At 55.1% G+C, this 57671-nt stretch carries 48 protein-coding genes and 1 tRNA gene (1 of these 49 running past the window's edge); 41 read left to right on the top strand and 8 right to left on the bottom strand.

Annotation, left to right across the window (positions count from 1 at the left end; genetic code table 11):
- Both MPRO_RS14570 and MPRO_RS14565 read right to left on the bottom strand, forming a co-directional pair.
- Nucleotides 1-242: the start of a Bug family tripartite tricarboxylate transporter substrate binding protein gene (locus tag MPRO_RS14570; protein WP_067294061.1), read on the bottom strand. 772 nt of this gene lie to the left of the window's left edge; only the first 242 of its 1014 coding nucleotides appear in the window; it begins with the start codon at nucleotides 240-242; the stop codon falls past the left edge of the window.
- Between the two features lie 479 nt (nucleotides 243-721).
- On the bottom strand, nucleotides 722-1384 hold the full coding sequence (locus MPRO_RS14565) for an IclR family transcriptional regulator (protein WP_067294058.1): 663 nt from the start codon (nucleotides 1382-1384) through the stop codon (nucleotides 722-724).
- A 134-nt stretch (nucleotides 1385-1518) separates the two neighbouring features.
- Here MPRO_RS14565 and MPRO_RS14560 point away from each other — a divergent pair, with 134 nt between their 5' ends.
- The 5 genes from MPRO_RS14560 to MPRO_RS14540 are packed head-to-tail and all read left to right on the top strand — an operon-like array spanning nucleotide 1519 to nucleotide 7454.
- The gene (locus MPRO_RS14560) at nucleotides 1519-2679 is read left to right on the top strand and encodes a CaiB/BaiF CoA transferase family protein (RefSeq protein ID WP_067294054.1); all 1161 of its coding nucleotides are present in this window, start codon (nucleotides 1519-1521) and stop codon (nucleotides 2677-2679) included.
- Nucleotides 2680-2703: 24 nt separating this feature from the next.
- Nucleotides 2704-3534, top strand: coding sequence for a citryl-CoA lyase (locus tag MPRO_RS14555; protein WP_067294052.1), 831 nt, complete (start codon nucleotides 2704-2706; stop codon nucleotides 3532-3534).
- Nucleotides 3535-3590: 56 nt separating this feature from the next.
- The gene (locus MPRO_RS14550) at nucleotides 3591-4595 is read left to right on the top strand and encodes a TAXI family TRAP transporter solute-binding subunit (protein WP_067294049.1); all 1005 of its coding nucleotides are present in this window, start codon (nucleotides 3591-3593) and stop codon (nucleotides 4593-4595) included.
- Nucleotides 4596-4623: 28 nt separating this feature from the next.
- Nucleotides 4624-6528, top strand: a complete 1905-nt coding sequence (locus MPRO_RS14545) for a TRAP transporter permease (protein WP_067294046.1) — start codon at nucleotides 4624-4626, stop codon at nucleotides 6526-6528.
- Nucleotides 6525-7454 carry an SMP-30/gluconolactonase/LRE family protein gene (locus tag MPRO_RS14540; protein WP_067294044.1) on the top strand — a complete coding sequence of 310 codons (930 nt, stop codon included), beginning with the start codon at nucleotides 6525-6527 and terminating at the stop codon, nucleotides 7452-7454. Before MPRO_RS14545 ends, MPRO_RS14540 begins: the two co-directional genes overlap by 4 nt.
- Nucleotides 7455-8231: 777 nt before the next feature.
- On the opposite strand, the gene MPRO_RS14535 is transcribed toward MPRO_RS14540, so the two are convergent.
- Nucleotides 8232-11705: an indolepyruvate ferredoxin oxidoreductase family protein gene (locus MPRO_RS14535; protein WP_067294042.1), complete on the bottom strand. Its 3474-nt coding sequence runs from the start codon at nucleotides 11703-11705 to the stop codon at nucleotides 8232-8234.
- A gap of 192 nt (nucleotides 11706-11897) precedes the next feature.
- Here MPRO_RS14535 and MPRO_RS14530 point away from each other — a divergent pair, with 192 nt between their 5' ends.
- The 8 genes from MPRO_RS14530 (at nucleotide 11898) to MPRO_RS14495 (ending at nucleotide 19917) form a co-directional block, all read left to right on the top strand.
- Nucleotides 11898-12374 carry an Lrp/AsnC family transcriptional regulator gene (locus MPRO_RS14530; protein ID WP_067294040.1) on the top strand — a complete coding sequence of 159 codons (477 nt, stop codon included), beginning with the start codon at nucleotides 11898-11900 and terminating at the stop codon, nucleotides 12372-12374.
- 53 nt (nucleotides 12375-12427) lie between these two features.
- The gene (locus MPRO_RS14525) at nucleotides 12428-13327 is read left to right on the top strand and encodes a LysR family transcriptional regulator (RefSeq protein ID WP_067294039.1); all 900 of its coding nucleotides are present in this window, start codon (nucleotides 12428-12430) and stop codon (nucleotides 13325-13327) included.
- 104 nt (nucleotides 13328-13431) lie between these two features.
- The gene (locus MPRO_RS14520; RefSeq protein ID WP_067294036.1) at nucleotides 13432-15369 is read left to right on the top strand and encodes an aconitase family protein; all 1938 of its coding nucleotides are present in this window, start codon (nucleotides 13432-13434) and stop codon (nucleotides 15367-15369) included.
- 138 nt (nucleotides 15370-15507) lie between these two features.
- Nucleotides 15508-16497 (top strand): TRAP transporter substrate-binding protein, encoded by a 990-nt coding sequence (locus tag MPRO_RS14515; protein ID WP_067294035.1) that lies wholly within the window; start codon nucleotides 15508-15510, stop codon nucleotides 16495-16497.
- A gap of 64 nt (nucleotides 16498-16561) precedes the next feature.
- On the top strand, nucleotides 16562-17062 hold the full coding sequence (locus MPRO_RS14510; protein ID WP_067294034.1) for a TRAP transporter small permease: 501 nt from the start codon (nucleotides 16562-16564) through the stop codon (nucleotides 17060-17062).
- A gap of 1 nt (nucleotide 17063) precedes the next feature.
- On the top strand, nucleotides 17064-18359 hold the full coding sequence (locus tag MPRO_RS14505; RefSeq protein ID WP_067294029.1) for a TRAP transporter large permease: 1296 nt from the start codon (nucleotides 17064-17066) through the stop codon (nucleotides 18357-18359).
- A gap of 21 nt (nucleotides 18360-18380) precedes the next feature.
- The gene (locus MPRO_RS14500) at nucleotides 18381-19121 is read left to right on the top strand and encodes an RraA family protein (RefSeq protein WP_067294026.1); all 741 of its coding nucleotides are present in this window, start codon (nucleotides 18381-18383) and stop codon (nucleotides 19119-19121) included.
- A gap of 271 nt (nucleotides 19122-19392) precedes the next feature.
- Complete coding sequence (locus MPRO_RS14495; RefSeq protein ID WP_067294023.1) at nucleotides 19393-19917, top strand: gamma carbonic anhydrase family protein; 525 nt, start codon at nucleotides 19393-19395, stop codon at nucleotides 19915-19917.
- A 57-nt stretch (nucleotides 19918-19974) separates the two neighbouring features.
- On the opposite strand, the gene MPRO_RS14490 is transcribed toward MPRO_RS14495, so the two are convergent.
- Nucleotides 19975-20904, bottom strand: coding sequence for a LysR family transcriptional regulator (locus tag MPRO_RS14490; protein ID WP_067294020.1), 930 nt, complete (start codon nucleotides 20902-20904; stop codon nucleotides 19975-19977).
- Between the two features lie 120 nt (nucleotides 20905-21024).
- On the opposite strand from MPRO_RS14490, the gene MPRO_RS14485 reads away from it, so the two are divergent.
- The 6 genes from MPRO_RS14485 (at nucleotide 21025) to MPRO_RS25850 (ending at nucleotide 26587) form a co-directional block, all read left to right on the top strand.
- The gene (locus MPRO_RS14485) at nucleotides 21025-22194 is read left to right on the top strand and encodes a CaiB/BaiF CoA transferase family protein (protein ID WP_067294017.1); all 1170 of its coding nucleotides are present in this window, start codon (nucleotides 21025-21027) and stop codon (nucleotides 22192-22194) included.
- Between the two features lie 8 nt (nucleotides 22195-22202).
- The gene (locus MPRO_RS14480; RefSeq protein WP_067294015.1) at nucleotides 22203-23150 is read left to right on the top strand and encodes a hydroxymethylglutaryl-CoA lyase-like TIM-barrel protein; all 948 of its coding nucleotides are present in this window, start codon (nucleotides 22203-22205) and stop codon (nucleotides 23148-23150) included.
- A 40-nt stretch (nucleotides 23151-23190) separates the two neighbouring features.
- A complete protein-coding gene (dctP, locus tag MPRO_RS14475) occupies nucleotides 23191-24183 on the top strand; it encodes a TRAP transporter substrate-binding protein DctP (protein ID WP_067294012.1) in 993 nt (330 codons plus the stop codon).
- Entirely contained in the window at nucleotides 24183-24746 is a 564-nt protein-coding gene (locus MPRO_RS14470) for a TRAP transporter small permease (RefSeq protein ID WP_067294009.1), read from the top strand. Before dctP (MPRO_RS14475) ends, MPRO_RS14470 begins: the two co-directional genes overlap by 1 nt.
- Nucleotides 24743-26026, top strand: coding sequence for a TRAP transporter large permease (locus MPRO_RS14465; RefSeq protein WP_067294006.1), 1284 nt, complete (start codon nucleotides 24743-24745; stop codon nucleotides 26024-26026). The genes MPRO_RS14470 and MPRO_RS14465 overlap by 4 nt, the downstream gene beginning before the upstream one ends.
- A gap of 396 nt (nucleotides 26027-26422) precedes the next feature.
- Entirely contained in the window at nucleotides 26423-26587 is a 165-nt protein-coding gene (locus tag MPRO_RS25850) for a hypothetical protein (RefSeq protein ID WP_158651827.1), read from the top strand.
- A 724-nt stretch (nucleotides 26588-27311) separates the two neighbouring features.
- Here MPRO_RS25850 and MPRO_RS14460 read toward each other — a convergent pair.
- Nucleotides 27312-28229 carry a LysR family transcriptional regulator gene (locus tag MPRO_RS14460; RefSeq protein ID WP_067294003.1) on the bottom strand — a complete coding sequence of 306 codons (918 nt, stop codon included), beginning with the start codon at nucleotides 28227-28229 and terminating at the stop codon, nucleotides 27312-27314.
- Nucleotides 28230-28519: 290 nt separating this feature from the next.
- Here MPRO_RS14460 and MPRO_RS14455 point away from each other — a divergent pair, with 290 nt between their 5' ends.
- The 15 genes from MPRO_RS14455 (at nucleotide 28520) to MPRO_RS14390 (ending at nucleotide 44854) form a co-directional block, all read left to right on the top strand.
- Nucleotides 28520-29485, top strand: a complete 966-nt coding sequence (locus MPRO_RS14455; RefSeq protein WP_067294000.1) for a Bug family tripartite tricarboxylate transporter substrate binding protein — start codon at nucleotides 28520-28522, stop codon at nucleotides 29483-29485.
- 29 nt (nucleotides 29486-29514) lie between these two features.
- A complete protein-coding gene (locus MPRO_RS14450) occupies nucleotides 29515-29949 on the top strand; it encodes a tripartite tricarboxylate transporter TctB family protein (protein ID WP_102136313.1) in 435 nt (144 codons plus the stop codon).
- Between the two features lie 46 nt (nucleotides 29950-29995).
- Nucleotides 29996-31507 (top strand): tripartite tricarboxylate transporter permease, encoded by a 1512-nt coding sequence (locus tag MPRO_RS14445; RefSeq protein ID WP_067293997.1) that lies wholly within the window; start codon nucleotides 29996-29998, stop codon nucleotides 31505-31507.
- 1 nt (nucleotide 31508) lies between these two features.
- Nucleotides 31509-32303 carry an amidohydrolase family protein gene (locus MPRO_RS14440; protein ID WP_067293994.1) on the top strand — a complete coding sequence of 265 codons (795 nt, stop codon included), beginning with the start codon at nucleotides 31509-31511 and terminating at the stop codon, nucleotides 32301-32303.
- A 95-nt stretch (nucleotides 32304-32398) separates the two neighbouring features.
- The gene (locus MPRO_RS14435) at nucleotides 32399-33523 is read left to right on the top strand and encodes an amidohydrolase family protein (protein WP_082708796.1); all 1125 of its coding nucleotides are present in this window, start codon (nucleotides 32399-32401) and stop codon (nucleotides 33521-33523) included.
- A gap of 137 nt (nucleotides 33524-33660) precedes the next feature.
- Nucleotides 33661-34629, top strand: a complete 969-nt coding sequence (locus tag MPRO_RS14430) for a Bug family tripartite tricarboxylate transporter substrate binding protein (RefSeq protein WP_067293990.1) — start codon at nucleotides 33661-33663, stop codon at nucleotides 34627-34629.
- A gap of 1039 nt (nucleotides 34630-35668) precedes the next feature.
- Nucleotides 35669-36640: a Bug family tripartite tricarboxylate transporter substrate binding protein gene (locus MPRO_RS14425; protein ID WP_067293987.1), complete on the top strand. Its 972-nt coding sequence runs from the start codon at nucleotides 35669-35671 to the stop codon at nucleotides 36638-36640.
- Between the two features lie 272 nt (nucleotides 36641-36912).
- Nucleotides 36913-37371 carry a tripartite tricarboxylate transporter TctB family protein gene (locus MPRO_RS25110; RefSeq protein ID WP_082708794.1) on the top strand — a complete coding sequence of 153 codons (459 nt, stop codon included), beginning with the start codon at nucleotides 36913-36915 and terminating at the stop codon, nucleotides 37369-37371.
- 14 nt (nucleotides 37372-37385) lie between these two features.
- Nucleotides 37386-38912 (top strand): tripartite tricarboxylate transporter permease, encoded by a 1527-nt coding sequence (locus MPRO_RS14420; protein WP_067293984.1) that lies wholly within the window; start codon nucleotides 37386-37388, stop codon nucleotides 38910-38912.
- 338 nt (nucleotides 38913-39250) lie between these two features.
- Nucleotides 39251-39952 (top strand): RraA family protein, encoded by a 702-nt coding sequence (locus tag MPRO_RS14415; protein ID WP_067293978.1) that lies wholly within the window; start codon nucleotides 39251-39253, stop codon nucleotides 39950-39952.
- Entirely contained in the window at nucleotides 39949-40875 is a 927-nt protein-coding gene (locus MPRO_RS14410) for a hydroxyacid dehydrogenase (protein ID WP_216821310.1), read from the top strand. Before MPRO_RS14415 ends, MPRO_RS14410 begins: the two co-directional genes overlap by 4 nt.
- A 134-nt stretch (nucleotides 40876-41009) precedes the next feature.
- Nucleotides 41010-42011, top strand: coding sequence for a TRAP transporter substrate-binding protein DctP (dctP, locus tag MPRO_RS14405; protein ID WP_082708792.1), 1002 nt, complete (start codon nucleotides 41010-41012; stop codon nucleotides 42009-42011).
- Between the two features lie 61 nt (nucleotides 42012-42072).
- Entirely contained in the window at nucleotides 42073-42585 is a 513-nt protein-coding gene (locus MPRO_RS14400; protein WP_067293974.1) for a TRAP transporter small permease, read from the top strand.
- 3 nt (nucleotides 42586-42588) lie between these two features.
- Nucleotides 42589-43878 (top strand): TRAP transporter large permease, encoded by a 1290-nt coding sequence (locus tag MPRO_RS14395; protein WP_067293972.1) that lies wholly within the window; start codon nucleotides 42589-42591, stop codon nucleotides 43876-43878.
- 55 nt (nucleotides 43879-43933) lie between these two features.
- Complete coding sequence (locus MPRO_RS14390) at nucleotides 43934-44854, top strand: SMP-30/gluconolactonase/LRE family protein (protein ID WP_067293968.1); 921 nt, start codon at nucleotides 43934-43936, stop codon at nucleotides 44852-44854.
- An 833-nt stretch (nucleotides 44855-45687) separates the two neighbouring features.
- On the opposite strand, the gene fahA is transcribed toward MPRO_RS14390, so the two are convergent.
- Nucleotides 45688-47007 (bottom strand): fumarylacetoacetase, encoded by a 1320-nt coding sequence (fahA, locus tag MPRO_RS14385; protein ID WP_067293966.1) that lies wholly within the window; start codon nucleotides 47005-47007, stop codon nucleotides 45688-45690.
- Nucleotides 47008-47575: 568 nt separating this feature from the next.
- Between fahA and MPRO_RS26565 the strand changes: the two genes are divergently transcribed.
- Nucleotides 47576-47701 carry a helix-turn-helix domain-containing protein gene (locus MPRO_RS26565; RefSeq protein ID WP_369406735.1) on the top strand — a complete coding sequence of 42 codons (126 nt, stop codon included), beginning with the start codon at nucleotides 47576-47578 and terminating at the stop codon, nucleotides 47699-47701.
- 437 nt (nucleotides 47702-48138) lie between these two features.
- On the opposite strand, the gene MPRO_RS14380 is transcribed toward MPRO_RS26565, so the two are convergent.
- A complete protein-coding gene (locus MPRO_RS14380) occupies nucleotides 48139-48498 on the bottom strand; it encodes a hypothetical protein (protein ID WP_067293964.1) in 360 nt (119 codons plus the stop codon).
- 228 nt (nucleotides 48499-48726) lie between these two features.
- A tRNA-Leu gene (locus tag MPRO_RS14375) sits at nucleotides 48727-48813 on the bottom strand.
- A 272-nt stretch (nucleotides 48814-49085) separates the two neighbouring features.
- Between MPRO_RS14375 and queA the strand changes: the two genes are divergently transcribed.
- The 6 genes from queA to rnr all read left to right on the top strand — a co-directional run bounded on the left by queA (nucleotide 49086) and on the right by rnr (nucleotide 57294).
- Nucleotides 49086-50132 (top strand): tRNA preQ1(34) S-adenosylmethionine ribosyltransferase-isomerase QueA, encoded by a 1047-nt coding sequence (queA, locus tag MPRO_RS14370; protein ID WP_067293961.1) that lies wholly within the window; start codon nucleotides 49086-49088, stop codon nucleotides 50130-50132.
- Between the two features lie 14 nt (nucleotides 50133-50146).
- Nucleotides 50147-51268 (top strand): tRNA guanosine(34) transglycosylase Tgt, encoded by a 1122-nt coding sequence (gene tgt / locus MPRO_RS14365; protein WP_305067138.1) that lies wholly within the window; start codon nucleotides 50147-50149, stop codon nucleotides 51266-51268.
- Nucleotides 51269-51304: 36 nt separating this feature from the next.
- Nucleotides 51305-51637, top strand: a complete 333-nt coding sequence (gene yajC / locus MPRO_RS14360) for a preprotein translocase subunit YajC (protein WP_067293955.1) — start codon at nucleotides 51305-51307, stop codon at nucleotides 51635-51637.
- Nucleotides 51638-51753: 116 nt separating this feature from the next.
- Entirely contained in the window at nucleotides 51754-53607 is a 1854-nt protein-coding gene (gene secD / locus MPRO_RS14355; protein ID WP_067293951.1) for a protein translocase subunit SecD, read from the top strand.
- Between the two features lie 10 nt (nucleotides 53608-53617).
- Nucleotides 53618-54541 (top strand): protein translocase subunit SecF, encoded by a 924-nt coding sequence (secF, locus tag MPRO_RS14350; protein ID WP_067293949.1) that lies wholly within the window; start codon nucleotides 53618-53620, stop codon nucleotides 54539-54541.
- A gap of 299 nt (nucleotides 54542-54840) precedes the next feature.
- Nucleotides 54841-57294 (top strand): ribonuclease R, encoded by a 2454-nt coding sequence (gene rnr / locus MPRO_RS14345; RefSeq protein ID WP_067293946.1) that lies wholly within the window; start codon nucleotides 54841-54843, stop codon nucleotides 57292-57294.
- Nucleotides 57295-57671: the final 377 nt, after the last annotated feature.

The raw sequence follows: 57671 nt of genomic DNA, 5'->3' as shown, positions 1-57671 counted from the left end.
CCGCTGGCCCCCGGCATATTCACGGTTTGCACATTGCCGGAGATCGCACCCAGTTCGGTCAGTACCTTGCCGACGCTACGGCATGTAAAGTCCCAGCCGCCTCCGGGGTTGGCCGGGGCAATGCACTCAGCGCTACGGGATTGCTCGAACGCCTGTGCAGATTGAGCAACAGCACTGGCGCTCAGTGTGACAGCGACAAGAAAGGGAAGGGTATTTTTTCGCACCAAAGAGATTTTGCTCATTATTGTTCTCCGTTTGCGGATGTCGAATACATCCAGCGATGTCTGGTGTGCTCTGTTTGAGCGTTGGTATCGATGCGGCCGGCCCCGCCATTGCGGTGGCGTTGGCATCAATCTGCGCAAACAGCATGTTCTATTCTGCAGAATATGTTCTATCAGATAGATTGCCGAGGCTATTTTTTATTTGTTTGCTTGTCAAGGAAAACCGTCGATGCGGTGTTCGTTAACGCTGTTATTTACCAGCCCAAGCCCGTTTCGGCAGGTGCACTGGTGGGTTACCTGCGTGGAGGCACAGGCACGCTGAGCGCGGCATTTGGCATGCTGCGAGACTCGCTGACGGGGTTCGGCGCACGCCTATTGAACGACGGATATTGGGGGATCAGGGGTGAGAGGAGAGAGACTGTCGGATACAGGTTGTATGAGTTATCGGCCGTGCCGGCACCCGCAGGTGTCGGCAGTCGCACAGTGAGAGTGGGGGTGTCTCAGATGACAAGAGAGCCCTGTGGCAATTGCGTTTCCAGTTCCCGTGCCTTTTCAATCAGCACAGCGCTGTGTTCGGCTTCAGCACCCATGAAGCGCTCTTTCGGGCCGGAGAGAGCCAGTGCCCCCAGCAATTCGCCGGAGGGTTTGAGAATCGCTATCGCAGCTGCTGCTAGGGAGGGCTCCCGTTCCCCCACTGATACCGCGACGGTGTGCGGCTCAGTGCCATGGTTCAGCACTCGTGCTGCCGCGCCAACGCCCATAGGCAAGCGCGCACCTTCTTCAAGATGGTGACGCACTTCATGTCGGCCATTTTCGCGGAACCGGCAGATGCGCTCATCGCCTGCCCGGATGTAAAAAGACGCGGTCTCTCCACTGGCATCACGCAGGGATTTGAGTATCGGGCGAATCAGTTTCTCCACGTTTATGCCCTGACCTGACAGCGGAGCCAGGCGGGCGACCGCAGGTCCGATGCGGAAAATACCGCGCTCGTCCCGGGCCACGTAACCGAAAGCTTCCAGTGATGCCATCAAGCGCAGAATGGTGCTCTTGTAAAAGCCAGTCGCCCGGGCAAGCTCTGCTAGCGACAGCTCTCGCTGTTCTTCACTGAAGGCTTCCAGGAGGGTAAGGGCCCGTTCCACTGCTTCTACTCGCCGTTCTGCCATGAGAACTCTCCGAAAATTAAAACTAGATGTTGCATCAGGTAGAACGCTCATGCAACAGAAACAGAACGTTCTTGCAATAGAATTTGAACGTGGTTATTCTGCCCTGCATAACTAGTTCTGCAGAGGGGAATGATATGTCTACGCCACTTGCCGGCTTCAGGGTCCTGGATCTTACAAACGTTCTGGCTGGCCCGTTCTGTTGTCATCAGCTCGCACACCTGGGCGCTGAAGTTATCAAGATTGAGCGCCCGGGAAGCGGCGACCTGGCTAGGCAGTTAGGTGCAGATGCTGACCTGAATCGCGAGTTCATGGGCGTCTCTTTTCTTGCACAGAATGCCGGGAAACTCTCTGTCACGCTGGATCTCAAAAACGCGCAAGACAAGGAGCAATTCATTGAGCTGGTTAAAAGTGCCGATGTCCTCGTCGAAAACTATCGCCCCGGTGTCATGAAGCGTTTGGGGCTTGATTTTGAAAAACTCAAACAGGTCAACGAACGTCTCGTGTACTGCGCGATCTCCGGCTTCGGACAGGATGGCCCGCTGGCGAACTATCCCGCCTATGATCAGATTATCCAGGGCATGTCTGGTGTCATGAGTATTACCGGCGCTCCGGAAAATGCGCCGTATCGCGTCGGCTTTCCCCTGGCCGATACCATCGGCGGGCTGACCGCCGCCATGGCCATCAATGCCATCCTGGCTGAATCACCCCGCCAAGCGCGTTTCATCGATATATCGATGCTGGATTCTGTCCTGGCAACCATGGGCTGGGCCGTATCCAACCTTCTGGTTGCAGGACGTCAGCCCAACCCATTGGGTAATGACAACGTCACTGCCAGCCCTTCCGGAACCTTCAAGACTGGAGACGGGTTGCTCAATATCGCCGCTAATAAGCAGGAGCAGTTTGAAGCATTGTGTCGGGTGCTCGGTCAAGCGGCGTGGATTAGCGATGCGCGCTTCAAGGATCGCCATGCGCGGCTGGAGAATCGCCGTGCACTGGCTGAGCTGATTGAAGCGTCACTGGCTCAGAATACAACCGAACACTGGTGGAAATTTTTGGTAGATGCCGGTGTTCCCGCGGGGCCTGTGTATAGCGTCGCCGAAGCGCTGAATCATCCTCAGGTTCGCGATCGCGGTGTGATCGAGCGCTTTGAAGATACTCCGATCGGTCGTCCCATCGAAGTTGTCAGTGGCGGATACCGAATTGATGGGCAGCCACCCAGAGTTGCTACGGCACCGCCGGTGTTGGGCGCAGACAACGCAGCACTATTGCAGGCTTATGCCTCGAATAAGGCCTGATTTGTGACACGTGAGGGTAAGACAGTGAGTGAAGCAACATCCATTGATAGCCAGGCCGCAAACTGGTGGCAAACCGACATCATCGATATGCGCCCGGGTGAGATTCGTTATCGGGGCTACCCCATTGAGGAATTGATCGGGCGCGTCAGCTTTTCTGACATGGTTTGGCTCATGACACGTGGTGAACTTCCTTCGCCAGAGCAGGCTAAATTGCTGGATGCCGCCTTGATGAGCGCCGTTGATCATGGTCCCCAGGCGCCCAGCATTGCCATCGCCCGCATGGCGATGACCTGTGGTGGCAGTCTTAACAATGCCATGGCGTCGGCTGTTAACGTGCTGGACGATATTCATGGCGGTGCCGGTGAGCAGGCTGTGGAGCTGTACCAAGCCATTCTGGTGCGACTCGATGGGGGAGAGCCCCTGGAAAAGGCTACCGAGCAGGGTCTGGCAAGCTGGAAGGAACAGCATGGCAAGATCGTGCCAGGTTTCGGGCACCGCTTTCACCCGGTAGATCCGCGGGCACCGCGTCTGCTTGAACTCGTTAACGAAGCGGCTTCACGTAATGAGATTAACGGTCGCTGTGCCGGCATTGCCAGGGAAATAGAACGGCAATTGAGTACTGCCAAGGGTAAACCGATCCCCCTGAATATTGACGGTGCCACCGCGGTGATTTATGCCGAACTCGGCTTCCCGGCGGCGCTGGCCCGTGGGCTCTTTTGTCTATCCCGTTCGGTTGGAATTCTGGCCCATGCCTGGGAGCAGCAATGCCAGGGCGGCCGTAACAAGGGACCGATGCCCAAAGGATGGCTGTGGGATTACCGCGGTCAGTCGCAGCGGCCGGTACCTGAGCGTTGAGACATTTTGTCGGCGCTTAACCCGGTTTCATCACAACAATAAAATGAGAACAAAACATGAAAAGCAATCACGTTATTCGTCTTCTTAAAACCGCTGTTGTTGCAGCCGGCTTTAGCATCAGCGTCGCCAATGCCGCCGATCTGGTGGTCAGTGCGACGTCTCAAACCTCCGATGATTATGCGCTGTCGGTAGCCTGGTCCAATCAACTGGCCAAGCTGGAAAATGGCAACCGTTTGACCGTTGTCGACAATGGCAGCGTCAAGGGATTGAGGCAGCTGGCCGCCGGCCGTGTTGATATTGCGGTTATTGGGGCGCCCCATTATCTGGATGCGATTAATCACAAGGGTAATTTCAGCGAAGACCCCGAGCGCTTCACCAAGGCGTATGGTGAGCTGCGAAGCCTCTTTGCGATCAGCACCAGCGCCGGTCAGTATGTCGTGCGTGACAGTTCGGGCATCAAGAGCTTTGCCGAGCTGAAAGGACGCAGTATCGCCATCGGCCGTCCGGGCGGCAACGCGGGGCGGGTCAGCAGTGCGTTTCTTGAAGCCTACGGCCTGAAGCCGGAGGACGATGTTGATACACAGTACATCGATTACTCCGACGCGTTTAACCAGATGTCCAACAACCGTCTTGATGGCACCTTTGTCTGGGGCGGATTGCCACAGGCGGCTATCGACAACAGTTCACGTTCAATGGACCTGCGCTTTATCTCTCCTGAGGAAGACTCGCTCGAGAAGTTCCGTTCGCATATTACCGCCGGCGAACACTACCGTCTCAAGCGCATTTCGGCGCAAGAGATCGAGCAGGCGTATCAGGGGCGCGTAAAAGCGGACAGCGATGTGTATTTCTGGACCTTTCCCTATATGTTCGTCGTGAATACCAAGATGGATGACGACGTCGCCTATGACCTGACCAAGACCCTGTGGAGCAACCTCAGCGATGTAAAACGCACAAGCAGCGCGCTGAATCTGCTGCGACTTGAAGAGGCGACTACCGGCCTGACGGCTGAAATGCATCCTGGTGCCGCGCGTTATTTCCGTGAAATTGGATTGATCCAGTAAGTTTCAAATGCGGGCCCAGGAGACATTTATGCCAACGTATCAAAACAACATGGCAGGTCGGGCATTACATCTGCTCGGCTTGGCCGCTTGCGCGGCACTGACACTCTTCATACTCTGGACAACCCTGGGTGTGCGCTATCCGTCACAGATCATGTACGGCGTTAGCCTGATGATTGGGCTGATCGCGACCTATGCATTAAAGCCGGGTTTATTGGCTGCGAAGTGGCCCAAATGTGATCAGGCTTTGTCCTGGTTGTGCGTTGTCCTGACGCTTCTGACCAGCGGCTATTACCTGACTGAGTATGAAGCGATTGCGGCATTCCGCGAGGGTTTGCCCAATACCCAGGACATGATCTGTTACGCGGTTGGCACTTTGTTGGTACTGGAAGCCGCGCGTCGTGTAGAGGGGTGGACCCTGGTCGCTATCACCGGTGGCGCAATCCTTTACCTGCTGTATGGTGACCTGCTTCCCGGTGCCCTGGGGCATCGGGAGTTCTGGCTCGATGAAGTTTTTGACATCAGCTACAGCTACCAGGGAATTTACGGTATCGCACTTGGCGCGGTCGTCGATGTGGTGCTGATGTTCGTGATTCTGGGGGCTGCGCTACGCCATACCGGTGCGGGGGACTTCTTTAACTTTCTGGCGTTGCGGCTGGCTCAGGGCCGTCGCTCGGGTGCAGCGCAAGCGGCCATTATTGGTTCGGCGATGTTCGGGTCTGTTAATGGGTCTGCGCCGGCAAACGTCATGTCCACCGGCGTTCTTACCATCCCCATGATGAAAAAAGCCGGCTACAAAGGCAGTTTTGCAGGAGCTGTCGAGGCTGTTGCGTCCTGCTCGGGGCAGTTGATGCCACCTATTATGGGTGTCGGTGCCTTTATCATGGCCGAGATAACGGGCATTCCTTATCCGAGTATCGTGCTTGCAGCCGTAATCCCTGCGTTTCTCTATCTGCTCGCACTGTCCGCGGCGGTGGCATTTGAAGCCGGTCGCCTACGCCTGCAGCCTGAAGAGTCCAGCGACGACCCCTTTGACCGCAAGCGGCAAATGCAGGGTTTGGTACTGCTGGCAGGCTTTACCACGCTGATCGGTCTTTTGCTGTCCGGCTTCTCGCCGTCATGGTGTGGTTTATGGGCCTCAGTGGTGGTGTTGGCAATGGGGATGATCCTGCCAAAAATTCGTCTTTCGTGGCGTCAGCTTCTTGAGGTGCTGATTGATGGCGGCCGAGATGGACTTGCGGTACTGGTGTCTTGCGCGGCTATAGGCATTGTCATCGGTGCTGTCAGCGTGACGGGCCTTGGCGTAACACTGAATCAGGCCATCGTCAGTCTCGGCGAAGGCAACCTTGTATTGGCGCTGATACTGGCGGCCTGTTGCTCCATTCTTCTGGGCATGGGACTGCCAACCGCCGCTTCCTATCTGATGGTTATCTTTGTTGCTGGCCCGGCGATACTCGATCTGGGCGTCGATCTCCTGCAGGCGCACCTGTTCGTGTTCTACTACGCGGTCCTGTCCGCAATTACACCGCCGGTAGCGCTGGCCGTTTTTGCGGCAGCGGCCATTACGGGTGAGCGCTCCCTGAGCATCGCGTTCAGTGCGTTGCGTCTGTCCGTTGTCGCATTTTTGTTGCCCTTCGCGTGGATATTTCATCCCGAGATCAACCTGCAAGACGTCTCGCTGTCCACGCTTGCGAGCCTGATTGCGACGGTCGTTATGATGGTGATCGCCACCGTGGGTATCAGCGCCGCCAACGTGGGGTATTTCCAACGTTCGCTCAATGTCATTGAGCGTCTGCTGATTGCCGCCGCTGGCGTACTTGCACTGACGCAAGGCCTGGTGATTTCCGCCGTTGCTGCCGTTGTCATCATTGCAGTCATGTTCAATGCGTACCGTTCTGAATCCAACGGGACCGTCGCCAGCGAGGTATCGAAATGACACTCTATGCCCCTCCCATAACACGTCTGTGCGAAGTCTTCAGTACAGTCCCAGAAGCTTTGCGCCTGCCTGATGCGGCTTCTGACTGGATCAATGCCAACAAGCCCGGGCAGTCGGTACCGAGCTTCCTGGAAGGCCCCGTATTCGACAGTGCTGGCAACCTTTATGTCACCGATATTCCCCATGGACGAGTTCTTTGCGTCACGCCGGGCGGCGAATGGCGGGTGGTTGTGCAGTACGATGGATGGCCCAATGGCATGAAATTCGGCCCCGACGGGCGCCTGTGGATCGCTGACTACCGCCGTGGCATCCTGGCGCTGGATGTTGATAGCGGGGTGATTGACCCCGTACTGACGCACGCCGGCAGCGAGAGCTTTAAAGGTGTCAACGATCTGTTTTTCGACAGCCGTGGCCAGCTGTACTTCACCGATCAAGGGCAGACAGGACTACAGGATCCGACGGGCAGAGTCTATCGATACAACCTCGAGACGCAACGACTGGACTGCCTGATCAACAATGGCATCAGCCCCAACGGGTTGGTCTGCGACTTGGAAGAAAAGGCGCTCTTTGTCGCCATGACACGCGGCAACGGGGTTTGGCGCATCCCACTTAAGGACAACGGGGCCACGAGCAAGGTGGGAGTGTTCGTCCAGCTCGCCGGTGGCGTCTCGGGGGCGGACGGACTTGCCCTCGATGAAGCCGGCAATCTGTTCGTCTGCGATGCCGGGAACGGCTGCGTCTGGGTGTTCGACAAATTTGGACAGCCCCTGTGGAGGCTTGAGGCCCCGACCGGCGGCCGGACACTTACTAACCTGGCCTTTGGTGGCCCGGATCGACGCACTCTGTATATGACCGAATCGGCGACCGGCAGCCTATTGATGATACAGATGGAGAATGCCGGTAAAAAACTCCGGTTTACCCGGTAATGCTTTTCACATAAGCGGAGCCTTGCGATTCACCTGATAGCGGGTTTGAGATATCTTTACCGTCCTCGGCTTTTAGGGGCGAGGACGATCATCCAAGAACAGACTTACCACTTCTGTTCTCAGCTCAGAGAGCCTGCCCCAGTATCGCGATACTGGCTGCTCTGCTGTCATGACGATCATACTGGTAGGCTGGTGTAAAGAAGATCTTATTGGGTGTGCAATTATGGCTCACTGCGGCCTGACCCACTTCCCTCCTGATTACATCATAGTCGCAGAGTGTCTAGATCCAGGTTCTCACAGCCGTCCCGGGCCTCCAGACGAGGGAATACTTTTGGAGGAATTTCGTATTGATAAGGTATATTTCCATCACTGCCAGCTGAAGCAAGCTGTGAGGCCTGCCTCACCCCAACTTTCGAAAATACCCAACCTGACTAACTACTTCTTTCGCTTGTGTCCGGCGTAAAAGCGCTAGCTATGACTTGCAATGCCGATGTTCACACTGTGCCATCCGCTGGTGCTTGGAATCCCACGCTCTGGTGTCCTATGGCCTGTATTCCGCTTGTAGTTGAGGGCTGGGAACATTCACATGTGAAAGATACCGAGCAGCCACAAGTGGCATCTGGATCGATTGGTCAACTACCTGTATTTATAAAAAAGCGCAGGCTTTGGGAATCCATGAGGCCTGCGCAAGTGGATGCTCTGAGCGAGCTTAAATGTAAGTAACCACAGCGAACGAGATTGCTGCTAGCCGGATGGCCCCGGCTAGCGCCTTGGTGTTCAGGCGCGTGCCAGCTGACGAACCGGAATCTTCTCCGCCTGCAGCATTGCCTTCAAACGCTTCTCTTCTGCCTTCGCGGTTGCGATTGCCTTTTCTTTAACGTGACCGAAGCCGCGGATCTGTTCCGGCAGGCGGGCGAGTGCCACGGCGATGTCGTGGTTGTCGCTGCTGTTGCGGGCGATCAGCTCGTCCATCAGCTGTTCATAGTCGCTGACCAGTGCCCGCTCTGCGCGGCGCTCGTCGGTGTAGCCAAAGATATCGAAGGCCGTGCCGCGCAGGCCCTTGAGTTTGGCCAGCAGGCCGAAGGCCTTGAGCATCCAGGGGCCGAACTGGCGCTTGCGGGGCAGGCCGGTATGCGGGTCCCGCTTGCTGAGGATCGGCGGTGCCAGGTGGAATTCCAGCTGGTAGTCGCCCTCGAACTGGCTTTCGAGCCGGGCCAGGAAGGCGCCGTCGGTATACAGGCGGGCCACTTCGTACTCGTCCTTGCAGGCCAGCAGCTTGAAGTAGTTTTCGGCCACGGCGCGGGTCAGCGCAAGGCCTGCATCGGCCACATCCAGGCGTTCTTCATGGCGGCGCATCCGCTGCACGGCCTGGCGGTAGCGGTTGGCGTAGGCGCGGTCCTGGTAGTTCTCCAGGAAGTCGGCCCGCCAGTCGATCAGCTCGTCCAGGGTGCGGTTTTTGGGAGCCGGGGCCTGGCGCTGGTTGACCAGGGCCTCGACGCTGTCCTGTTTCCAGGCAGCGCGCCGGCCCCAGAGAAAGGCGCCCTTGTTCATGTCGATGGCGACGCCGTTGGTCTCGATGGCCTGTTCGATGGCGCTCGCCGACAGCGGCACCAGGCCCTGCTGGTAGGCAAAGCCGAGCATGAAGAGGTTGGTGGCCAGGCTGTCACCCAGCAGGCGGCTGGCCAGGTGGGTGCCATCGACGAAGCGGCACTTGTCGGCGCCTGCGGCGATCCTGATGGCTTCGCTCATGGATTCGCCCGGAAAGCTGAAATCCCGGTTGCGGGTGAACTCGGCGGTGGGTGACTCGTGGCTGTTGATCACCGCATGGCTGAGGTCGGTGCTGAGCTTGCCCAGCACTTCGTCGCTGGCCGATACCACCAGGTCGAACCCCAGCAGCAGGTTGGCCTCGCCGGCGGCGATGCGCACGGCATGGATGTCGTCCTGGCGTGCCGCGATCCGCACATGGGTGGTTACCGGACCGAATTTCTGGGCCAGGCCCGCCTGATCCAGCACCGTGGCGCCCTTGCCATCAAGGAAGGCCGCTGTGCCCAGAAGGGCGCCCACGGTGGTGACGCCGGTGCCGCCAATGCCGGGCAGCAGGATATTGAAGGGCCGCTCCAGGGAAGGCTGCACGGGTTCCGGCAGGTCGGCAAAGTCTCCGCTATCCAGGGCCCGGGGGCCGGGTTTGCGCAGGCTGCCACCCTTGACGGTGACAAAGCTGGGGCAAAAGCCCTCGACGCAGCTGAAATCCTTGTTGCAGGCGTTCTGGTCGATCTCGCGCTTGCGCCCCAGTTCCGTTTCCAGCGGCAGGATGGACAGGCAGTTGGACTGCACGCCGCAGTCGCCGCAGCCTTCGCAGACCGCCTCGTTGATCATCACCCGTTTGGCAGGATCGACCAGCTTGCCGCGTTTGCGCCGACGGCGTTTTTCGGTGGCGCAGGTCTGATCGTAGATGATCGCCGATACGCCCTTGTATTCGCGCAGCTCTCGCTGCAGGCCGTCGAGTTCGCGGCGGTGGTGGAAGCGCGTGCCAGGAGCAAAGTCGGTCCGGCTTGAATACTTGTCGGGCTCATCGGACACCAGCAGGATACAGCGGATGCCTTCGCCATAGAGCTGCTGACTTAGCTGCTGCACCGTCAGGGTGCCGTCGATGGGCTGGCCGCCGGTCATGGCCACCGCATCGTTGTACAGCAGCTTGTAGGTGATGTTGACGCCGGCGGCGACGGCCGCACGAATCGCCAGTATGCCGGAATGAAAATAGGTGCCATCGCCGAGGTTCTGGAACACGTGGGGAGTATCGGTGAACGGCGCCTGACCGATCCAGGTGGCGCCTTCGCCGCCCATCTGGGTAAAGGTCTCGGTGCTGCGGTCCATCCACATGGCCATGTAGTGACAGCCGATACCGGCCATCGCACGGCTGCCGTCCGGCACCTTGGTCGAGGTATTATGCGGGCAGCCGGAGCAGAAATGCGGCGGGCGCTGAATCACCTCGTCGCGGTGGCTGAGGTAGTCTTCCTTGTCGGCGAGGAACTTGAGGCGCTGCTCCACCCTGGGTCCGGAATACAGCGGGGCGATGCGCTTGGCAATGACCCGGGCGATCATGGCGGGCGTCAGCTCGCTGAGGTTGGGCAGCAGGGAAGCGCCCGCCTCGTCGAATTCGCCCACCACCCGCGGGCGCTCGTCCACCGGCCAGTTGTACAGCTGGCCGGTGACCTGGTCTTCGATGATGCTGCGCTTTTCCTCCACCACCAGGATTTCGTCCAGGCCCTTGGCGAACTCGTGCACTGCCACCGGCTCCAGCGGCCAGCTCATGCCGATTTTCAGTACCCGCAGGCCGATGCGGGCGCAGGTGCTCTCGTCCAGGCCCAGGTATTCCAGTGCCTGGAGCACATCGAGGTAGGACTTGCCGGTGGTGATAATGCCGATGCGCGGGTTGGGGCTGTCGAGCACCACCCGGTTCAGGTTGTTGGCGCGGGCGAAGGCCAGGGCGGCGTAAATTTTGTAGGTGTTGAGTCGCTTTTCCTGCACCAGCGGCGGGTCGGGCCAGCGAATATGGACGCCGTCCGCGGGCATTTCGAAATCGCTCGGGTAACGGACCTGCACCCGCAACGGGCTGACCTCCACGACGGCGGAGGAATCCACGGTTTCGGCGATGGTCTTCATGGCGACCCAGCAGCCGCTGTAGCGGGACAGCGCCCAGCCGAGCACGCCGTAATCGAGGATTTCCTGCACGCCGCAGGGGTTCAGCACCGGCACCATGGCGCCGATAAAGGCATGTTCGCTCTGGTGGGCGATGCTGGAGGATTTGCAGGCATGGTCGTCACCGGCCAGCAGCAGCACGCCGCCATGGGGCGACACGCCGGCGGAGTTGCCGTGCTTGATGACATCGCCGCTACGGTCCACACCCGGGCCCTTGCCGTACCAGAGCCCGAAAACACCGTCATAGCGGGCGCCCTCGAACAGGTTGACCTGCTGGCTGCCCCAGACGGCGGTGGCGGCGAGCTCCTCGTTGACGCCGGGCTGAAAATGAATGTGGTTGTCTTTCAACTGTGCACGCTGCTGCCACAGCGTCTTGTCCAGGTTGCCCAGCGGCGAGCCGCGGTAGCCGGAAATGAAGCCCGCGGTGTTGAGGCCGGCGGCCTGGTCGCGCTGGTGCTGCAGCAGCGGCAGCTGTGCCAGCGCCTGGGTACCGGTCAGGTAGTGCTGCCGGTTTTTGGCCTTGTCTGCCTGGTTTGCGTAGTCGATAGACACCGTGTCACCTCGTTCTTATTGATAGCCGCTGCGTAGTTGCAACTATGCTACAGCCTTGATATCGCATTTTTTTGTCTATTCATGCAGCATGTTGAGTAAAGTGTGCATGATTGTTTTATTATTTTATCCATAGTTGAATAAAAACACCGGTGTAGGGGCTTTTCACTGCACTGCCCGTTGGAGCCCGTTGCGATGAGTGCCACCCTGAGTCCACTGGATCGCCAGATATTGGCGCTGCTGCAAAGCAATGCCGATCTTTCCGCTGCCGAGATCGCCGAGCGGGTGGGGCTGTCGCAGTCGCCCTGCTGGCGGCGCATCAACCGCATGCAGGAGGAGGGCCTGATCAAGGGCAAGTTTGCCGTGCTGGAGCGCACTCGGCTGAACCTGGGGGTGGTGGTGTTCGCCGATGTACGCCTGTCGAGCCACGGCTGGGAAAACCTGGCGGAGTTCGAGCAGGCCATGGAAAACTATCCCCAGGTGGTCGAGTGTTACACCATGGCCGGCGCCAACGATTACCTGCTGAAAATCGTGATGCCGGACATCCAGCAGTACGAGGTCTTCGTGCGGGAGAAAATCCTGCGCCTGCCCCATATCAAGGAGCTGCATTCCAACATCAGCATGTCGGAGATCAAGTGCACCACCGAACTGCCGCTGGAGTACTGCGGCTGAGGCTGGGGCACCCGAGATGGCACGATGAGCGTGTATAAAACAGGAGTAGCAGGATGGAAAATCTTCTCAGGCGACTGGACTTCACTTCGCTGAGACTTTTCGTGGCCGTCTGCCAGGAAAAGAACATCGCACGGGCCGCCGAGCGTGAATTTATCGCGTCGTCCGCGATCAGCCGGCGTATCGCAGATATCGAAGCACTGATCGGGTTGCCGGTTATCGAACGGCATCAACGGGGGATCACGATCACTCCGGCCGGCGAGACGGTCTTGTACTATGCAAACCGTATCATTGCGGATGTAGAGGCACTGGGAGCGGAGTTGTCGCGCTTCTTTTCCGGTGCCAAAGGAAACGTTCATCTGGCCGCCAATATCTCGTCGCTGGTGCAGTTCCTGCCGGAGGACTTAGCCGCTTTTCACCGCATATTTCCCGATATTCGCATCGACCTCGAGGAACAGCACAGCGACGAGGTCATGAGCATGGTAGAGGAGCGCAGTGTCGATCTGGGTATCTGTCTGTCAAGCAGCGTAACGGGAGATGTAGAAACCCTGCCATACCGCACGGATCGACTCGCACTGCTCGTGCCGAGAACGCATCGGCTGGCATCGCGCAATCAGATCGCTTACGCCGAGATGCTGGATGAGCCTTTCGTGGCCCTCAAGACCGAAAGTGCTCTTACCGCACAGATGAATGAAAAGGCCAGGCTCGAAGGGCGGGATCTTGATGTGCAGCTTCGGGTCAACAGTCTCGATGCGCTCTGTCGCATGGTGCATGTCGGGCTGGGGGTCGCGGTGGTGCCTCAAATGGTGGGCGAGCTTTACATCAACACCCTTAATGTCGAGGTGATCCCGCTATCCGATGATTGGGGTATACGGGAACTGGTGATGGTATTTCGTTCCCGCGCCCAGCTAAGCGCGACGGCTAATACGCTGGTCGAGTTTTTGGCAGCGCGCTAGATAGCGTCTCGATTCGGCATGCCGGTCATGCCGATATGGCACTTCGTGGACGTGGTTACGGACCTTATAGTGATTCGAAACTACAAGAACGCAGGGCCACATTAATGCAAGACACCATTCGTTTCTCTGGCAGAATTCTCTACCTCTCTCAGAATCCGGATATCATCAGCGCCCAGCTCGCCGGACAGTCACCGTCGCTTGCAGAGTCGCTGCCGCTGCGGGACAACGTATCCACCGACGAAATTACCCCCACGACGACGATGCTGACCTACGATGAGCGTATCGGCCGGGATGTCTATATTGGCTTTAAGGCACGGGATGTGCTGCCAGTCGATAAGAATCAAATCCGTGATGGCGGCTTTCAGGTCACCGTCGGAGGCAAGCGTTATGGCAAGGGCTCGTCCCGGGAATCGAGCCCGCTGGCCGAGCTGTCCGCCGGCATCCGGCTGATCGTTGCCGAGAGCTTCGAGCGCATCTACCAGCAAAACTGCGACAATATCGGCATCCTGACGACCACCGATTTCTCGGTGCTCGAACGCATCCAGGCCGGCGAATCGATTCCGATCTCTGAATTTCTCAAGGGCCGGGACGAATTGACGCAACAGGTGATTCGCAGCGGCGGCCTGCTGGCTTATAGCCGCTTCAAGCGATGGCCGGCGCCAGTGGATCGTCTGTCTTCCACGACCGAGCCGTTGACACTGGTGGAAAAGATTATCAACCGTAAGCTGCATCCCGAGTTTAGCGAAAGCGGGCGCGGGCAGGGTGTTTTCGTTGCCGCCGACTGGCGTTTCAGTCACGACTACTTTACCGGCATGGCCGCGCATCTGATGCATCGCGCTTTCGGTAACCCTGTTGGGCTGATACGTCCGGATCAGATCATCGCTTTTCAGGATCACCTGATACTCGCGGATCAGAGTTATCCCCACATTAGTCAGGGCCTACTGCCCGGGGTCGAGAATCTGGCCCAGGGGCATCGAAACTTCGCCCGGCAGTATCCGGTCAAGGCTCATGGTGCGCTAAAGGACGAGCCCGGCTCAGAGGGCATCTGCCACGCCATGATGGCCGAGCGCTATGCCTTGCCTGGCCAGGTGGTGGTAGGTACCGATTCCCACACGCCGCACGCCGGTGCACTCGGTTGCCTGGCGTTCGGTGCCGGTGCCACCGATATAGCCAACAGCTGGGCCACTGGTTATATCCGCTGCAAGGTGCCTGAAACTCTTAGGGTTGAGATTGAGGGGGAGTTGCGTCCCGGCATTACCGCCAAGGATATCGTGCTGCACCTGCTACAGATGGACAGTATTCGCAACGGTGACGCCATTGGCCTCGTGTTCGAATACGGTGGCGCCGCGGTGCGGGCGATGTCGGTGGACGAGCGGGCGACACTGACCAACATGGTGGCGGAGCTTGGCGGTTTTACCGGTATCGTCGAGCCGGACGAGAAAGTGGTCCAGTTCCTGAGTCAGCGACGGGGTGTCGAGGTTTCGATCGAACCCTGGATGAAGAGCGACCCGGGGGCCAGTTATCACGATGTGATCCGGATCGATGCCTCGCGCATCGGTTCCATGCTGGCCCGTCCCGGCGATCCGGGTAACGGAGTAGCTGCCGAGCAGCTGATCAATAGGGTCGATGTCGATATCGCCTACGGCGGATCCTGTACCGCCGGTAAAAGGGTCGACTTCGATTGCTATCACGAAGTGCTGGCATGGGGCCTGGCCAACGGCCTCAAGGTCACAGAGCGTACCCGGCTCTACCTGCAGTTCGGTACATTGGACGTGCGTCAATACTGCAAGGAGCGCGGATACCTCGAAACCTTCGCACAGGCCGGGGTCGAACTCATCAACCCGGGTTGTGGTTCCTGCGCGAATTGTGGCCCAGGCGCTTCCACACGCAGTGAGCAGGTCACCATCAGTGCCATTAACCGCAACTTCCCCGGGCGTTCCGGCCCTGGGCAAGTCTGGCTGGCCAGTCCCTATACTGTCGCCGCCAGTGCGCTGGCAGGCCATATCACTACGTTCGAACAGCTTCGAGAGCAGTATCGGTGACAGGCGCTGTCTGCGAGCGGCCGCCTGTCCCGGCGTTGCCAGCCACCTAGATCGTATTCAAACAGAGCGTATTCAAACCGCAACAAGTGTCGAATGGCACTCTCCATTCATGCCATAAAAACAACAGGAGCCACAATAATGAAAACAAACATATGCAAGTCAGCTGCCCTCGTGACGTTCATTACGGCGGGGGCAATTGGCACCCTGTCGCTACCGGTGCAAGCAGTGGAGTCAGTCACACTGCAGCTGGCGACAATCGCTTCGCCCGGCAATGTCTGGCTGGAGGCGGCGCAGAAGTTCTCCGACGGTGTTGCCGAACGCACTGATGGCAAGGTCAGTATCCAGATTTCCCACTCAGGAACCACGGGCTCGGTCAGGGAAAGCGTCGAGGCGCTGCAGATTGGCACCAATGACATTGTCCAGACCGTCATCGCTTCTCTGGAGCCGTACGATGATTTGGCCGCGATCGAATCCTACCCCTATCTGATTCGTGATGAGGCCCATTTCGACAAGGTCTTTAACGGCCCGGTGGGTGAGGAGCTGTACGACGCCATTGGTCAGGCTACCGGCTTCAAGTTGATTGGCGCTGGCTTTCGCGGCGCGCGTGAAATGGCCTCAAAAAAGGCGGTAAATACCCTTTCTGACTTGCACGGCATCAAGATGCGGGTCCCGGAAATTCCGGTGTTTAGGCGTACCTGGGAAAGCCTAGGCGCCAGCCCGATCCCGATGTCCTCCAAGGAAGTCTATACGGCGTTGAACGAGGGAATCATCGATGCCGTCGAGAACCCGCTTGAAGCCCATATCCGTTCCCGTTATTACGAGGCCGCCGATTATGTGATCATGACCAATCACGTTTATGGCGCCTATACCTTCCTGTTCAGCGACGGGCGCTTTGCCTCGTTCTCCCCGGAACTGAGGGCGATTCTTGAAGAGGAAGGCCGCAAGGCGATGCAGTGGGGTGGCGAACAGACCAAGAAGGAGATTGAAGGCTACAAGACCCAATTGCAGGCGCACGGCGTCACCATCCTGTCGCCGGAGTTGAGTGCGTTTCGCGAGGAGCTGAAGCCGCTGGCCGGTGAGTTCCCGAAGCTCAAGCCCTGGATCGAGAAGATCGCTGCAGTGGAATAGCCACAGCCTGTTGTCTGGTATAGGTCCCTGGCATCAGTCAGGGGTCACATCGAGAGGTTTGTACATGCAGAATCTAACTCGGCTGGCGGGACGGCTGCAGGCTCTGATCGAGGCAACCGCGATGATCATGCTGGTCATCATGCTGGTTGCGATCGCCTACCAGGTATTCGCCCGTTACGTGCTTAAAAGCCCGACCTTCTGGTCCGAAGAGCTTGCGCGCTTTCTCATTGTTTGGGTCACCATGCTCGGTTCCGCTACGTTGATTCGAGAAAATGGGCATATATCGGTGGACTTTTTTGTAAACCGATTACCCCCAGCGGGCCAGCGCATACTTCGCTTCATAAGCGACTGCCTGGTGCTCTTGATGTGTGGCTCGATCGCTTACTACGGTAGTTTGCTGGTCAAGTTGGGCGGACGCACCGCTTCGTCTGGACTCGGTATCAAAATGGCCTATCCCTATCTCGGTATCGTCGTTGGTGCGCTGCTTATGGCGCTGCTGCTTTTGCTCATTCGCCTTGGCGACTGTAAGCAGCCGTCAACGCAAGTAAAAACGGCGGAGGTGTAACATGGAAATCGATGCACTTATGCTTGTGCTCTCTGCATCAATGGTCATGTTGATGGTGATTGGCCTGCCGGTAGCCTTCGCGATAATTCTCGGTTCGTTCATCGTGATCTGGCTGCATGGTGGAATCAATCCTGTGATTGCGCCGCAGCGCTTGTTTGCGGGCTTAGATAGCTTTTCGTTACTGGCTGTGCCTTTCTTTCTTCTGGCTGGATCCATCATGGTCACCGGCGGCATAAGCCAGCGCCTGATAGCTTTTGCCAACAAGGTCGTCGGCCGTATGACCGGCGGGCTCGCTATCAGTAACGTCATGACATCGATCATGTTCGGGGGCATCTCTGGCTCTGCAGTGGCTGACGCTAGCGCAATGGGCAAAACGTTTATCCCGGCGATGGTCGATAGCGGTTATGACCGCCGTTTCGCAGTCGCTGTGACCGCGGCGTCCGCGCCCATTGCCCCACTGATTCCACCATCGATCGCCTGGATCGTTTACGCCTATATCACAGATCAGTCCGTCATCCGCATGTTTATCGCGGGTGTCGTACCAGGGTTGATTTGGGGGCTGGCGTTGATGGTGGCTTGCTACTGGATTGCGAAACGCAAAGGATATCCGACGGCACCTGTCGCATCATTGCTCGAGATCGGCCTGGCGCTGTGGAAAACATTGCCTGCGCTGCTGATGCCGATATTTATCATTACCGGCATCCGGGCTGGCATCTTTACCGTCAACGAGTCGTCGGCCCTGGCGGTGCTCTACGCCATTTTCGTCAGCACGGTGATTTACCGCGAACTTACCCTCAAGGCACTGATTGAGTCGGTGCGTGATGCGGTGCGTCTGACCGCATCGGTGATGATTATTCTGGCGGCGGCGACCCTGTTCTCCTGGATTCTGGCATTCGTGCACCTGCCTGATGCTCTGGGCAGTTGGATTACCACCAACATCAACTCGCCGCTTCTGTTCCTCTTGCTGATCAATGTGGTGCTGCTGTTCGTCGGCACCTTCATGGAAGTGAACGCGGCAAAGGTAATGCTGCTGCCGGTGCTGTTTCCGATTGCGGTTTCGTTCGGCATCGATCCGATTCACTTTGGTGTGATCGTGACGGTAAACCTGTGCCTCGGGCTGCTTACGCCGCCGGTTGGTATCGTGCTCGCCCTGACATCCAAGATCGGAGGCATTTCAATCGAAGAAGGTTCGCGCGGGATACTGGCGTTCCTGCTGGTCGGGTTGCTCGTACTGGCCATTCTGACGGCCTTCCCCGTATTGTCGACCGGGCTGCCGGACCTTGTCCTAGGCAAGTAATTCAGCAATAAAGGCATAGAAATGCAGAAATCAACAGAGCAACCTAACCCGCCCCTCAACGGGCGGCGTTTGCTGGCGGCGAGGCTTCAGTGGCTCGGCAGTGCGCTGCTAAGCGACGTGCTTGACGAGGCTGGCTTCCCGCACCAGGTTTTGCACCGCAGCTTGGCACCGCTGTCTTCGAGCGCTGGGTTCTGCGGGCCTGCGCGTTGTCTTGGCGGGGGGGTGAAGGTCGCTGTTGGCTCCGAGGTGGCCCCCGGTGGTCTGCTGACGCCCTACGCGATGGCAAGCGAAGCGGTGCCTGGCAGCGTCACGGTACTGTCAGCTGGCGGCTTCGACGCGGGGGCAGTTCTCGGTGGTATGCTGGCGCGCGATCTACAGAGTCTAGGCGTGCTCGGTCTCGTGACTGACGGACTGGTACGCGATAGGGAGGAGATAAACGTATCCACATTTCCGGTGGTCTGTGCGGGGGTGACGCCAGTCAATGGTGCACGGCGCTGGAGCATTGTCAGCATTGGTGAGCCGATAGCATTGCCCGGGCAGCATGGGGGGGGTGTTAGTATCCGTGACGCAGATCTGATTCTGTCTGATAGCGACGGCGCCATTGTCGTACCGCAAGCCATCGCTCAGGACGTAGCCCAGATGGGGGAAGAACTTGCACGCCGGGAAGCGGAAATCGAACAGCTGCGCAGTGGAGAAAATATAGCCAGGCTGGCGGAAGCCAGAACCGAACGTTTCAGTCATATTCGATGGCTGAGAAGCTGAACGGATATCGGATGAACAACTGGTATGAGTGGTGCGATATCTACGTGAATTAAAGTGACTGCTATCTGGTCTCTCAGCTTTTTCGAGGGTGGATATTCAATTGTTATAATTTATCGTTCTCTTGGTCCATGATAGTTTCGGTTGCCAGTGGCGAGAGCAGCTAAGAATTGGTTCCCTCAATAGCAGTATCATCCGCCATTTATACGTTAGGGGTACCCGGTCAAGCTCGGGGCGCCTGTGTTTCAGCTTTTAACAATCGGGGTGCTAATCGATGGCAATCTTCAAATACGACAGCTTTGTGCCGCAGATCCATGATGATACCTATATCGCCGAACAGGCGACTGTAATAGGTAAGGTCGTACTGCAACAGGGCGGCAGTATCTGGCCGCAGGCAGTACTGCGCGGCGACAATGAAGCCATTGAGATCGGCACCGGCAGCAATGTGCAGGAAGGGGCGGTAATGCATACTGACCCCGGCTTTCCACTCAAGGTCGGGGCGGGAGTCACCATTGGGCATCAGGCGATGCTGCACGGCTGTGAGATCGGCGACGGCTCGCTGATCGGCATTCAGGCGGTGGTGCTCAATGGCGCGGTGATCGGCAAAAACTGCCTGGTCGGGGCCGGCGCGGTGGTGACGGAAGGCAAAGTGTTTCCGGACAACTCCCTTATTATTGGGGCACCGGCCAAGCGGGTGAGGGACCTGACCGAAGAAGCCATCAACGACCTCAAGGCGAATGCGGAACACTATGTCGATAAAGGGCGGCAGTACAAGACCAGGCTCGAGCGAATTGGGTAGTGTTGACGCTCAGCCGATAGTGTAGCGGGTAGCCGGCCGATTCGAGGCCGGCTGCCATCAATGCAACAGGCTGCGACAGGGCCAGCGTCCTGCCTCGATCTCAGCCTTGACCATACCCAGAGATAACTCCCGAATCAGTTGTACGGCCCTTGAGTGCGGGCGGTCGGGCAGCTCGCATAAATACAGGGTGCGCACGATCTCCGGAGCTATGATAGGGCGGCTGACCAGGTCTTTGGTTCCGGTCAGATTGTTCAGGTTGGCGAGCGAGTCGATCATGCAACCCAATCCGCCTTTCAGGAACAGCTGCGCCGCGTGGACGCTGTCGGTATAGAGACGGGCGTTCTGCTCGAGCAGCTTCTGCAGCCTTGCCTCATCCATCACTGCACGTCCCTGTACCCCTTTCCTCAACAGCACATACGGCATTTTGGTCAGCTCGTCCAGGCGGATCGGGGAAGGACTGTCGCCGATCACGTCACGTCGGCCGATACAGACCATCTTTTCTTCCAATAACGGTGTCAACTGGAGCTGCGCATCCTTGCTCGGGTTATAGGCAATCGCCAGGTCGACCTCGGATTCCAGTAGTCGTTCGACTGTAACCCCTGACAGGCTCTCGGCGATGGTAAGTCGAAGTTTGGGATGTGCCCGCATTACCGTTGCCATCAAAGAGCTGCCGATAGCGCGCACCGAAGAATAGGCCATGCCGATTGCGACTTCGCCTGTGATCTCCGATGAACTTTCGTGCATGTCTTGTTCGGCGAGTTGGATCGCGCGAAGAATGGCTGTGGCATGGGCATAGAGCCGCTTGCCCGCATCGTTCGGCGTGACGCCACGGGACTGCCGTATCAGCAAAGGTACGCCAATGCGGTGCTCGAGATTGCCGAGATGGTGCGCCAGCACTGACGGTGCCGAACGCTCGACCTCCGCGGCGCGGACGATGCTGCCGGCGTCGCAGATGGCTTTGAAGATTTGTAGCTGTCGAATGTTCATATGGTCTCAGCTTTTTCGATACAAGATAGTCAATCAATATAATATATCGTTTATTTGCCCTGTGCTAACGTCGATCAGTAAGTGGATTGACGCAACAAACACAAGAGAGGTGCAGCCAAGATGTCAGATGATTTCCGCCCGCTTCAGGGCATTCGGGTCGTCGAGATGAGCCATATGATCATGGGGCCGTCCTGCGGCATGTTTCTCTCGTATCTGGGCGCCGAAGTGATCAAGGTCGAACCGCCCCAGGGTGACAAGACCCGTTGTCTGAGTGGCATGGGACGCCCGATGTTTCCATTGTTCAACAGGGGCAAGAAGTCCGTCGTGCTGGATGTCAAGACGAAGGAAGGACGCGACGCGCTGCAGGCCTTGCTGGCTACCGCCGATGTGTTCGTCGAAAATTTTCGTGACTCGGCGCTCGTCAAAGCAGGGGTCGATGCCGAGACGCTGCGGGAGAAGTTCCCCCGACTGATACTCGCCAGCTGTAAAGGCTTTCTTTCGGGACCCTACCAGCATCGAACCGCGCTCGACGAGGTGGTGCAGATGATGACAGGGCTCGCCTACATGACCGGTCCCACGGGGCAGCCACTGCGTGTGGGGTCATCGGCAAACGATATCATGGGCGGGCTTTTCGCTGCCTTCTCGGTGCTGGCTGCGCTGATCGAGCGGGCCGAAACCGATAAAGGACGCGAATTACGCGTCGGACTGTTCGAAAACTGCCTGTTGCTAGTCGCGCAGCACATGGTTCAGTTCGAACTCGAGGGCAAGAACCCGCCGCCGATGCCGGAACGCGAGTTTTCCTGGCCTGTTTATGACATTTTCGAGGAGGCCGGCGGTCAGCAGGTGTTCGTCGGTGCAGTGACCGAGGGCCAGTGGGCGACGCTTTGTCGTATCCTGGGGCTTGAATCTCTCCTCGACGACCCGCGCCTGCAGACGCGGATGGAACAGATCAATGCTCGCGGCTGGACCATACCGCTGGTTACGGAGAAGATCGCGGCACTGCATATTGCCGATCTGGCAGAGAAATTCGAGGCGGCCGGCATTCCCTTCTCGCCGATCGCCAAGCCCTGCGACATGTTCGATGATCCCCACGTGATGCGCCCCGGAGGCCTGGCTGTTTCGAGGTGTCCGGATGGCAGTACCTTTCGTGCGCCGGCACTTCCCTTCGAAGTCGATCGAACGATGCTGACCGGCGGCGGTGACGTGCCCGATATTGGGCAGGACACGGCGATGGTAATGGCGGAACTCGGGTGGTCCGAGCAGGCTATTTCTCAGGCGGCGGGACGGTAGGAGGCGATATGACACAGGTAAACGATATCTTTCCCAGGGATCGCATTGTCTTGCGCGAAGTCGGTCTGCGGGACGGGCTGCAGCTGGTCAAGTCTTTCCCGACAACGGATGACAAAATTGAATGGCTCAGGCGCGAGCATGCCGCCGGCGTAAGGCATTTCGAAGTGGGGTCCTTTTTGCCGGCATCCCGGTTTCCGCAATTCGCTGACGTCAGGGCGATGATCGACGCGACCAAGCAATTGCTGGGGGCCTTCGCATCAGCCCTCACCCTCAACGAGCGCGGAGTCGAGGACGCACTCGCCACCGGGGTAGACGAGATCATTTTCGTCGTCTCGGCCACAGAAAGGCACAGTCAGGCCAATACCCGGCGTTCACGCAACGAGGCTGTAGAGATGATACGTCGAGTCGATGCGATGCGACGTTCCAGCGCCAACGCGCCGGTGCTGACCGTCGGTATTGCCATGGCCTTTGGCTGTTCCATCGAAGGCGCGGTGGCACAGGGCGAAGTATTGCGCCTAGTCGATAACTGCGCCGAGGCGGGGGCTGATGTCATTTCCCTGGCCGATACGGTGGGGTTCGCCGGGCCACGTGATGTTGCAACTCTGAGCAGGCAGGCACTTGCATTGCTGGATGACAAGCCGCTTTGTTTGCACTTTCATGATACCCGGGGGATGGCCGTTGCTAACGCCGCCGCGGCGTTGGACGCCGGTGTGCGCATATTGGACGGTTCCCTGGGAGGGCTGGGGGGCTGTCCTTTCGCGCCCGGTGCGACCGGCAATATAGTGTTTGAAGATATGGCATTCCTGTGTGAAAGCATGGGCTTTGAGACCGGTATCGATATCGCGGCGTTGATGGAGGCTCGCGCCGTTGTGGAGCGGTCCATGCCAGATGAGCCGCTGCAAGGCGGTATCGCCCGGGCTGGCCTGCCAAAACCGGCCCTGCAAGCGGCCGTCTAAACCGAAACTCGGTATAAAATATCCAAGGAGCATAAAAATAATGAAAACTATCCAATCCGTGATCACCGGCCTTGCGGCTTTCGCGCTGTCCACGTCTTTGGCTTTCGCGCAGGAGTTCACCATGCGCCTGAGTCATCAGTTTCCCCCGTCCCATCACACGGCCCAGCGACTCGAACAGTTCAAGGCCGATGTTGCGGCGGAAACCGATGGCAGGGTCGATGTTCAATTATTCGGGGCCGCACAGCTGTACAAGCCGAGTCAGCACCATGCGGCGGTCGCCTCGGGCGAGATCGAAGCGGCCGCCATCATCAATTTGCAGTGGGGTAACGTGATTCCGGAAATGTCGGTGACGCTGATTCCCTATCTCATGAGTTCGCCGGCCAGTCAGAAGGCCTTTATCGGTTCCGAGGCCGCGGAGTTGCTCGACGAAAAAATGCGCGAGAAGGGCATCCGCAATATTGCCTGGATCGTCGATACCAACGATCTGATCTTTACCTCGTCGAAAGGGCTTTTGCAGAAACCTGACGACTTCAAGGGTGTCAAGATTCGCGGCTTGAACAAACTGTTCGACTCGGGTCTTGAAGCACTGGGGGCTTCACCGGTGGCAATGCCCGGTTCCGAAGTTTATCAGGCGCTTCAGACCGGTGTACTGGACGCAGGCGTGACCGGTGTCGCGGCGGCGTACGCACGCAAGTTCTATGAAGTACAGAAATACGGCACGGCATCTGCCATTTTCCTGGCCTTTGACAATCTCGTGGTGAATCCGAAATGGTGGGATGGCCTGCCGGCCGATGTCCAGGAGGGCATCGAGCGCGCGGCGGAGAAAGCAGTCCAAAGCTCTCTGATCACCCATGAGGGCGTGCTTTCGCAGGATATCGAAAACCTGGTGAGCAGCGGTATGGAGGCGGTCGTCCTCGATGATGCCCAGATCGATGAGTTGAAGCGCACCATGCAGCCCGCTGTACGCAAGGAGTTCCTGAACAGCGTGGGCGATGAGGGTGAGCGCCTGCTCGCTCTGATCGAGAAAATGTGATGAATAACATGGCTGTCCGTAGTGAAGTGAACGTCACCGACAGCCGCCCGCTACGCGTCTATGTACGCGTAGTGGGGGTGATTTGTGACGTCGCCATGGCGTGCTCCGCATTGCTGGTACTGATGGACCTGGTGTTGATAGGCTTCGCCGTCGTGATGCGGTACCTGCTGGATGCGCCGATAACCTGGGGCGACGAGATCGTCGCCCTTTCGCTGACGGCAATTGTCATGCTCGGCGCTCCCAAGGTGCTGGCATCGGGCGGGCATATTTCTGTCGATATCGTCACCTCATCCTTGAAAGGTCGTATAGCGGCGTTTTTGAAGATCTGGGCCAATTTGGGGGTGCTGGCCGTCGCAGGCCTGTTGATCGTCAATGGGTTGACCACCGCCCTGTTCTCCAAAATGATCGGTTCGCTGACCGAAGGGCATCTTGAATTACCGGTTTGGATGCTGCAGTTGCTGTTACCGCTGGGTGGTGTGCTCCTGGGGCTTGTTGCGATCGAACTGCTCTGGCGCAATCTCGAATCCTTTCTGAGGCCAGCAGATAAGGAGATGACGCAATGATCATGGTGGTTATTCTTGGCACGTTGCTGATTCTGCTGTTTACCGGTATGCCGATCTTCGCGGCGCTGATGCTCTACGGCGGAGCGCTGCTATTGCTGGTGCAAGGGAATCTTGGTCCAGTGACCGATATTGTATTTCACGAGGTCAACCGCTATATGCTGGTAGCGATTCCGCTGTTCGGCTTTATGGCGAACCTGATGATCAAAGGGCGCGTCGTCGATGACCTTTACGATACCGCCTATACCTTTACCCGCCACTTGCCCGGTGGCCTTGCAGTGGCGACCATTCTCGCCTGTACCGTCTTTGCGGCGATTTCCGGCTCAAGCGTGGCGACCGCGCTGACAATCGGTGCGGTGGCGATTCCACAGATGCTCCGTTTCGGATATGACCCGCGCCTGGCCTACGGCGTTGTTGCCGCCGGAGGGACGCTGGGCATTCTCATACCCCCGTCAGGTCCAATGATCCTGTACGGTGTCACCACTGACACGTCCATTGGCGGCTTGTTCATGGCGGGTATCGGACCCGGTGTCGCTATGGCGCTGGTCTTTGTGGTCTGGGCCGTCGTCAGAAGCATGCTGGACGGTTCAACAAAACGGGAAAAAATGGCATCGCTGCCCGAGATGGTCAAGGCGCTGCGCGAGTCGATATGGGCTATTTCCATGCCCATTTTTGTCCTTAGTGGCATGTATATGGGGATTTTCACCGCGACGGAGGCCGCGGCGGCAGGCGCGTGGCTGGCCCTAGCGATCACCGTCGGTATCTACCGCACGGTTGGCTGGCGTGAAATCTGGGAGTCCGCGATTGAGTCGGCAAGGCTTTCGGCGATGCTGTTCATGATCCTCGCCGGCGCTACGGTATTCTCGCACGTGTTGACGAAGATGCGGATTCCGCAACAGATCGTCGAGACCCTGGTGGCTGCTGATATGGGCACACTGGGCTTCGTGCTGGTCATGATGGCTATGATCATGGTCCTCGGAATGTTCCTCGAGTCGATAGCGATTATCCTGATCACCACACCGGTAATCCTGCCGGCAATGCTGCATCTTGGCATTGATCCCATTTGGTATGGTGTGCTGCTGGTGATAAACCTGGAAGTGGCGATGATCACGCCCCCGGTAGGCATGAACCTCTTCACCTTGCAGGCGATAACAAATGCGCCACTTGGCACCATTATTCGTGGGGCCTTCCCTTACGTCATTCTGATGATGGCAATGCTCGGCGTGATCCTCCTGTTTCCCAGCCTGGCGCTTTGGCTTCCACAAATGATGCTGGGACAGTAACAGGTAATGGTGAGTGCAAGTCGCTCACCAGTTTCTAGTGGAAGTAAGACAAATGTTGCCGACAAAACACCGCCGCCGCGGGGCCGGAAACCTTCGGGTAGTTCAGGTGACGGGACGTCCGCGGTGGCGGCGGTGACTGAGGGGGAAAATACGTAGCGTTCGGCCACGAGGAATCCCGATGTACAGGTTGGCATGGTGATGGAAGCCGCGCCAGATGCAGTCCCGTAGTGACCGAGACCGAGCTCCTGTTTGAGCTGTCGCGCTCTATGCGCCAACGCAGCTTGGTCAGGTCGACCAGGGCCTTAAAGCTGATAGCCGGCAATGTCGACAGCCAGTACTTGGTGGGCTCGGGGGTGTCTTCGGGCCATTTGATCAGCAGCCACTCCTCGGGGCGTGGTGTCTCGCGTTGGTGATCACGATGCGCTAGGCGCAGGACGGCAACGGACCCGTGCCGGGACGCCAGACCATAGTCGTGGTCTGAATACCATGGCCCGTGCTGCCATCGACACCGGCGCCGCCAGCCTGCCTTACCCGACGCACTACCTACTGCAGGCTGTCTAATCCTGCACCGCCGCTCAGGTGCTAAGCGCCTGAGTCCCGTTGATTAAAGCTGCATCGTCGCGCAACCCAACATCAAGCATTGTTACCAACACCAGATAGCGATCAAAGTCACATTCCCCACCAAATCACCTCTTTGTCCGGGAAACGATCGTTAAACGGCCATGCCGGACAGTGTCCGAAAACTGGCTTGTTTGATGGGTATTCGGACAACAAGATAAACGGACGGATTGACGGACAGATGTTCATCGCTCCACGGTCTACTGGGAGATGAAGCGTAACGTTCATAACGGGGTATATGAGCCCGAAGAGGCGCATACCAGAGCCTGTACGCGTCGAGTCGGAGCAACCTCGGACGTGATCCGCGCCCACTTCGGTTGACGCTGCGCCGGTGCTAACCTGAGGCTCTAACGCATCGCCATGGCATATGTAACTCCCGTTTCGACGAAATCAAGGCGACGTTGAGTCGCGGTTGAGAGTGTTGAATGAGGGCTCTGTAATAATGTTCGCATCTGGTGATGACACTCTGAAGGGTACGGGTCTGCGAACGATCACTGAAGATGATGTCAGGTAGGCAGATAAACGATTGAACCTGAAACCTCGAAAATTCCTCGGTTTCAGACAGCTTGTGGTGGTATTCCAAGAATACCTTCAGGTGCATAGGGGGCGTCGCACTTTGCTGTTGAGCTAGCGTGTATTTTTTATCTTTCTTCCTTGGTGCGCGCTGTTAATTTTTCTCAAATAAATTTTTTCCTTGCTGAATAAATATGTCACGTAAACGTTTTGTTGCGGGTGGTAGATATCCATCTTTGACATGGATTACATTGTAGTGCCTTTGCATTGTCGTTTCTTTTATCGGAATTTCCTTGAGAAGTTTATTGCCAGAGTCTGACGGTCTAAGGTTAAGGCGCGAAATAAAACTAAGAAATTCGGTTTGCATTATCATTGATGGAATCATTAACAGTAAATTTGTTTCGATTTGCACGTCTGGCTTTGGTAATCCTTGTAGTTCGAAGGTTTGATCTAGCCAATGCCTGCTGGCAACAGATTTTGGAGCAAGGACCCACTTGTATTTAAGCAAATCTTTGATCGTTACGGTTTCGTTGAATATCTTGTGAGAACTGTTGGCTACAACAACCATAGTGTCCTGGAAAAACGGAAATGACTCGAAATCTTCGTCTAAGTCAGAACCCATACCGATAACCAGATCTAGTTCCCGCTCTTTAAGTGACCTGTTAAGTAAATCACTCTGACCAATAACAGTTTTTAATCGGACATCGGGAAAGTCTTTTGAGAGTATTCTCGTTACAGGCAATAACAGATGGTGAGCGGCCGTCGGAACAAGACCAATTCGAATCTGTCCAATGGCCCCGCTACTGTAGTCCTTTATTTCTCTAACGATATCGTCAGCGTTCATAAGCAATATCCGGGCGCGCGATAGCAACACTTCACCTGCGGGGGTCAAACGAATGTTTCGACCCTCTTTCTCGAAAAGTGCGGTGCCCAGCGTGCTCTCAATTCGCCGGATACAGCCTGTTAGGGCGGGCTGTGAGCGGTGCAGCTTCTCTGCGGCTTTACCGACATGGCCAAGTGTTGCGATGGTCTCGAAATAGTGCAGATCACGCAGATCTAATTGATCAGTCATATCTATCGATATCCAAAAAACATTGATTGGAAATTATCATTTCTGATGGTGAATAATGCAAGGGTCTCCTGCCAACCATGGGTACAGGACACAGGGCGGCAAAGGTACAGCACAGAGCCGCTGGAAGATCGGGTAGCGCCAGGAACATTGTCAAGATCGATTGAGAGCGTCACTGGCACCTTAGATGAGAGCAATTCGCAAGCCTTGCATTGTTGCTCACTGGTTCATGCACTCAATGGTTGGGCGAAAAGTCATTAGGCTGTAAACAATACAAAATAAGGATAAAAATAATGAGCTTTAGTCAATTCAAGAAGTTAACCTTGGCCTTAGCGGCCGGCGTGGTTGGTCTAACTGCTTTATTTGCCTCGGCCGAGGAATATCCTTCTCGACCGGTTACTATTGTTGTGCCCTATGGCGCCGGTGGTACCACAGACATTTCGGCGCGCAAGCTGGCTGCGATGGCGGAGCCGCTAATCGGTCAGCCTATTGTCGTGGAAAACCGGCCTGGCGGCAGCGGGACCAACGCCATGCGCTCGGTTGCAGCGGCGAAGCCCGATGGTTACACGCTGATTGCAACGACATCATCACCCTTGTTCGTCACACCGGCACTGCGTCCTGTTGGCTATGACCCGGTCAAGGACTTTGTGCCGATCCTGAATTATTCCGGCCCGTTTCACGGCGTTCTGGTGAAAGCCGACAGCCCATACCAAAACATTAATGAATTGATCGAGGGGGCAAAGTCGGGCAGCACTCTAACCTATGGTACTGCCGGTGCCATGGGCGGTGCGCATCTGGCCTTTACATCGGTCTCGCGCGAGACTGGCGCGGATCTTCAGCATGTGCCCTTTGATGGCGGGGCGGCTGCAACAGCCGCGGTGCTGGGCGGTCATGTGAACATTTCCCTGGTTCCGGCCTACCGTGACCTGGTGCAGGACAGTCAATTGCGTCTTCTCGCGGTGCTGGACGGTACCCGAGACCCCGACTTCCCGGATGTCCCGACGCTCAAAGAGTCGGGATATGACGTCGAGTTCCCGTCGGTAGTGGGCGTAGTGGCACCGGCAGGGACTGATCCAGCCATCGTGAGCAAACTGGAACAGGTGTTCACCCAGGTTGCGGCGTCTGATGAGTACAAGGCATTTATGGCAAAGCTCAATCAGCCGGTCCGTATCATGACGGGTGAGGAGCTGGGTGAAACCATCGCTCGTAACCTCGAGACTTATCGCGCCCTGGCCAAAGAGATGGGACAGTCCAAGTGACAGGGGCGGCCAGGCAGAAAACAGGCGCGATGAGGGGTATCCAGACGCTTGCCAGCAGTCTGGTGCTGGTTGGCGCCATCGCCGGCCTGAGCCTGCTGGAATCTCAGATCGAGGTCTTCAGCTTCGGCGATACGGGGATAGACGCACGCTTCTTTCCGCGCATTGTGCTGGGGCTTCTTGTCCTGGCCGTTCTGATTCGGCTGTTTGTGCATCGCAGGACGCCTGATATGCCTCTGGGTTACGTTTCGAGCTGGCTCCGGGTGGGGCTGGCGGTAGTTGCCGTTACGCTCGGGCTTATCCTGATGACTTCAATCGGATTCCTGGCGGGTGCGGCTTTGAGTGGTTTTGTGACGGCACTGGCCTTCGGTGAACGTCGCCTGATATTCAGTGTGGGCCTGCCGCTCGCCGTTGCTGCACTGGTGGTTTTGGGTGCTCGCGAAGGTCTGAATATCCCGCTTCCGTGAATAGGGCCTTGGCGCTGAGCGCCAAGTTCCCTGGAGAATAGCTGTTATGCTTCTAGATGCTTTCTTGGCGCTGCTCGATATCTGGGTTCTGGTCGCAGCGGTATTTGGAATTGTTGTAGGAATCGTGATCGGCGCGATCCCGGGCCTTGGTCCCACCATGGCCATTGCCTTGCTGATTCCGGTTACGTTCTCGATGGCGCCGATTCCGGCAATTACCCTGTTGTTGGGGGTGTATCAGGGCGCGATCTTCGGCGGTTCCATCTCGGCGATTCTGCTCAACGTGCCCGGAACGCCTTCCTCTGCCGCCACTGCCATCGATGGCTATGCCATGGCCCGCAAGGGGCAGGGGGGCAAGGCGCTGCGCATCGCGTTATATGCCAGTGTCTTCGGCAATATTTTCAGTTGCCTTGCACTTATGATGTTGGCCCAGCCGCTGGCCTCTATGGCGCTCAGTTTCGGTCCGGCTGAAATGACAACGCTTTTGTTGTTTGCGCTGGCGGTCATAATTCTGTTCGGTGGCGGTGCAAAGCTCGACGCGGCAATCATGGTGCTCATCGGCATTTGTGCGGGAATTATTGGGCTCGATCCGATCGCAGGCACACCTCGATTCACCTTCAATAATTTCGCGCTCGAAAACGGTTTTCAGTTGATACCGGTGCTTGTCGGACTGTTTGCGATGTCCGAGGTCTTCCTTCAGCTCTTCAACCGCCCGAAGGCCAGTGCTGGTGCTCAAGAGGTGCCCGAGCTGCTGCCAACAAAGGTGGGGCTGGCCGAGATGTGGCGGATGCGCACGACCATGTTCCTTTCTTCGGTGATCGGTACGTTCATCGGGATTCTCCCCGGCATTGGGTCGACGGTGCCCGCTTTCATGAGTTACAGCCTGGCGCGCTCCCGCTCCCGCTCCCGCGATCCGTCGTCCTTTGGTAAAGGCGCCGCCGAAGGGGTGGCCGCACCTGAGGCTGCCAACAATGCGGTCACCGGTGGCGCGCTGATCCCGACGCTGGCACTCGGCATTCCGGGAGATGCCGTCACGGCGGTCATTCTCGGTGCTTTCATGCTGCAGGGGCTGGCCCCGGGACCTTTCCTGTTCCGTGATTACGGTGTCGAGGTGTATGCGATCTTCGAGGCGCTGCTTCTGTCCTCGATTCCCTGCATCATCTTTGGGCTGCTTCTGTTCCGGGTGGCGGTACACGTCATCCGAATTCCGCCTCGCCACCTGTTTCCCGCGATCACCATACTGGCGCTTCTGGGGGCCTTTTCAGTCAACAACAGCATGGTGGACGTTTGGGTCATGCTTGGCGCCGGCATCGTTGGATTCCTCCTGCGCCGCAGCGGTTTCCCGTTGCCGCCACTGCTCATCGGGCTGATTCTCGGCAAGTCACTGGAGCAGAGTCTGCGACAGGCATTGCTGACCAGCGGAGGCAGTCTGGAGATATTCGTTGCATCGCCGATCGCTGCAGGATTCCTTGTGACTATCGCCCTGTGTGTGATTGCCGCTGCCGTTTTCCATCTCAGAACCCGCAACAAATCGGAAAAGAGTGCCACTGGAAATGTCTGATATGCAGAAAGTTCTTCCGTTATGCGATTGCCATATGCATGTGTTCGACCGTAACGGGGCGGCTACGAATGCGCGTTATACGCCACCGGCAAAGGACCTTTCGGACTATCTGGCGGAAGCGACCGACGGCAGAATCAGTCGCGCGGTGGTGATCCAGGCCTCGGTCGATGGGACCGATAATTCCCGGCTGGTGAGTGTGCTGGGTTCTGCCACGGATATAGAGTTGCGGGGTGTCGCGATGATCGATCGCGATACCGGGGGACTTGAAGAGCTGGCGGCAGCGGGTATCCGTGCCATCCGTATTCAGGACCGCACGCGGCTCGGTCGCAACGACCTCGAGCTTTTGCCCGAGCTCTCCCGCCGCGCGGCGGAAGTCGGCTGGCACGTGGAACTGAATACCGAACCGCAACGATTCGACGTGCTGGCCGGTATGGTTCGGCAGCTGCCTGAAGGGCTGGTGCTGGTTCTGGATCATTTGGGGCACTGCAATCCAAATGTGCCTGCTGATTTGGACGGGCTCTGCCGCCTTCTCGAGACCGGGAGGGTCTGGGTCAAGCTCAGTCCGACGCGGGTCAGTCAAAGGATCGGCCAATATGACGACCTGTGCGAAATGGTGCGGCGCATCGCCAACGGTTTCCCCGATCGGTGTGTCTGGGGGAGCGACTGGCCCCATGTGATGACCGAGCCGCCGCTGCCTGAAACGGCGGACATGTTGACATTCTTAAGCAACGTTCTGAGCAGTACCCAGTTCGAGGCATGCCTGTCGACCAATCCAGCCGTCCTGTACCGGTTTTGACGCAGTTCTGTGTCGGCTATGTGCCAGGCGCCGTCTTGCCTGAGCGGCCAGGAAAGATCTACAAGGCTCAGCAAGCGCACCCCAAGAGGTAGTCGATGTCAAAACCAGACGAAACGGGCGCTTTAGCGGCAACCGGCGATCAGGCTCAACAGCAGAAGCGCCCCTGGCTTCGGCGGCCTGAAGTGGCATCCCCCAATGGTCATCCGCGCCCGGAGTGGCTGTCCTGCGTGACAGAGCCGCCTCTTTTCCCCGAGCTGGAAATTGTCGATGCCCATCACCATTTATGGGATCGCGAAGGATTCCGCTATTTGCTGGAGGAATTCGCCGACGACATCGGCGAGAGCGGGCATCGGATCACGGCCTCTGTCTTCGTTCAGTGCCGGACGATGTTTCGGGCCGACGGGCCAGACGCCTATCGCCCTGTCGGTGAGGTCGAGTTCGTGCGCGGGGTCGCTGCCCAGGCCCGCAGTGGCTTTTATGGTTCTACCCGTGTTGCTGCTGCAATCGTCGGCGGTGCGAATCTTCTTATGGGAACTGGTGTCGCCCCGGTCCTGGAGGACATGGCCGAGGCGGGCGGCGAGCTATTTCGCGGTGTGCGGGTTCCGGTTGCTTCGCATCCGGATCCCGATGTTCGTTCGAATCCAGTACCCGCGCCCCGGGGGCTGATGGTCAGTCGCGCCTTTGTCGACGGAGCCCGGGAGCTGGCGCGCAGGAACCTCACGCTCGATATCTGGGCATACCAGACCCAGCTGGATGAAGTCGAAACGCTGGCCCGTCAACTACCGGATTTGCAGATTGTGGTCAATCATGCTGGCGGGCCGCTGGGTGTAGGTCCCTATGCCGGACGCAAGGCCGAGCATCAGCAGGCCTGGCGAAAGGCGCTGTCGCGTTTGGCTACTCTTCCCAATGTCGCACTGAAGGTTGGCGGGTTTGGCATGCCCATCATGGGCTTTGGCTTCGACAAGGGAGAGCTGCCGCCGGATTCCCGGCAGCTGGCTGATGCGATCCGACCGTATGTTGATCGCTGCGTCAGCCTGTTTGGCGCTGATCGCTGCATGTTCGAAAGCAATTTTCCGGTGGACAAGGGCAGTTTTTCATATGGCGTGCTCTGGAATGCATTTCAGCGTATTGCAACCCATTGGAGCGACGACGATCGCCATGCCGCCTTTGCTGGAACGGCCAAAAGAATTTACCGCTTATTTCCCGATACTGAAATTTAATCGATTCTTCAAACGAGAAATACCGCAGCCGCGGTTGTGTGGTGGTGTCCCGGCCATTAAGTGGGACCAGAGAAAATAGTAGATTCCGTAAAAATCTATTCGAAAGCCAGATCAATAAAAACAGACAGGTGATTAGCATGAAAAAAATTGCTCGCATTCTTTCAATTACAACGGTAACTCTGTCCTGCTTCGGCGGGCTTTCCGGTGCCGTTGCAGCGTCTGAATATCCCAGCAAACCAATCAACATGATCGTCGGATATTCTGCTGGTGGCGGGACGGATGTGATGGCGCGAACCATCGCGAGCCACCTCGAAACCTATCTAGGGGAGGATGCTTCGGTCGTGGTACGTAACAGCCCCGGGGCTGGTGGGCAGATCGGTTTCACTAAAGTAGCGGCGGCTGACCCCGATGGCTATACGTTAGGCACCATGAACCTGCCGGCGGCCTTGGCGCTGACCTATGACCGTGAAGCCGATTACGATGCGAAAAGCTTTACTTGGCTGGCGAGTTTTGTGTCTGACCCCAACACACTGGTGGTCCCGGCGAATTCCGAAATCACTTCGGTGGAGACGCTAATCAGTACTGCGCGTGAAAATCCAGGAATGTTGACGGTGGGTCTGTCCGGCTTGGGAGGGAATGATCACTTCGCAGCTATTCAGTTCGCCCAGGCAGCCAACATCGAGTTGAACCCGGTTCCTTTCAGTGGAGCCGCGATGGCGCGGACCTCAATTATGGGTGGTCATGTTGCCATGGGTACAATGGCTTTCAGCCAAACGGTCGGCTTTGAGGAGGACTTGCGTGTTTTAGCTGTATTTGCTGATGAGCGGCTTGCGCAAGCGCCTGACGTCCCGACCGCGAAAGAATTGGGTTTCGATGTAGAAATGGGTTCTTTTCGTGGGCTTGTCGCCCCCGCTGATCTGCCCGACGACATCCGCGAGACTTTGATGAGCGCGTTGTTGAAGTTGGCTGAGGATGCGGACTTTCTGGCTGCAATGAAAAAGCAGGGCAGTCCCGTCCAGTTTACCCCTTCTGCTGATTACGAAGCCTTGGCTAAGGCGCAGGACGAGGCGGCCAAACACATCTGGGAAGAGACGCCGTGGAAATAGCCGTCGCTTAAGCCCGCCGGCTGGTTGAGGAGCCGGCGAACAAGTTCCGGTTGGTCTAAGCGGGAGCAGATGCGTGCAGATGCAAGTGATGCGGGATGCCGACAGTATAGGCGGGTAAGACCCAAACAGTCTCCGTCATTTTGCCCACACTCCCTGTTAAACGCTGCAGCAACGCAGAGACCCGCTTCTGGAGGCGATCTCGGGGCTTCCGACTTGAGACGGACTTTGTGTCACAGCTTCTCATAGTGCTTCCTGCATACCTTCAACGCTGCGTCGCGATTCCGGCTCGCGCTAATAGATACAACCTCATTGGGATCAATTCGCATTACATGGTCTGCCTCACCTTTTGTGGGCGGCGTTGAGATGGAAGGCTGTAAAATCTCCGGCCAAGCGGTTGATCATGGATCAATTTTCACTCTTCAAATGCCCACGCTATGTCCAAGTAGCCCTATGCGCTGATACCCAGCGGGTGTCTGTAGCTCGCATCGTCCGCTGCCTATCAAGTGGATGGGCGAGAAGGTTTGTCGCATGGTCAACGCAGTTCAGGTTGATCAGGCCAATCGCTTAGGTGCAAACCTGGATGCGTGGAGCATCGCTACGCGCAGCCGTTGGTCATTATTGCTGTATTCCGGACGACCAGTCTCGCAAACAGATCCACAAGTGGGATGAGCTGCGGGGGGTCACTGCACCACTGACTGCCGTTTGTCTTATGAATACAATAGCGCATCTCCCAGCGATCCACGATGACTAAAGAAACGATCAGATAAATCTATTGGTTTTAAAAAAAAACCGAATTGTATTTATCGATTGTGTCCGACGATAATGGTTCGGCAACTTGCAGTGATGTTCTCTGGAACTGCTTTCATGCTTCAGAGCGCTGAGTGATTGCGAGTGAGGTTGGTCCTTTGGGCGCTACCAACCTGGAGCGGTAAGCTCAGTGGTATGTTGGAAAGACGAGTGCCAAAAATACACTTAGCTTGCGTAGCTATCGCAAAGCGTGTTTTGGCCAAGATCAATAAAAAAGTAAAGGATAAAAACAATGGGTCTTAAAAGATTTAAAACGCTTGCAATGGCAACATCGATCGCCTTTTTCTCTGGTGCTGTTTGGGCCGCTGACGATAGCTATCCGGAGAAAGATATCAATATCATTGTTGGTTATTCGGCTGGTGGTGGGACGGATGTTATGGCACGGACTTTGGGTTCGTACATGGAAAAGTATCTGGGTGGTGCGAAATTTGTTGTTAAAAATGTTCCAGGCGCTGGCGGTCTTATTGGTTTTACCCAAACATCCAAATCTGATCCCGATGGATACACTATTGGCACATTCAACTTGCCGGGCGTTATGGCAAGAACCCATGACCGTAAAACAGAATATAGTGCAGATAGCTTTACCTATCTGGCAAATGTCGTTAATGACCCGAACGTAATCGTGGTCAATAAGACCAGCGATCTAAAAAGCCTGGGCGACTTGGTAAATAAGGCTAAGGAAACCCCTGAAGGCCTTACCGTCGCAATGTCGACGTTGGGTGGTGACGACCAGTTTACAATGATCAACCTTTCCAACAAGGCCGATATTAATTTCACCTACATCCCCTTTAAAGGCACTGCACCGGCTCGAACCGCTTTGATGGGTGGCCATGTCGATGTCGCGGCAATGAACTTGAGCGAAGCGATCGGCTTTGAAGATGAGATTCGCGTACTGGCAGTGACTTCTGCCAAACGTTCTCCTTTGGCTCCCGATTTCCCGACCGCAAAGGAGCAGGGTTATGACTTCACCATGGGGTCAATGAGGGGTGTAGTCGGACCGGCGAATCTTCCGGAAGACGTTAAAGCCAAACTGATCGAGGCAATGGAAAAGACCTATCAGGATCCTGAGTTCCAGAAAGCAATGGCCGAACAGGGCGCGCCTTTGGAATTCGTAGCGGGCGAAGCTTTCGAAAAGCTGGTCATGGAGCAGGATGAATTTGCGAAAGGAGTCTGGGAAACCACTCCGTGGTCTGAACAGAATTAATACTTATGTGAGATTGGATTTGCGGGCCTAGGTTAAGGCCCGCAAATAGTGATGGCATTGATTCGTGATTAGATCTCTCATTTTAATGTTTATAAAAATGGTTATTTTTTATAAGCCTACTTGTAGATGAAAATCTGGTCGAAGGTGGCTAATCAACACTACTCAGTTATGTAAAGCATATGTTGTTGAATTCTAGGTTAAAAAGACTAAGCTTTAATTGATATTGAATTATTATTTGATAATTTTTTGAGCTTTATTAAGGTGGGGTAAGTATGAAAAAAAATATAATTAGGGGGTTGCTTGTTCCAGAGTCAATCGCCGGTGCTGTAATAATATCGGCCTGTGTATATCTATTAGGTAGAGTGGACGCTATGCCTAAAGCATCAGCTCTTCTTCCCGGGGCGGTGTTATGGTTTGGAATAGTATTATCATCCATAATGATTTTCTCTGGAATTAAAAATAGATTAAATAGCGATGGGGATATCCCATTTTTCGTGGATGCTAACCGATTTCTAATAGCCGCTGTTTTATCCTGTCTTTATGTGCCTGCAGTGCACTTTATTGGATTCTATAGTGCTACGATTTTATTTGTCCCTTCGACTGCATGGATATTTGGCTATAGGAATAAGCGGGTCATTGCTACCGTATCTATAGTTTTTATAGCTAGTTTGTTCGTGATCTTCTCTCTCATTATGGGAAAAGAGCTTCCTTCTACATTTTTCTTAGGGTGAGATAGAGGTCATTTATGTTTGAGCCAATGTTAAGTTCTTTTAGTCAAATCCTCGAGTGGCAAAGCTTAATAGCGGTCGCTATCGGCGTTTTGTCAGGCATAGTTGTAGGTTCTCTTCCTGGCCTAAGTGCAACTATGGCTATATCTGTGCTTATCCCATTTACATTTGGATTAGATCCTCTTGTTGCTTTGGGGATGATGGCAGGTATTTATAATGGCGCAATGTATGGTGGATCCATCCCCGCTGTTTTGATGCGTATACCGGGAACCCCAGCGGCTGTCGCAACCTGCTTTGATGGCTATCCCATGGCGCAGCAAGGGCGTGGTGGTGAGGCCTTACAGGTAGCACTGGTATCGTCTGCAATAGGAGCGATGTTCAGCGCATTCGCGCTTATGCTACTTGCTCCACCATTGTCGAAGCTAACACTGATTTTTGGACCACCAGAAGTTTTCTGGATAGCTATGTTTGGTCTTACTAGTATTGTCTTTCTACTGGGTGGAAGCGTAATTAAGGGGCTTCTTAGCGCGTGCTTCGGTGTATTACTGTCCGTGGTAGGAGCGGATTCGATTACCGGAAATGAAAGGTTTACTTTTGGTCAACTCGAACTTCTTGATGGTGTCAGTGTTGTTGTTATTCTAGTCGGCTTATATGCAATGCCTCCCGCTTTAGGCTTGCTTGAGTCAACCGGAAGTACAATGAGCGCCGTAACAACCGAGCTCCGAACAGAAGGTTTTTGGAAAGCATTCGCGAAAATGTTTAAATTTTGGAAAACCTGGCTGCGTTCTTCCGTGATTGGCATATTCGTTGGAATACTGCCGGGAGCTGGCGGTTCGATGGCGGCTTTTCTTAGTTACAACGAAGCGCGTCGGGCGTCGGATGATCCTGATAGCTTTGGAAAAGGAAATCCGGAAGGTGTTGCGGCTGCAGAGACGGCAAATAATGCAGACACGGCAGCAGCCATGATCCCGGCACTGACACTGGGTATTCCTGGAACTTCCGTAGCGGCTGTTATGTTGGGTGGATTGTTGATTCATGGGCTGCAGCCTGGGCCTATGCTTTTTAGAGATCACCCTGATATCGTGTATGGATTTATGTGGCAGTTTTTGTTGGCGGCTATATTGCTGTTCTTCCTTGGTGGTACATTGGCGACTAACACCTTTGCCAAAGTCCTCCGCTTACCACGTGAACTCTTGGGTCCAATCATTATAACGCTGATGGTAGTAGGCGTTTACATGATTCATGAGTCGATGTTTGATGTATATCTGATGTTGGGATTTGGGCTGGTCGGATATGCAATGGAGCGTATGAAATTCCCGCTACCGCCAGTAGTTCTTGGTCTGATCCTTGGCGCATTTGCTGAGTCCAATTTGAGGCTTTCTTTGCGAATGGGACGTGATGACTGGAGCATTCTTGTAGATCGGCCCGTAAGTCAAATTATTATTGCTCTTACAATCTTTATCATTGCATTGCCTCTTATTAAAAAAGCCCTAAAATTTTATAAAGGCGGTGAAACAAAAAAAGGTATTGAAGGAAAGGTATAGGTTTTAGTTTGACTCAAACGTAATACTATCTGCTCAGTTTTTTGGCGCGCCCCAGCATACGTTGACGGTGCGCCTTTTTTGTATATTTCACAGAGGCTTAGTTCTGTCACTGAATAGGCTTACTGTAATTTCAAATAGTGATTGAACGCTGATCGATAAGAAATATCTATATGTTTTAAAATATTAGTGATTAGAAATATAGTGCGTTTTTAATTAATGTTTTCTTATACGGCGCACGGGTATCATTCCGCTGTTTCAACTTAGGCTGAAATTATTATTTAAAATAATTATCTTGGCTAAGTACTAACTCTAGATTCCATCATTTTTGGGGAAGCACGATGTCAAACTCTAACAACAACACTAGTGATGTAATAAAAGAAATTGAGCGAGTATCTCCTGGTGTTGTATCTGAGGCGTTTCAGTACCAGGCTGCAATCCTGGCCGATGTTAATGGACGCAGGGGAGCGATGAATGGCCGTATCCAGGGCCTTTCGCCGAAAATGAAGATGGCGGGGCCAGCGTTCACTGTAGAGGTTCGTCCCGGCGATAACCTGATGATTCACGCTGCGCTGGCACTTGCAAAGCCCGGAGATGTGTTGGTCATCGACGGTAAAGGTGATTTGTCAGCTGCGCTGATGGGTACCATTATGATGACGCAGGCTGAGACGTTGGGCTTGGCGGGTGTCATTGTAGATGGTGCTGTCCGCGATGCTGAAGAAATTCGTGAGATGGGATATCCGGTCTTTGCTGCCGGAACCAATCCAAATGGCCCCACCAAGCTCGTTCCGGGCCGTGTTAACTGGCCGGTATCCGTTGGTGGCGTCACTGTTCGCCCCGGTGATCTGGTTGTTGCAGATTTTGATGGTGTGGTCGTTATTGAAAAAGAAAAGGCCGAGGGCCTGCTTCCGTTGGCTGCTAAAAAACATGCCGATGAAACCGCTCGAATTGAAGGTATCAAATCTGGAAAACAACTTCGTCCGTCCTGGCTGGAAAAAACGCTTGTGGCTGCTGGCGTTTTGAAGGAAGGAGAAGTTCTGTGAGCCAATCGAAAATTTTGGTAACGGGTTCCGATCTGGCGCAGCCGGCGATCGATCTTCTCTCCGGTTTTGATCTTGTTTTCGCTGGTAAAGCGCCTACTGAAGATGATCTGATCGGGTTGTGCCAGACTTACCAACCCATCGCGATCATTGTTCGCTACGGCAAAATTACCAGTAAAGTCATCGATGTTTGCGCCAACCTAAAAGTGATCTCAAAACACGGTAGCGGAATAGACACTATCGATGTTAAGGCTGCTGAACAAAAAGGTATTGCTGTAAAAGCAGCTGTCGGTGCAAATGCGAATGCTGTTGCTGAGCATGCATGGGCACTGATACTTGCTTGTGCAAAAGATGTCGTTTACCTGAACGATCGTATGCAGCAGGGTTACTGGGATAAGTCTGCGCATAAAACCCTGGAACTGAAAGGAAAGACTTTAGGTCTTATTGGCTTTGGCTCAATAGGTAGGAGAACGGCTGAGATTGCAGTCGCTTTTGGTATGGATGTGCTAGCTTATGATCCGTACGCGACTCAAGTCCCTGAAAATGTTACTCTGACTGATTTGGACACCATTTATACAATGTCTGACGTGATTTCACTACATTGTCCACTAACAGATGAGAGCAGGGAACTCATCAAGAAAGATGTGCTGGAAAAGCTTAAGCCGGGTGTGATCTTGGTCAACACTGCGCGAGGAGGGCTGATCGATGAGGAAGCTCTTGTCGAGAGAGTGCGTAGTGGAGTTATGGGGACTGTAGCGCTTGATAGTTTCCATTCAGAGCCTCTGGAGGGAGAGCACAAGTTTACGGGGTTGGAAGGTATCATACTGTCACCTCATATTGGTGGCGTGACGGGAGATGCGTACGTTAATATGGGCGTTGGCGCTGCGAATAATGTTTTGTCCGCTCTTCAATCCAAGGCTTCGTAAAAGGTATTTTGGTATAATGCTTTGACCTTTAATGCGAAAATAACTTATTGCTATTTTTCGAAAATAGAAGCGCTTTGTTTTGCCAAACTGTACTGCTAAGTGTACAAAAATATAAAAGAAAAAGGTGGGCTTAAATGAAATTTAATAATTTTAAAAAATGTAATTTTCTGGCTACTTCAGCTGTGGTTTTTACGCTTCTGAGCGCAGGGTATTCACATGCGAGTGAAAAGTGGACCGGTTATACCTACTCAGCTGTTTCTACAACTGCTGCTGTTAAAGGCCTTGAACGCATTGTCCAGGAAGTTGATACAAGCACTGACGGTGATTTAAAAATTAAGCTAAACTTAGGAAAATCCCTGCAGATAAAATCCTCTGATATTACTCAGGCGGCAGGAGATGACATTGTACAATTTGCCGCTGACGGATTTTTCTTGGGCAATGTACCCATCGGAGGCGTACTGAGGCTGCCGATGCTGATTAACTCGGATGAGGAGTGGGCCAAGGCAGTCGAAGTTATGAAGCCTTTTTTGAAAAAAGGTTTTGAAGAGCAATTAGTTGTTTATCTAGGTGGTTACCGTTACCCTCAGCAGGTTTTATTTACAACCTTCGAAATGAAGTCCCTGAGTGACATGGAAGGCAAAAAGATACGTGTCACGTCGCCGGAACAAGGAGAATTTATAAAGGCTTTCGGAGGGCAGCCGATTAATCTTGCAGGCACAGAAGTACCAACCTCACTTGAGAGGGGGGTTATTGACGGTGTCATTACCGCAAGTGCCGGCGGAGCAAAAAACTGGAGCGAATTTTTGCATTTCAACTATCGCTTTGGTGTGAATTATTTCAATAGTGTCATCATTGTCAATGCTGACCGTTTTAACGACTTGCCGGATAAAAGCCAGAAGGCACTTGCCAGCTCTGTAGAAAAAGAGAGTGTTAAGATAACCGAAGACTTCTCAAAAGATGAGCTCGTTCAAAAACAGAGCCAGCAAGAAAATGGTATGGTGATCTATGAGGCAAATGAAGCTGACTTCAATCTGGCTCTCGAGAAAATGAAACCCTATTGGGACGAATGGGCCAGCGCTCGTGGTCCGGAATATGTAGAAGCGCTGAGTGTTGTTAGAGAAGCTCTCGGGAAGTGATCGATAAACTTGTATTGGCGTATCAGTTCATAATTGATACGCCAATTTTAGGTGTTTAAATATGAAAACGCTCATTTCGATGATAGCACGCCTGACTTATTTAGTTGGTGCTACTGCGTTGTTTATCATGATGCTAATAGTCATTGTTGACATAGTGCTTCGAAGTGTATTCGGCTCTACATTGGGATTTGTAGAAGAAGTTGTCGGATATCTGGTTGTGGCGGTAACGATCTTCGGTGTAAGCATAACCTTTAGAGAAGGCGTATTGTTCAGGGTTGGATTCCTTTTTGACAACCTGTCTGACACTTTAAAACAGTATTTGAATGTCTTCTATTGTTTATTGGGTGTCGTCTTTTGCTCCACGATGGCTTGGTATACTGCGCTTTTAGTCATCAGTTCCTTTAAAAGAGGAAAGATTGCGGCGACAGAGCTACAGACACCTTTATACATTCCTCAAGTCATAATTCCGGTTGGGTTTGTGATATTTTTGATCTTTATTTTTGAAAAGATGTTTTCAAAACAGAAGAGCGATGAATCCAAAAATATCGAAATGCTTGAGGATAGTGGAGAGTAAATAATGGAAGCTATTCTTGTAATCGGTTTGTTAATAGGGCTAATTTTAGGCGGGCTATGGGTTCATATAGCAGTCGGGATCTCAGCATTATTTTATATCGTGATGCTACAGGGCTTTGGCGGATTAAAGTCTCTTGGTTTGGTAAGTTGGGGTGCAGCCGACAGTTATACGCTATCTGCTATTCCACTCTTTGTTCTGATGGCAGAGATACTGTTATGTAGCGGGCTCAGTAGCCGTCTGTTTACTGGTCTAGCACCAATTGTAGGACGGTTGCCAGGTGGGTTATTTCACACTAACGTCATTGGCTGCGGTATATTTGCGGCTGTCTCGGGTGGGAGTGCTTCTACTGCTGCTGCAATTGGTACAGTAGCCCTGCCTGAGCTTGGACGGTTGGGTTATGATAAAAGATTGGCTGCTGGTTCACTTGCAGCAGGTGGGACTTTGGGAATTCTCATTCCACCAAGCATTACTATGATTGTGTATGCCACCTTTACAGAAACTTCAATTCCGAAGCTCTTTATGGCAGGCGTACTACCTGGAATTCTGCTTATTGGCTTGTACCTGTCCTATATTTTTATACGGGTAAAGATCAATCCTGCTCTTGCCCCTTCAAGTGAAACTATTGAAGACAAAGGACTTATTTCGTCTTTGTTTAATGTATTTCCATTTGTACTGCTGATAGGTGTTGTTATGGGCAGTATTTATGGAGGTATAGCGACTCCCACTGAAGCCGGCGCTATCGGCGCAGTCGGTGCAATGATCATTGCAGGCGTATTCCGCTCTATAAACCTTGGTGTTGTACAGAAGTCATTGCATAGAACACTTGTGATGAGCGGTAACATCCTGTTCATAGTTTTTGTTTCCATGTTGTTTGCCTATGCAACCGCGTTGTCCGGTTTCGGAGAAACGTTGGCTGTATGGCTTAAAGAAGCGGGTTTGTCGAAAATCGAGTTTCTTCTTGCGGCCCTTGTTTTTTACGCAGTATTGGGTTGTTTTATGGAAGGTCTCGGCATGATCGCGATCACGGTTCCTATTATTTACCCAACGTTAGCAGCTTATGGTATCGATCCCATCTGGTTCGGTATATATATGGTTATCCTGGTTGAGCTGGGCCAGTTGACACCGCCACTGGGTGTTATACTCTTTGTTGTGGCAAGCACCTGGCATAAATTGAAGATTGAAGATGTGGTGATGGGTACTTTACCGTTCTTCATTTTGATTGTATTGCTGATCTTTATACTTATCAGGTTTCCTGAGTTGGCGCTTTGGCTACCAAATAAAATGCTAAGTTAGAATTGGCTATCATTTGGTGTTATTGATTTTATATTTCTGATTTGGTGTATATGAAATGTTTACATTTACTCAGCCGTTGATTAAGGAAACAAATGTCTTTTCTCGTCTGCCAGATGAGTATAGACGATCTGATAAGAAGAACGCCTGGTCGCTCGCGAACCGTGGTGGAGCCCCTGTGCACTCGTTTTTAGAAGGGCCTGTTTTCGATAGTAGAGAAAACCTATATGTCACAGACATTCCATACGGGCGAATATTCAAAATAACTCCAGCGGGTGAATGGAGCTTGGTAGCCGAGTATGATGGCGAGCCGAATGGAATGAAATTTTATGACGATAAGACTCTCGTCATAGCTGATTATAAGAATGGTTTGCTGCTTCTGGATGTCGATTCCGGTCAGGTATCCACGCTGCTAGATCGTCGTAATACCGAAAGATTCAAGGGTATAAACGACCTTGTTTTTGACTCTGCTGGAAATCTTTATTTCACAGATCAGGGCCAGACAGGGCTGCACGATCCTACCGGGCGAGTTTACCGTCTCTCTCTCGACGGCAGGCTGGATTGCTTATTGAGTAATGCCCCAAGCCCCAACGGGCTTGTTTTGTCTACCGACGAGGAAGTCTTATTCGTCGCTATGACAAGAGGGAACTGTGTATGGCGGGTGCCGCTGATGCGCGATGGTTCCGTTAGTAAAGTCGGCCAGTTTTTTACTTCCTACGGACCCAGTGGTCCTGATGGTCTTGCGATGGATGAATCCGGCCGACTTATCGTCTGCAACCCAGGTCTTGGGGTGGGCTGGGTTCTGAATCAGAAGGGTGAACCGGAAGAGGTATTGAAATCTGTTGCGGGAGCGTCTTTAACCAATATTGCATTTGGCGGCGCTAATAGATCTACAGCGTATTTTACCGAGTCGGTTACGGGTACAGTTTTATATACAAAAATGTCAGCGCCTGGTTGCAAACTATATATGGCAATTTAACTAATTACGATAAGCTTTACATAGAGTTAGGTAAGGTTTATGACCCAGCACTACTGGGGCAGCAGGTTGAAGAGAATATAATCTAACAAGATGTTATCTCCTTAATCTGCTGCTTCCAGTTTTTATTTTTATGATTTTCGTTGAACTGTGCGTTTCTTACACGTTCGGCAAGTGCTCTACTGCAGTTACTAACCCAGCGGGTTGATATGTTTTGACCTGTCAATGGTTACGCGAATCTTGGTTTAAAGCATGTTGGTTCAAGCCACGCCCGGCAGATGACGCGGTCAGTCATACTGATATACTTGGAATGGTTACCATCAGACTTTACTACGTTGTAGAGCTGGTCTTTCTCTTACATAGAGTAATCAGCCGGAAATGCCCCGCAGGGATTATCCTGTTGGCTGGTGCCGGTCAGGTCTAATTCGGGCAAGGGTTCTCAACACCGGCCCGCTATGTACTGAGTCAACACGTCTGCTTGTCCACTTGTTTAATCGCTTTTCTTGTCCTGCTAGGCTCTGTCATCGCTGTCATCGCTGTCATCGCTGTCATCGCTGTCATCGCTTGAACGCAACAGCTGGGCCAGTTTGAGTGCGCCCGTCGATTGCTCTTGATGCGCTCTTCTGAATTTTGTGGAGTCAACGACGGCGTCAATAACTGACAGCCATGCCTAGAGGCGATGATCTGTCGCTGCTGTCCGGCCCTTTCAGCTCTTGAGCACTGATCCGCGACTGGCGCGGATCAGTGTATCGAAGAACCCGCGATCACGGAGCGTTTTTTGCCCCTGTCGTTTGTTATCGAGATCACCCTTAAGTTTCCGGTGCTTTGTCGCCGAATTATTGGGTTACTGCTGGCAGTACGGTGCCTACCACCTCACCGAACCCAATACGTGCAGCGCCTGGCTTCTCGCAAAAGCCGCGTATCGCCATCGTATCGCCGTCCTCAAGGAAAGTGCGGGTTTCCCCGTTTGGCAGGCTGATCGGCTGCTTGCCGCCATTGGTCAATTCGAGCAGTGAGCCGGCCTCTTCAGGTTTCGGGCCGGACTGAGTGCCGGAACCAAACAGATCCCCCGGCTGCAGGTTGCAACCGTTGACGGTGTGGTGCGCCACCATCTGAGCGACAGTCCAATAGGAGTGCCGGAAGCTCGATGTCGAAAGTCTTGCGGGAGCTTCCCCCGCAGCGTGCATTTTCTCCGTCTGAAGCAGGCATTCGAACTGGATATCGATGGCTCCCTCGTGGCTGTTGGCGTCCGAACTCAGATAGGGTAGCGGCTGAGGGTCGGCGGCCGGGTGACTGTAGGCAGTGCGGTAGGGAGCCAGCGCTTCCAGGGTCACCAGCCAAGGCGAGATGGTCGAAGCGAAATTCTTGGACAGGAAGGGGCCCAACGGTTGGTATTCCCAGGCCTGGATATCACGTGCGGACCAGTCGTTGAAAAGACAAATGCCGAAAACATGGTTCTCCGCATCGTCGATCGGCACAGGCTGGCCCAGTGCATTGCCAGTGCCGATGAAGATACCGAGCTCTAGCTCGTAGTCAAGACGCTTACAGGGACCGAAAGTCGGTTCGCTTGCGTCCGGCGCCCGGGTCTGTCCCGACGGACGGGGGAATTGTTGACCGGATATGCGGATCGACGATGCGCGGCCATGATAGGCAATTGGCACCCACTTGTAGTTCGGCAGCAACGGATTATCGGGACGGAACAATGAGCCGACTGTGGTGGCGTGGTAAACCGAGGTATAGAAATCACTGTAGTCGCCAATGGAGCAGGGTAGATCATATTCGGCGTCGGCCTGTGCGACAAGGCAGTGCTTCAGTTGCTCTTGAGCACTACTGCCGGCGCGCAGGGTTCGTGACAGCGCGAGGCGCAGCGCGGACCAGCTGGTTTTACCCATTGCCATGAAACGATTCAGGCGGGGTTCTGCTGCGGCGGCCAGGGCTTCGCCGGCGAGGCCGTCGAACAGGGCGCTCTTGTTCAGCGCCGCGAGATCCAGAATCTGGTCGCCAATGGCCACGCCGCCACGAAATGCTTCATTAGAGTTTCTGCGGCGGAAGCTGGCGAAAGGTAGATTCTGGACCGGGAAATCAGTGTCGCCTCCATTGGCGGATTCGACCCAGCTGGTGAGGTTGCTGTCATGGGTTTCGTTCAGTGTCGTCATGTTTTATTTCTCATTGTTCCAATGATCTTATCAGACTCAACTTAAATTCAATCAAGCCGTACGAGGTCTCTGTTTTTATACTTCCTGCTGAATATGTTGAGATGCCGGGGTCCGAGAGGGTTGATCAATGCTGCGGGCAGAACTCTTCTGTCGTACCGTCCTATGTGGTTAGGTTAGACATGCTTTCAATGCGCACAAATGATCTCATTTGAGACTAACTATACGTAATATTGTGCAGTTTTACAATAATTTCTCCATTTAATAGTGGTATTCCGTCAAAAATACTAGATTTAAAAGGGCTATATGGTCTCTAATGAGATCTTATTTGTGGTTTGTGTTTCGGTCGATTTGATGATCTGGTCCTGTCTGCGACGCGTTTCAGGTGGTGTTATGGTGCAGGAAAACGCTAGTGTACTGCTTCGTAATTATGCAAACTTAAATAACACCTTTCGGTCTGAGCTTGCTCTGCCCAGCCAAGAGCACAAAAATGCGCGTAGCCCCGACGATCCAACGGAGTACGGATGAAGAATAGAAACTGACGCGGCTTGCTCGCTCGAATACCACGAGAGTGCGGTTGGCGCGACGGGCGCGCATCGTGTTACTGGCGTCGTCGGGCTTGAATAACCAGGCGATTGCGACACAGCTCGGCATCGGTCGCGTGCAGGCCGGGCGCTGGAGAGAGCGCTACGCGTAAGGTGGGCTGGCTGCCATCGGACAGGACCTGCCGCGTGGTGGGCGCCCGCCTAAGGTGGATGCCGCCGAGATCGTGCGGCGAACAACCAAGACGCAGCCTATAGCGGCGACCCAGTGGAACACGCGGACTCTGGCCCGAGAAATGGGCGTGAGCTAGCAATAATTGAGCTTAGATTTTAGCTGCGGCCTTCATTGCTGGGCGGTCGGAGATAGCTTGTCGCAGGCAAGGCGGTGTTTCAGTTGGCGATATGTTTTTTGAATGCAGTCCTGCTGGACGAGCGGAGTAAGAGTCCGCCCGATCATCATGGCTGTTGCGATGCGTTGAACTAAAGGGATGGCGTCGCAAGGCCGACTCAGCCCCCGGAGGTTTCGGGGGCTGGCTTCGCAGCAGGGCTTTGTTGCGATGATCTTGAGCCGGAAAAGGCTGCCTGGCTGCAACTACAAGGTTGCGGAGCCGTCGGGGGGCGTTGATTCGGAGTCGCTGTCAGTGGTGAGCTCCTCTTTGATATAACGCTGAACGTGCCCCTGAATTTTGCGGCTGGTGATATATGCCCACAGACCCACCAGAGTGCCGGCTGCGCCGAAAATAATACGCCCTTCGGGTATGAGCAGCATCAACAGTAACGTCAGCGGAATAATAATCATTAAACCGTACTTGCCGCGTTTGCCTACGGTCTCTATCAGCTGCTCGGCATCGGCCCGGGTGGTGACGCCTGCGCCTGGCAGTTTCTGCCGTAGCGAGGCGTATTCGCGCTCGCTTCTTTTCGCCTGGCGTCCGAATGGGTCTCTGAAGTTCATCGGCTAGTCTCTGTGTTTGGTCATTGTGAGAGAGCCCGTTTTCAACTTGGCTTGCAAGTGGCTAAGCAGGGTGCGGGTGTTTGCAGCACCTCTGCGCCCATTCAGGCGCCTGTTGCAGCATCCCTTTGTGCTGATCCATGACTGATCAGGCGTTTCCTGCCTGGCATCAGGAGGTTTTCATGGGCCAGATACGAAAAAAGCCTGCATTGCTGCAAGCCTCTTCTGAGATGGTACCAGTGGCCGGACTCGAACCGGCACGCTTTTAAGGGCGGGGGATTTTGAATCCCCTGTGTCTACCAATTTCACCACACTGGCAACGCTGTGTATGTCTACACGGGTCTACATGGCATATTTGCTGATCAATGAAGAAAAATCAACAGCAATATCAACGCTTTACCATAAAATTAGCACTAGAGGGGTTGAATTTTGAATCCCCTGTGTATACCAATTTCACCACACTGGCACAGCGAGGGCATATTATAAGTAGCTTTGCCCGTGGGTCAATCATCATTAGTCAAAACGACTGAAAAAAACTTCCGCATCCGTTACAATCCGCTCCCTTTCCATAAATATCTGTTCGAGCTGTGATGCAGGTTAAAGACTTTAGTTTCGAATTGCCCGACGAGCTGATCGCGCGCTTCCCGCTGGAGCGGCGTTCGGCCAGCCGTTTGCTGTGCCTGGATGGTGACAGCGGTGCTATTGCACACCGTGCCTTTAGCAACATCCTTGAATTGCTTAACCCCGGGGATCTGCTGGTATTTAATGATACCCGCGTGATCCCTGCGCGGCTGTTTGGCGAGAAGGCCAGCGGCGGCAAGGTTGAGGTGCTGATAGAGCGCGTACTGGATGCTGGCCAGGCGTTGGCCCATGTGCGCGCCAGTCGTGCGCCCAAGCCCGGTACCGAGTTGCTGCTCGAGGGTGCCGTGCGCGCCAAGGTAACCGGCCGCCAGGGTAATCTGTTCGAGCTGAGCTTCGATATCGATCGCCACCTGGTGGAGGTGCTGGAAGAATTCGGTCATATGCCGCTGCCGCCCTATATGAAGCGGGATGATCAGCAGTCGGATCGTGAGCGCTATCAGACTGTCTATAACCGCAATCCGGGTGCGGTCGCTGCGCCCACGGCGGGGCTGCATTTTGACAATGAACTGCTGGTGCAGCTGGAGGCCCGCGGCGTGCAGCAGGCGTTTGTGACCCTGCACGTCGGCGCTGGCACTTTTCAGCCGGTGAAGGTCGAGCAGGTGCAGGATCACCAGATGCACGCCGAGTTTATCGAGGTGAGCGAAGCGGTCTGCCAGGCAGTGCGTGACACCCGTGCCCGTGGCGGCCGTGTGGTGGCGGTGGGTACCACCAGTGTGCGCTGCCTGGAGACGGCCAGTCGCAGTGGCGAGATCGTGCCCTACAGCGGCGATACCGATATTTTCATTTACCCGGGGTACGAGTACCGCACGGTAGATGCCCTGATTACCAATTTTCACCTGCCTGAATCAACCTTGCTGATGCTGGTAAGCGCCTTTGCAGGCTACGACGGCATCATGCAGGCGTATCGCGAAGCTGTTGCCGAGCGCTACCGTTTTTTCAGTTATGGGGATGCGATGTTTCTGACGCGCCGTGGCGCGGCTTTGGAGGATAAGTGAGCAGAAGCTGTTTTATGAATTACGAGCGCCTGGCCGTTGATGGCAAGGCGCGTCGCGGTCGTCTGACATTCCCCCGTGGCGTGGTGGAAACACCGGCCTTTATGCCGGTGGGCACCTACGGTACCGTCAAGGGCATGCTGCCGCGGGATATCGAGGCTACCGGCGCCCAGATGATTCTGGGCAATACCTTCCACCTGATGCTGCGCCCTGGCACCGAGATTATTCGTCAGCACGGTGATCTGCATGACTTTATGCAGTGGAAAGGCCCGATCCTGACCGATTCCGGTGGCTTCCAGGTGTTCAGTCTTGGCGCCATGCGCAAGATCACCGAAGAAGGCGTGGCCTTTCAGTCACCGGTGGACGGCTCCAAGGTGTTTATCGACCCTGAACGTTCCATGCAGGTGCAGCGGGAACTGGGCTCCGATGTCGTGATGATCTTTGATGAGTGCACACCTCATCCCGCCACAGAGGACGAAGCCGCCAAGTCGATGCGTTTGTCGCTGCGCTGGGCCGAGCGTTCCAAGACCGCCCATGGCGACAGCCCGTCGGCGCTCTTTGGCATAGTGCAGGGCGGCATGTACGAGTCGCTGCGCGATGAGTCTCTGGCGGGCCTGACTGAAATTGGCTTCGATGGCTATGCCATTGGTGGCCTGTCGGTGGGCGAGCCCAAGGAAGACATGATGCGGGTGCTGGATCATCTGGCGTGGAAAATGCCGGAAGACAAGCCCCGCTACCTCATGGGTGTAGGCAAGCCGGAAGACCTGGTGGAAGGCGTGCGCCGTGGTGTGGATATGTTCGACTGCGTCATGCCGACCCGCAATGCGCGCAACGGCTTTCTGTTTGGCAGCAAGGGCGTGGTGAAAATTCGCAATTCGGCCAACAAGACGGATACGCGTCCCGTGGACGACAAATGCGATTGCTACACCTGCCAGAACTTCAGCCGTGCCTATCTGCATCATCTGGACAAGTGCAAGGAAATCCTCGGTGCGCAACTTAATACCATCCACAACCTGCATTACTATCAGGTGTTGATGGCCGGTTTGCGTGCTGCTATCGAACAGGGTAAATTGAGCGCCTTTGTCGATGAGTTTTATGCTGAGCGAGGCCTTGAAACGCCGCCGCTTGCCTCCATATAAGTCACAGCATTTCAACGTTCTAAGGAGTAAAGCTAGATGAGCTTTCTGATTTCTTCAGCCCAGGCGGCAGAGACCGGCGTCGGCGGTTTGGATCCAGGCATTTTCAACATTCTGTTTCTGGTCGGCTTTGGTCTGATTTTTTACTTTTTCATGTGGCGCCCACAGGCCAAGCGTGCAAAAGACCACAAAAACCTGATCGGTAATCTGGCCAAGGGTGATGAAGTGCTCACCGCTGGCGGCATTATCGGCAAGGTCGCCAAGGTCAGCGATGACTACGTGGTACTGGAAGTCTGCGAAGGCACCCAGCTGAGCTTCCAGAAAGCGCACGTAGCGGCGGCACTGCCCAAGGGCACGATCAAGAATATTTGATGCCCGCCTGACGGAAAACGCCACTGTTACAGTGGCGTTTTTATTTAACCACCGGATGTATTGCATGCCGCGTGCGCAGCTGGCGCAGGCGCGGTGCTGAACGAACAGGGCGACCTATGCTCAATCGCTACCCTCTGTGGAAAAACCTGCTGATTCTGCTGCTGCTGGCATTGGGCCTGTTGTATGCGGCGCCCAACCTGTACCCCGATGACTATGCCATCCAGCTGTCGGGCACGCGCGAAGTCTATCAAGTGGATGAGCCGCTGCTGCAGCGCATCTCCACGGAACTGGAGCGTGAAGGCATCCATTCCAAAAGCGTTGAACTGCAAGATGGCAGCGGGATGGTACGTTTCGTAGACGGCGAAAGTCAGCTGCGGGCCAAGGCTGTTATTGCCAAAGTGGTGGGTGAACAGTATGTGGTGGCAATGAATCTGGCCCCCACAACACCTGACTGGCTGCGCGCTCTGGGTGCAGGCCCGATGAAGCTGGGTCTGGATTTGCGTGGCGGTGTGCACTTCCTGCTGGAAGTCGACACTGTGCAGGCCGTGGCGCAGCGTCTTGAGGTCTATGTCTCCGAGATCAAAACCAAGCTGCGACAGGAAAAGCTGCGTTACCGGTTGGTGGATCACCGTAGCGATGGCAGCCTGGAGGTCAAGTTTGCCGATGAGGCCATGCGTGATGAAGCCCGCAGTCTGCTGCGCAAGGACTACCCCGAGTTTCTGTTGTCCGACGAAACCGTCGATGGCGCCTTCTATGTTGTCATTAGCCTGACTGAGCAGACGGTGAGCGATATCGAGGACTATGCGGTCAAGCAGAACCTCACCACCCTGCGCAACCGTGTTAACGAACTGGGCGTAGCCGAGCCGCTGGTGCAGCGTCAGGGTCGCAACCGCATAGTGGTGCAGTTGCCAGGTGTGCAGGACGCCGCTGCGGCCAAGCGCATTATCGGTAAAACGGCGAATCTTGAATTCCGCCTCGAAGCGTCGCCCCAGGCGACCGGAGTCACTACCGAAACCTACGAGTTCCGCAGCCAGCCGGGCCGGGATGCCACCATTGAGCGTGACATCATTATTACCGGTTCCAGCGTTGCCAATGCTCAGGCGGCCTTTGACGAGAACGGTCAGCCACAGGTGTCCATTACACTGGATGCCAAGGGTGGCCAGATGATGGGGCGTGTTACGCGTAACGCCATTCAGCGTCGCATGGCGGTGCTCTTTGTCGAGTACAAGAGCCGCACTCTGACCGAAACTGTAGATGGTGTGGTGGAAGAGCGCCGTATTCCCTACGTCGAGAAGAAGATCATTTCGTTGGCGACCATCCAGTCGGTACTGGGTTCGCAGTTCCGCATTACCGGGCTTGAAAGCGCCACCGAATCGTCTGAGCTGGCGTTGCTGTTGCGTGCCGGCGCCCTGGCGGCCCCGATCTACTTCGTTGAAGAGCGCAGCATAGGCCCGAGCCTGGGTGCCGAGAATATCGAGCTGGGTGTGATGTCGGTGAAAATCGGTTTTGCACTGGTGCTGATCTTCATGGTGCTGTACTACCGCGTATTCGGCATTCTGGCGAATGTTGCTCTGACTCTGAACCTGGTGCTGCTGGTGGCGGTGATGTCGCTGCTGTCGGCCACGCTGACACTGCCGGGTATCGCCGGTATCGTGCTTACGGTGGGTATGGCGGTGGATGCCAACGTACTTATTTTCTCCCGCATACGGGAGGAGCTGAATAACGGTGTGCCGGGACAATCCGCCATCAATGCAGGTTTCAGTCGCGCCTTCACCACCATTCTGGATGCCAACGTCACCACCCTGATAGCCGCGCTGATTTTGTTCGCGATGGGCACAGGTCCCGTGAAGGGCTTTGCAGTGACGCTGTCGGTGGGGATAGTAACCTCGATGTTCACGGCGATTGTGGTAACACGGGCGCTGGTGAATCTGACTTACGGCGGGCGCAAGCTCAACCGCTTGGCGCTCTGAGGAACAGGTTATGGCAAAGCAGAACAAAATTATCAACTTTATGGGGCTCGGCAAGATCGCCTTTGCGATCTCGGCCCTGCTGATCCTGATCTCGCTGGGATCCCTGGCGACCAAGGGGCTGCAGTTTGGCCTCGATTTCACCGGCGGCAGTCTGGTGGAAGTGGGTTATGAGCAGGATGCGGATCTTGGCAAGATCCGTCAGATAATGAGTGAGGCCGGTTATCAGGATGTGACCGTACAGAACTTCGGTGCCGCCACCGATGTACTGATTCGCATGGGGGAAACCCATGATCCCAAGCTGGGTGATGCCGTACTGGCTGCGCTGCAGGCTGGCGAAACCCAGAAGATTGAACTGCGCCGCAACGAATACGTTGGCGCTCAGGTCGGCGAAGAGCTGCGCGAGCAGGGCGGTTTGGGCATGCTTATGGCGCTGTTCATGATCATGGTTTATATCGCCTTTCGCTTTCAGTTCAAGTTCTCTGTGGGCTCGGTACTGGCGCTGGCCCACGACGTTATCATCACTTTGGGCTTCTTCTCGGTGATGGGGATTGAGTTTGATCTGACGGTACTGGCGGCGGTGCTGGCGGTGATCGGTTACTCGCTCAACGATACCATAGTGGTATTCGACCGTATCCGAGAGAACTTCCGTTTGCTGCGCAAGGAAGATGCGGTCGAGGTGATCAACATCTCCCTGACGCAAACCCTTAGCCGTACCCTGATGACATCCTTTACTACCTTGCTGGTGGTATTGGCGCTGGCGATATTTGGTGGCGAGACTATCCACGGCTTTGCGCTGGCGTTGCTGGTGGGCATAGGTGTGGGTACCTACTCATCCATTTATGTCGCCGCCAACGTGATGCTGCTGATGGGGGTAAGTCGGGACGACCTGATACCGCCGCCCAAAGAAGACGACGTGGTCGACGAGTTGCCGTGATAGACTCCCCGAGCCGACCAGAGAGTCGGCTCAATTTTTTGCTTGACCGGTCGAGTAGCTTAATAAGCTGCACGGGAGATGTGACAGGGCTCTGACGGAGCCCCCTCCTGTTGCCTGCGGGCACCGATCGCGCCGACACACTGTGTTGTCGGGTACAACCGGGTATTCAGGCGGACCGGGTACGTTCGTTCAGAACCATGCTGTTGCAAGGGCATGTGGGCGCGGGCGCAGCGTCGCAGGCGTCCCACTGCATTCGCATCTATTATGTTTCTGGGATCAAGGACCTAACTGGATTATTAATGACAAACGACTGGCTAAAACGTGACCCCCAGGCTCAGGCCGAAGCAGAAAAATATGGCAAGCCGGCGCCCAGCCGTGACTTCCTGCTGGAATTCCTGCAGGAGTGGGGCGCGCCTATCAGCCACGGCCGCCTGTGCCGTGAGCTGGGTATCGATGATGAAGACTGTGTTGAAGCGGTGTCCCGCCGCCTGAAGGCCATGTGCCGTGACGGTCAGCTGATGAGCAACCGTCGCAGCGAATTCGGCATCATCAAGAAAATGGATCTTATCGCCGGCCGTGTTATCGGCCACCGCGATGGCTTTGGTTTTGTATCGCCGGACGCCAAAGGCGATGACCTGTTCATCAGCCCGCGTCAGATGCGTCAGGTATTCGACGGTGACCGTGTGCTGGTGCAGGAAGTCAGCATTGACTACCGCGGCCGCCGCGAAGGCAAGATTATAGAAGTGCTAGAGCGCGGTACCCGCACTCTGGTGGGGCGCTACAAGGTGCAGGGCGACCTGGGCTACCTGATTCCGGAAAATCAGCGTATTACGCAGCAGATCATGATCGCGGCCGATGCCAAGGGCAGCCCACCGTTCCGTGATGGCCAGCTGGTGGTGGCTGAACTGATGCAACAGCCGGGCAAGCATGAGATTCCCCAGGCCCGCGTGGTCGAGGTGCTGGGTGATCACATGGCGCCGGGCATGGAAATCAAGGTTGCCATCCACAACCATGAAATTCCCGATGAGTGGCCCGATGCTGTGCGCCGGGAAGTGGCAAGTCTGTCGGCTGAGGTGGAGGAATCCGCCAAGCTGAACCGTGTCGACCTGCGTCATCTGCCGCTGGTCACCATCGATGGTGAAGACGCCAAGGATTTCGATGATGCTGTCTATGCCGAGCGCAAGCGCACCGGCGGCTGGCGTCTGTGGGTCGCGATTGCCGATGTATCCTGGTATGTCCGCCCCGGCACTGAGCTCGACAAGGAAGGTATCAGCCGTGGCAACTCGGTGTACTTCCCCGAGTTTGTGGTGCCCATGCTGCCTGAAGTGCTGTCCAACGGCCTGTGCTCGCTGAACCCCCATGTGGATCGTCTGGCCATGGTATGCGAGATGACCATCAGCGCCAGCGGCAAGCTGTCGGGTTATCAGTTCTACGAAGCGGTGATTCAGTCCCATGCGCGCCTGACCTATAACAAGGTCTCCACCATACTGACCGAGCCAAAAAGCGCCCAGGGCAAGCAGCTGCGCGGTGAATATGCCGCCGTTGTACCGCATCTTGAAGACCTGTACAGCCTGTACTTTGGGCTGCGCAAGGCGCGGGATGTGCGCGGTGCCATCGACTTTGAAACCACTGAGACTCGTATCCTGTTCTCCAGCGAGCGCAAGATCGAGGAGATAGTGCCGGTCGTGCGCAACGACGCCCACAAGGTGATCGAAGAATGCATGCTGTGCGCCAACGTGGCGACGGCGCGCTTCCTCGCCAAGCTCAAGGTGCCGGCGCTGTATCGCATCCACGAAGGCCCGAAAGAGCAGAAACTGGTGAGCCTGCGTGCCTACCTCGGTGAGCTGGGTCTGTCTCTCGGTGGCGGCGACAAGCCGGAGCCGTCCGACTATCAGAAGCTGACGGCGCAGATCGAAAAACGCCCGGATCGTCTGGTCGTACAGACCATGATGCTGCGCTCCATGCGTCAGGCCGTGTACAGCCCTGAAAATTTGGGACACTTCGGTCTGGCCTATGCGGCCTACACTCACTTCACCTCGCCGATTCGTCGTTATCCGGATCTGCTGGTGCATCGAGCGATTCGTGCAGCTATTCATGCCGAGGGTGATCGTTCACTGATGGATCGCCTCAAGTCGGCCTTCAGCAGCGGTTCGTCCAAAACCATGCGTCGGCCGGATGGCTTCAAGTCCAATCCGCAGTTCCGCTACCGCTACACCGAAGAGCAGATGGTGCAGCTGGGCGAGCATTGTTCCATGACCGAGCGTCGCGCCGATGATGCGACCCGCGATGTCATGTCCTGGCTCAAGTGCGAGTACATGCTGGATCAGGTGGGCGAGGAGCACGAAGGCGTGATTACCGCCGTGACCGGCTTTGGCTGCTTTGTTGAGCTTAAGCAGGTGTATGTCGAAGGTCTGGTGCATATTACTGCACTGCCGTCCGACTACTATCACTTCGATGCGGCCAAGCAGCGTCTTGTGGGCGAGCGCATGCGCAAAACCTACAAACTCGGTGATGCAGTGCGGGTGAAGGTACTGCGGGTGGACCTGGATGAGCGCAAGATCGATTTCGAGCTGCTCGACAAGTCTGGCTCAGGCAAAACCAAAAGCACCCGTGAGCGTCTGGCGGAAGGCAAGCTGGATGACCGCTCGGACGCCAAGTCCTCCGAGGGTGCTAATGCCGGTGGCAAGCCCGCAGGCAAGAAGCCTGCCGGCAAGAGCCGTCGGCCGCGCTCGCGCAACCGTCGTCCGTCCTAGCAGCCTGTCGGGCTTGGCCGGTCGTAGCGAGGGAAAGACCGATTTGAGTTAGTTTTTGAGCTCTTTTGAGGCAAATAGTGGTTCTATTTAACACTTGAAACGAAGTGGAAAGAACCGCTTTAGCGGGGTCGCAGACCGAGGAGCCTGCGACGAGTAAAAAAGAGAACACAAAGTGACCAAATTCGGCTTTTCCGCAGTAGACCAGTGGTAAGTCCGACAGGCTGCTAGGAGGCTGTCCGAGAATGCTGGCCGTAGCGAGAGCCGACTGATTTGAGCGGGTTTTTGCGGTGTTTTAAGGCGAATAGTGGTTCTATTTAACGCAAAACAGCACAAAAAACAGCCAAACTCAGGTGGCTCGACTCAGGTAGTATCTGTAT

Origin of the sequence: Marinobacterium profundum (genome assembly GCF_001528745.1) — a bacterium.
GTDB lineage: Bacteria > Pseudomonadota > Gammaproteobacteria > Pseudomonadales > Balneatricaceae > Marinobacterium_A > Marinobacterium_A profundum.
The sequence above is the reverse complement of the archived record's forward strand: the minus strand, read 5'-3'. Positions and strand labels throughout refer to the sequence as shown.

Bases quoted from the DNA above. Each gene is read 5' to 3' on its own strand.
- MPRO_RS14565 (WP_067294058.1), bottom strand. From the start codon at position 1,384: ATGGCAGAACGGCGAGTAGAAGCAGTGGAACGGGCCCTTACCCTCCTG.
- MPRO_RS14560 (WP_067294054.1), top strand. From the start codon at position 1,519: ATGTCTACGCCACTTGCCGGCTTCAGGGTCCTGGATCTTACAAACGTT.
- MPRO_RS14550 (WP_067294049.1), top strand. From the start codon at position 3,591: ATGAAAAGCAATCACGTTATTCGTCTTCTTAAAACCGCTGTTGTTGCA.
- MPRO_RS14545 (WP_067294046.1), top strand. From the start codon at position 4,624: ATGCCAACGTATCAAAACAACATGGCAGGTCGGGCATTACATCTGCTC.
- MPRO_RS14540 (WP_067294044.1), top strand. From the start codon at position 6,525: ATGACACTCTATGCCCCTCCCATAACACGTCTGTGCGAAGTCTTCAGT.
- MPRO_RS14530 (WP_067294040.1), top strand. From the start codon at position 11,898: ATGAGTGCCACCCTGAGTCCACTGGATCGCCAGATATTGGCGCTGCTG.
- MPRO_RS14525 (WP_067294039.1), top strand. From the start codon at position 12,428: ATGGAAAATCTTCTCAGGCGACTGGACTTCACTTCGCTGAGACTTTTC.
- MPRO_RS14520 (WP_067294036.1), top strand. From the start codon at position 13,432: ATGCAAGACACCATTCGTTTCTCTGGCAGAATTCTCTACCTCTCTCAG.
- MPRO_RS14515 (WP_067294035.1), top strand. From the start codon at position 15,508: ATGAAAACAAACATATGCAAGTCAGCTGCCCTCGTGACGTTCATTACG.
- MPRO_RS14510 (WP_067294034.1), top strand. From the start codon at position 16,562: ATGCAGAATCTAACTCGGCTGGCGGGACGGCTGCAGGCTCTGATCGAG.
- MPRO_RS14505 (WP_067294029.1), top strand. From the start codon at position 17,064: ATGGAAATCGATGCACTTATGCTTGTGCTCTCTGCATCAATGGTCATG.
- MPRO_RS14500 (WP_067294026.1), top strand. From the start codon at position 18,381: ATGCAGAAATCAACAGAGCAACCTAACCCGCCCCTCAACGGGCGGCGT.
- MPRO_RS14495 (WP_067294023.1), top strand. From the start codon at position 19,393: ATGGCAATCTTCAAATACGACAGCTTTGTGCCGCAGATCCATGATGAT.
- MPRO_RS14490 (WP_067294020.1), bottom strand. From the start codon at position 20,904: ATGAACATTCGACAGCTACAAATCTTCAAAGCCATCTGCGACGCCGGC.
- MPRO_RS14485 (WP_067294017.1), top strand. From the start codon at position 21,025: ATGTCAGATGATTTCCGCCCGCTTCAGGGCATTCGGGTCGTCGAGATG.
- MPRO_RS14480 (WP_067294015.1), top strand. From the start codon at position 22,203: ATGACACAGGTAAACGATATCTTTCCCAGGGATCGCATTGTCTTGCGC.
- dctP (WP_067294012.1), top strand. From the start codon at position 23,191: ATGAAAACTATCCAATCCGTGATCACCGGCCTTGCGGCTTTCGCGCTG.
- MPRO_RS14470 (WP_067294009.1), top strand. From the start codon at position 24,183: ATGAATAACATGGCTGTCCGTAGTGAAGTGAACGTCACCGACAGCCGC.
- MPRO_RS14465 (WP_067294006.1), top strand. From the start codon at position 24,743: ATGATCATGGTGGTTATTCTTGGCACGTTGCTGATTCTGCTGTTTACC.
- MPRO_RS14460 (WP_067294003.1), bottom strand. From the start codon at position 28,229: ATGACTGATCAATTAGATCTGCGTGATCTGCACTATTTCGAGACCATC.
- MPRO_RS14455 (WP_067294000.1), top strand. From the start codon at position 28,520: ATGAGCTTTAGTCAATTCAAGAAGTTAACCTTGGCCTTAGCGGCCGGC.
- MPRO_RS14450 (WP_102136313.1), top strand. From the start codon at position 29,515: ATGAGGGGTATCCAGACGCTTGCCAGCAGTCTGGTGCTGGTTGGCGCC.
- MPRO_RS14445 (WP_067293997.1), top strand. From the start codon at position 29,996: ATGCTTCTAGATGCTTTCTTGGCGCTGCTCGATATCTGGGTTCTGGTC.
- MPRO_RS14440 (WP_067293994.1), top strand. From the start codon at position 31,509: ATGCAGAAAGTTCTTCCGTTATGCGATTGCCATATGCATGTGTTCGAC.
- MPRO_RS14435 (WP_082708796.1), top strand. From the start codon at position 32,399: ATGTCAAAACCAGACGAAACGGGCGCTTTAGCGGCAACCGGCGATCAG.
- MPRO_RS14430 (WP_067293990.1), top strand. From the start codon at position 33,661: ATGAAAAAAATTGCTCGCATTCTTTCAATTACAACGGTAACTCTGTCC.
- MPRO_RS14425 (WP_067293987.1), top strand. From the start codon at position 35,669: ATGGGTCTTAAAAGATTTAAAACGCTTGCAATGGCAACATCGATCGCC.
- MPRO_RS25110 (WP_082708794.1), top strand. From the start codon at position 36,913: ATGAAAAAAAATATAATTAGGGGGTTGCTTGTTCCAGAGTCAATCGCC.
- MPRO_RS14420 (WP_067293984.1), top strand. From the start codon at position 37,386: ATGTTTGAGCCAATGTTAAGTTCTTTTAGTCAAATCCTCGAGTGGCAA.
- MPRO_RS14415 (WP_067293978.1), top strand. From the start codon at position 39,251: ATGTCAAACTCTAACAACAACACTAGTGATGTAATAAAAGAAATTGAG.
- dctP (WP_082708792.1), top strand. From the start codon at position 41,010: ATGAAATTTAATAATTTTAAAAAATGTAATTTTCTGGCTACTTCAGCT.
- MPRO_RS14400 (WP_067293974.1), top strand. From the start codon at position 42,073: ATGAAAACGCTCATTTCGATGATAGCACGCCTGACTTATTTAGTTGGT.
- MPRO_RS14395 (WP_067293972.1), top strand. From the start codon at position 42,589: ATGGAAGCTATTCTTGTAATCGGTTTGTTAATAGGGCTAATTTTAGGC.
- MPRO_RS14390 (WP_067293968.1), top strand. From the start codon at position 43,934: ATGTTTACATTTACTCAGCCGTTGATTAAGGAAACAAATGTCTTTTCT.
- fahA (WP_067293966.1), bottom strand. From the start codon at position 47,007: ATGACGACACTGAACGAAACCCATGACAGCAACCTCACCAGCTGGGTC.
- MPRO_RS14380 (WP_067293964.1), bottom strand. From the start codon at position 48,498: ATGAACTTCAGAGACCCATTCGGACGCCAGGCGAAAAGAAGCGAGCGC.
- queA (WP_067293961.1), top strand. From the start codon at position 49,086: ATGCAGGTTAAAGACTTTAGTTTCGAATTGCCCGACGAGCTGATCGCG.
- tgt (WP_305067138.1), top strand. From the start codon at position 50,147: ATGAATTACGAGCGCCTGGCCGTTGATGGCAAGGCGCGTCGCGGTCGT.
- yajC (WP_067293955.1), top strand. From the start codon at position 51,305: ATGAGCTTTCTGATTTCTTCAGCCCAGGCGGCAGAGACCGGCGTCGGC.
- secD (WP_067293951.1), top strand. From the start codon at position 51,754: ATGCTCAATCGCTACCCTCTGTGGAAAAACCTGCTGATTCTGCTGCTG.
- secF (WP_067293949.1), top strand. From the start codon at position 53,618: ATGGCAAAGCAGAACAAAATTATCAACTTTATGGGGCTCGGCAAGATC.
- rnr (WP_067293946.1), top strand. From the start codon at position 54,841: ATGACAAACGACTGGCTAAAACGTGACCCCCAGGCTCAGGCCGAAGCA.